The organism is Wenzhouxiangella sp. 15190 (assembly GCF_003417465.1).
Classification (GTDB): Bacteria; Pseudomonadota; Gammaproteobacteria; order Xanthomonadales; family Wenzhouxiangellaceae; genus Wenzhouxiangella.
Map to the genome: position 1 here is coordinate 1 of NZ_QVMV01000011.1, position 57,671 is coordinate 57,671.

Annotated in this window: 45 protein-coding genes (1 of these 45 running past the window's edge); 24 read left to right on the plus strand and 21 right to left on the minus strand. The window is 62.1% G+C overall.

The window, feature by feature from the left end; translation table 11 throughout:
- Nucleotides 1-231 precede the first annotated feature (231 nt).
- The 3 genes from DZK26_RS02900 (at nt 232) to DZK26_RS02910 (ending at nt 2,532) form a co-directional block, all read left to right on the plus strand.
- Entirely contained in the window at nt 232-1,707 is a 1,476-nt protein-coding gene (locus tag DZK26_RS02900; protein ID WP_181918380.1) for a tail fiber domain-containing protein, read from the plus strand.
- Complete coding sequence (locus DZK26_RS02905; RefSeq protein WP_116898170.1) at nt 1,704-2,015, plus strand: hypothetical protein; 312 nt, start codon at nt 1,704-1,706, stop codon at nt 2,013-2,015. The genes DZK26_RS02900 and DZK26_RS02905 overlap by 4 nt, the downstream gene beginning before the upstream one ends.
- A 136-nt stretch (nt 2,016-2,151) precedes the next feature.
- A complete protein-coding gene (locus DZK26_RS02910) occupies nt 2,152-2,532 on the plus strand; it encodes a hypothetical protein (protein ID WP_116898169.1) in 381 nt (126 codons plus the stop codon).
- Between the two features lie 239 nt (nt 2,533-2,771).
- Here DZK26_RS02910 and DZK26_RS02915 read toward each other — a convergent pair whose 3' ends face one another.
- The 3 genes from DZK26_RS02915 to DZK26_RS02925 all read right to left on the minus strand — a co-directional run bounded on the left by DZK26_RS02915 (nt 2,772) and on the right by DZK26_RS02925 (nt 8,637).
- Nucleotides 2,772-3,983, minus strand: coding sequence for an acyl-CoA dehydrogenase family protein (locus tag DZK26_RS02915; RefSeq protein ID WP_116898168.1), 1,212 nt, complete (start codon nt 3,981-3,983; stop codon nt 2,772-2,774).
- A gap of 140 nt (nt 3,984-4,123) precedes the next feature.
- Nucleotides 4,124-5,935 carry a translational GTPase TypA gene (gene typA / locus DZK26_RS02920; RefSeq protein ID WP_116898167.1) on the minus strand — a complete coding sequence of 604 codons (1,812 nt, stop codon included), beginning with the start codon at nt 5,933-5,935 and terminating at the stop codon, nt 4,124-4,126.
- Between the two features lie 80 nt (nt 5,936-6,015).
- A complete protein-coding gene (locus DZK26_RS02925) occupies nt 6,016-8,637 on the minus strand; it encodes a serine/threonine-protein kinase (protein WP_116898166.1) in 2,622 nt (873 codons plus the stop codon).
- Between the two features lie 104 nt (nt 8,638-8,741).
- On the opposite strand from DZK26_RS02925, the gene DZK26_RS02930 reads away from it, so the two are divergent.
- From DZK26_RS02930 to DZK26_RS02955, 6 genes are all read left to right on the plus strand, one after another.
- Nucleotides 8,742-9,296, plus strand: coding sequence for an ECF-type sigma factor (locus DZK26_RS02930; RefSeq protein WP_116898165.1), 555 nt, complete (start codon nt 8,742-8,744; stop codon nt 9,294-9,296).
- Nucleotides 9,297-9,407: 111 nt separating this feature from the next.
- Complete coding sequence (locus DZK26_RS02935) at nt 9,408-11,246, plus strand: hypothetical protein (protein ID WP_117238626.1); 1,839 nt, start codon at nt 9,408-9,410, stop codon at nt 11,244-11,246.
- Nucleotides 11,247-11,295: 49 nt separating this feature from the next.
- Nucleotides 11,296-12,579, plus strand: coding sequence for an MgtC/SapB family protein (locus DZK26_RS02940; protein ID WP_220337136.1), 1,284 nt, complete (start codon nt 11,296-11,298; stop codon nt 12,577-12,579).
- The gene (locus DZK26_RS02945; protein WP_116898163.1) at nt 12,576-13,619 is read left to right on the plus strand and encodes a succinylglutamate desuccinylase/aspartoacylase family protein; all 1,044 of its coding nucleotides are present in this window, start codon (nt 12,576-12,578) and stop codon (nt 13,617-13,619) included. Before DZK26_RS02940 ends, DZK26_RS02945 begins: the two co-directional genes overlap by 4 nt.
- A gap of 55 nt (nt 13,620-13,674) precedes the next feature.
- Entirely contained in the window at nt 13,675-15,264 is a 1,590-nt protein-coding gene (locus tag DZK26_RS02950; RefSeq protein ID WP_147316849.1) for an SBBP repeat-containing protein, read from the plus strand.
- A gap of 113 nt (nt 15,265-15,377) precedes the next feature.
- Complete coding sequence (locus DZK26_RS02955; RefSeq protein ID WP_147316850.1) at nt 15,378-15,656, plus strand: hypothetical protein; 279 nt, start codon at nt 15,378-15,380, stop codon at nt 15,654-15,656.
- A 40-nt stretch (nt 15,657-15,696) separates the two neighbouring features.
- Here the strand turns inward: DZK26_RS02955 and DZK26_RS02960 are convergent, their stop codons facing one another.
- Nucleotides 15,697-16,590 carry a hypothetical protein gene (locus tag DZK26_RS02960; protein ID WP_116898160.1) on the minus strand — a complete coding sequence of 298 codons (894 nt, stop codon included), beginning with the start codon at nt 16,588-16,590 and terminating at the stop codon, nt 15,697-15,699.
- 136 nt (nt 16,591-16,726) lie between these two features.
- Here DZK26_RS02960 and DZK26_RS02965 point away from each other — a divergent pair, with 136 nt between their 5' ends.
- Complete coding sequence (locus DZK26_RS02965; RefSeq protein ID WP_116898159.1) at nt 16,727-19,192, plus strand: tail fiber domain-containing protein; 2,466 nt, start codon at nt 16,727-16,729, stop codon at nt 19,190-19,192.
- A 17-nt stretch (nt 19,193-19,209) separates the two neighbouring features.
- On the opposite strand, the gene tesB is transcribed toward DZK26_RS02965, so the two are convergent.
- A complete protein-coding gene (gene tesB / locus DZK26_RS02970; protein ID WP_116898158.1) occupies nt 19,210-20,082 on the minus strand; it encodes an acyl-CoA thioesterase II in 873 nt (290 codons plus the stop codon).
- A gap of 7 nt (nt 20,083-20,089) precedes the next feature.
- Nucleotides 20,090-20,653, minus strand: coding sequence for a hypothetical protein (locus tag DZK26_RS02975; protein WP_116898180.1), 564 nt, complete (start codon nt 20,651-20,653; stop codon nt 20,090-20,092).
- A gap of 115 nt (nt 20,654-20,768) precedes the next feature.
- Between DZK26_RS02975 and DZK26_RS02980 the strand changes: the two genes are divergently transcribed.
- Genes DZK26_RS02980 through DZK26_RS02990 form a run of 3 tightly spaced genes read left to right on the plus strand, consistent with a single transcriptional unit; the run spans nt 20,769 to nt 24,674 of the window.
- Nucleotides 20,769-23,204 (plus strand): SUMF1/EgtB/PvdO family nonheme iron enzyme, encoded by a 2,436-nt coding sequence (locus tag DZK26_RS02980; protein ID WP_181935606.1) that lies wholly within the window; start codon nt 20,769-20,771, stop codon nt 23,202-23,204.
- A 37-nt stretch (nt 23,205-23,241) separates the two neighbouring features.
- A complete protein-coding gene (locus DZK26_RS02985; protein ID WP_116898156.1) occupies nt 23,242-24,219 on the plus strand; it encodes a malate dehydrogenase in 978 nt (325 codons plus the stop codon).
- Between the two features lie 20 nt (nt 24,220-24,239).
- Nucleotides 24,240-24,674 (plus strand): DUF4399 domain-containing protein, encoded by a 435-nt coding sequence (locus tag DZK26_RS02990; protein WP_116898155.1) that lies wholly within the window; start codon nt 24,240-24,242, stop codon nt 24,672-24,674.
- Between the two features lie 356 nt (nt 24,675-25,030).
- On the opposite strand, the gene DZK26_RS02995 is transcribed toward DZK26_RS02990, so the two are convergent.
- The 3 genes from DZK26_RS02995 to DZK26_RS03005 all read right to left on the minus strand — a co-directional run bounded on the left by DZK26_RS02995 (nt 25,031) and on the right by DZK26_RS03005 (nt 28,245).
- Nucleotides 25,031-26,401 (minus strand): class II 3-deoxy-7-phosphoheptulonate synthase, encoded by a 1,371-nt coding sequence (locus tag DZK26_RS02995; protein ID WP_116898154.1) that lies wholly within the window; start codon nt 26,399-26,401, stop codon nt 25,031-25,033.
- Entirely contained in the window at nt 26,398-26,919 is a 522-nt protein-coding gene (locus DZK26_RS03000) for a disulfide bond formation protein B (protein WP_116898153.1), read from the minus strand. The genes DZK26_RS02995 and DZK26_RS03000 overlap by 4 nt, the downstream gene beginning before the upstream one ends.
- 96 nt (nt 26,920-27,015) lie before the next feature.
- Nucleotides 27,016-28,245 carry a triacylglycerol lipase gene (locus DZK26_RS03005; protein WP_181918378.1) on the minus strand — a complete coding sequence of 410 codons (1,230 nt, stop codon included), beginning with the start codon at nt 28,243-28,245 and terminating at the stop codon, nt 27,016-27,018.
- Between the two features lie 226 nt (nt 28,246-28,471).
- Between DZK26_RS03005 and DZK26_RS14250 the strand changes: the two genes are divergently transcribed.
- The 5 genes from DZK26_RS14250 to DZK26_RS03025 all read left to right on the plus strand — a co-directional run bounded on the left by DZK26_RS14250 (nt 28,472) and on the right by DZK26_RS03025 (nt 36,062).
- Nucleotides 28,472-28,774 (plus strand): hypothetical protein, encoded by a 303-nt coding sequence (locus tag DZK26_RS14250; protein ID WP_181918377.1) that lies wholly within the window; start codon nt 28,472-28,474, stop codon nt 28,772-28,774.
- 51 nt (nt 28,775-28,825) lie between these two features.
- Entirely contained in the window at nt 28,826-30,517 is a 1,692-nt protein-coding gene (hutU, locus tag DZK26_RS03010) for a urocanate hydratase (protein WP_116898151.1), read from the plus strand.
- A gap of 85 nt (nt 30,518-30,602) precedes the next feature.
- Nucleotides 30,603-32,117: a histidine ammonia-lyase gene (hutH, locus tag DZK26_RS03015; RefSeq protein ID WP_116898150.1), complete on the plus strand. Its 1,515-nt coding sequence runs from the start codon at nt 30,603-30,605 to the stop codon at nt 32,115-32,117.
- Between the two features lie 203 nt (nt 32,118-32,320).
- Nucleotides 32,321-33,544 carry an imidazolonepropionase gene (hutI, locus tag DZK26_RS03020; RefSeq protein WP_116898149.1) on the plus strand — a complete coding sequence of 408 codons (1,224 nt, stop codon included), beginning with the start codon at nt 32,321-32,323 and terminating at the stop codon, nt 33,542-33,544.
- A gap of 82 nt (nt 33,545-33,626) precedes the next feature.
- Nucleotides 33,627-36,062 carry a bifunctional diguanylate cyclase/phosphodiesterase gene (locus tag DZK26_RS03025; protein WP_116898148.1) on the plus strand — a complete coding sequence of 812 codons (2,436 nt, stop codon included), beginning with the start codon at nt 33,627-33,629 and terminating at the stop codon, nt 36,060-36,062.
- 23 nt (nt 36,063-36,085) lie between these two features.
- Here DZK26_RS03025 and DZK26_RS03030 read toward each other — a convergent pair whose 3' ends face one another.
- Entirely contained in the window at nt 36,086-36,631 is a 546-nt protein-coding gene (locus DZK26_RS03030) for a hypothetical protein (RefSeq protein ID WP_147306652.1), read from the minus strand.
- Between the two features lie 146 nt (nt 36,632-36,777).
- On the opposite strand from DZK26_RS03030, the gene DZK26_RS03035 reads away from it, so the two are divergent.
- Nucleotides 36,778-37,365, plus strand: coding sequence for an ECF-type sigma factor (locus tag DZK26_RS03035; RefSeq protein WP_116898146.1), 588 nt, complete (start codon nt 36,778-36,780; stop codon nt 37,363-37,365).
- On the opposite strand, the gene DZK26_RS03040 is transcribed toward DZK26_RS03035, so the two are convergent.
- The 7 genes from DZK26_RS03040 to queA form a co-directional block, all read right to left on the minus strand.
- Nucleotides 37,352-39,787 (minus strand): serine/threonine-protein kinase, encoded by a 2,436-nt coding sequence (locus tag DZK26_RS03040; protein ID WP_116898145.1) that lies wholly within the window; start codon nt 39,785-39,787, stop codon nt 37,352-37,354. The genes DZK26_RS03035 and DZK26_RS03040 overlap by 14 nt on opposite strands.
- Before the next feature lie 79 nt (nt 39,788-39,866).
- Entirely contained in the window at nt 39,867-40,241 is a 375-nt protein-coding gene (locus DZK26_RS03045; RefSeq protein WP_147306651.1) for a hypothetical protein, read from the minus strand.
- A gap of 88 nt (nt 40,242-40,329) precedes the next feature.
- Nucleotides 40,330-41,301 carry a protein translocase subunit SecF gene (gene secF / locus DZK26_RS03050; RefSeq protein WP_116898143.1) on the minus strand — a complete coding sequence of 324 codons (972 nt, stop codon included), beginning with the start codon at nt 41,299-41,301 and terminating at the stop codon, nt 40,330-40,332.
- A 16-nt stretch (nt 41,302-41,317) separates the two neighbouring features.
- Nucleotides 41,318-43,177, minus strand: coding sequence for a protein translocase subunit SecD (gene secD / locus DZK26_RS03055; RefSeq protein ID WP_116898142.1), 1,860 nt, complete (start codon nt 43,175-43,177; stop codon nt 41,318-41,320).
- 54 nt (nt 43,178-43,231) lie between these two features.
- Nucleotides 43,232-43,564, minus strand: coding sequence for a preprotein translocase subunit YajC (yajC, locus tag DZK26_RS03060; RefSeq protein WP_116898141.1), 333 nt, complete (start codon nt 43,562-43,564; stop codon nt 43,232-43,234).
- A gap of 164 nt (nt 43,565-43,728) precedes the next feature.
- The gene (gene tgt, locus DZK26_RS03065; protein WP_116898140.1) at nt 43,729-44,835 is read right to left on the minus strand and encodes a tRNA guanosine(34) transglycosylase Tgt; all 1,107 of its coding nucleotides are present in this window, start codon (nt 44,833-44,835) and stop codon (nt 43,729-43,731) included.
- 38 nt (nt 44,836-44,873) lie between these two features.
- Nucleotides 44,874-45,893 (minus strand): tRNA preQ1(34) S-adenosylmethionine ribosyltransferase-isomerase QueA, encoded by a 1,020-nt coding sequence (queA, locus tag DZK26_RS03070; RefSeq protein ID WP_116898179.1) that lies wholly within the window; start codon nt 45,891-45,893, stop codon nt 44,874-44,876.
- Between the two features lie 114 nt (nt 45,894-46,007).
- On the opposite strand from queA, the gene kynU reads away from it, so the two are divergent.
- On the plus strand, nt 46,008-47,270 hold the full coding sequence (gene kynU / locus DZK26_RS03075; protein WP_116898178.1) for a kynureninase: 1,263 nt from the start codon (nt 46,008-46,010) through the stop codon (nt 47,268-47,270).
- Nucleotides 47,271-47,276: 6 nt separating this feature from the next.
- Nucleotides 47,277-47,984, plus strand: coding sequence for a TVP38/TMEM64 family protein (locus tag DZK26_RS03080; protein ID WP_116898139.1), 708 nt, complete (start codon nt 47,277-47,279; stop codon nt 47,982-47,984).
- On the opposite strand, the gene DZK26_RS03085 is transcribed toward DZK26_RS03080, so the two are convergent.
- From DZK26_RS03085 to gor, 4 genes are all read right to left on the minus strand, one after another.
- A complete protein-coding gene (locus tag DZK26_RS03085) occupies nt 47,947-49,518 on the minus strand; it encodes a hypothetical protein (RefSeq protein ID WP_147306650.1) in 1,572 nt (523 codons plus the stop codon). The genes DZK26_RS03080 and DZK26_RS03085 overlap by 38 nt on opposite strands.
- A gap of 74 nt (nt 49,519-49,592) precedes the next feature.
- Nucleotides 49,593-50,336, minus strand: a complete 744-nt coding sequence (locus DZK26_RS03090) for a glycosyltransferase family 2 protein (protein ID WP_116898137.1) — start codon at nt 50,334-50,336, stop codon at nt 49,593-49,595.
- A 72-nt stretch (nt 50,337-50,408) separates the two neighbouring features.
- A complete protein-coding gene (locus DZK26_RS03095; protein WP_116898136.1) occupies nt 50,409-54,464 on the minus strand; it encodes a S8 family serine peptidase in 4,056 nt (1,351 codons plus the stop codon).
- Nucleotides 54,465-54,494: 30 nt separating this feature from the next.
- The gene (gene gor, locus DZK26_RS03100; protein ID WP_116898135.1) at nt 54,495-55,850 is read right to left on the minus strand and encodes a glutathione-disulfide reductase; all 1,356 of its coding nucleotides are present in this window, start codon (nt 55,848-55,850) and stop codon (nt 54,495-54,497) included.
- Between the two features lie 116 nt (nt 55,851-55,966).
- On the opposite strand from gor, the gene DZK26_RS03105 reads away from it, so the two are divergent.
- The 3 genes in view from DZK26_RS03105 to ccmB are tightly spaced (at most 8 nt apart) and all read left to right on the plus strand, a layout consistent with a single transcriptional unit that may run on beyond the window.
- The gene (locus DZK26_RS03105; RefSeq protein ID WP_116898134.1) at nt 55,967-56,440 is read left to right on the plus strand and encodes a DUF3293 domain-containing protein; all 474 of its coding nucleotides are present in this window, start codon (nt 55,967-55,969) and stop codon (nt 56,438-56,440) included.
- Complete coding sequence (gene ccmA, locus DZK26_RS03110) at nt 56,440-57,045, plus strand: heme ABC exporter ATP-binding protein CcmA (protein WP_116898133.1); 606 nt, start codon at nt 56,440-56,442, stop codon at nt 57,043-57,045. Before DZK26_RS03105 ends, ccmA begins: the two co-directional genes overlap by 1 nt.
- An 8-nt stretch (nt 57,046-57,053) precedes the next feature.
- Nucleotides 57,054-57,671 carry the 5' portion of a heme exporter protein CcmB gene (ccmB, locus tag DZK26_RS03115; RefSeq protein ID WP_258918354.1) on the plus strand. Its footprint extends 39 nt past the window's final position, so 618 of the gene's 657 nt are visible here — the first part of the coding sequence; it begins with the start codon at nt 57,054-57,056; its stop codon lies beyond the right edge, outside the window.

The window sequence follows — 57,671 nt, forward strand, 5'->3', positions numbered from 1 at the left end:
GCACTGGGGTGAGGTCACCTTCACGTTCGAGAACTGCCAGGAGGCTACCGCCGAAATCTCCGGTCTCGACGGCACCCAAACCCACGACCTCGTCAGGATCAGCGAAACCGCCGGCATGGCCGACTGCGGGCTGTAATTCCGAGCACTTCCAACACGGCGGCCGGCCTTGCCAGCGCCAAAGCTGGCAACGGTCCGGCCGCCATTTTCATGCCAGCTTCAAGAGGGCTACCCATGCATACCAGGCAGCTGTGGATTGCAGCCATCATTCTTCTGTTCTTGCCGTGTCTGTCAGCGGCCGATACCACCATCACCTACCAGGGCCAACTCCAGGACCCCAACGGGCCGGTCACCGGCACCTCCGGCATGGAGTTCCGGCTGTTCGACAGCCTGGCCGACGGCGCCCAGGTGGGCAATGAGGTCGTACTGTCCGCAGTACCGGTTACCGACGGCCTGTTTCAGGCCGAGCTGGACTTCGGCGCGGTTTTTGATGGCTCAGGTTTGTTTCTCGAGGTAAGCGTAGAGGGCCAGGCGCTCAGTCCCCGCCAGGCGATTAAGTCCGCACCCATGGCCCAGTTCGCCATGACCCCGGCAGGCCCCGAGGGGCCGGCAGGTCCCGAAGGTGCCTCGCCGTTTGAGCTGGTTGGGGATGATGCCGTATATACGCAGGGTAACGTTGGCATCGGTACCGACTCACCGGGCGCGGCGCTGGATGTGGTTGGCTCGGGCGAGTTTGGTGCGGTGCTCAACCAAGCCAGTGGCAGCAACAGTTTTGTCACCGGTGGTTCAGAAACCCTTCCCAACACGGCTGATGGTACCCGCAGTTTTGTCGGCGGCGGCCGGAGAAACATCGCGAGCAGCCGCTTCAGTTTTGTCGGCGGCGGCAGCCGCAACAACGCCAGCGGTTCGTACAGTTTTGTCGGCGGAGGATTTCGCAATACCGCCAGTGGACAGAGCAGTTTTGTCGGCGGCGGCAACGACAACAACGCAAATGGCGAGGCGAGTTATGTCGCTGGCGGCAGCAATAACTCCGTTAACGGCGATTTCAACTTTGCGGCTGGCCGAAATACTGACATCACTGGCAATGGCAACTTTATTTGGTCTGATAGCCTCGATGTTACGACAACCATCTTTGGAAGCCCAATAGAATTGGACAACAGTTTTTTCGTTCGCAGCACGGGTGGTGTGGTCTTCGTAACTGCCGTTGATGAAGATATTGGCCACCCGCTTTCAGGGGCCGTCCTGGAACCTGGCGGTTCATCCTGGCAGGCCGTAAGTGACCGCAACGCAAAGATGGCGATCAAACAAGTCGATCCTGCCAAGGTGCTCGAAAGCCTGATGGAAATGCCAATTAGCGAATACAGCTACAAGAGCCAGAAGGAGAGTATTCGCCACGTAGGACCGATGGCCCAGGATTTTCACCCATTGTTCGGCTTGGGTGAGGACGAGTTGCGAGTCAGTGCCATGAACTTGTCAGGTATTGCTCTGGCCGCAATCCAGGGGCTTAACAGCAAGCTCGACAGCTTGGTGAATCACGTATTGGATTTGGAAGCAAGCAATGCCGAGCTTGCCGGGCGGTTGGCTGTGCTGGAAGACGAAAACGCCGAGCTGCGCCAACTGGCCGAGCGCAACGCGGAGTTGGCCGATCGCCTTGCCATTCTCGAAGCGCTGTTGCTCGACAATCGCCAGGTTGCGGAGCAAGCACGATGAAAGCTGCCATCTCGACAAGCCAGCTCCTGGCAGCCTTACTGCTGCTCGCCCTGACGGGCGCAGCTTCTGGCGAGACCTGCGAGGACGCCTACTGCATCGACTGGTGGAGCATCGACAGCGGCGGGGAAATGTTTTCCCAATCGGGTGACGGCCACTGGCAGCTCTCCGGCACCGTCGGGCAGTGGGACGCCACGCCGGCCCGTGAACTCTCCGGCGGCGAATGGCGCCTGACCGGCGGCCTCTGGGGGCTGACTCTTGAAGAACTGGCCGATCGCTTGTTCGACGACCGGTTCGAGCCGGCGCCATGAGCTTCCTAAGCCGCACCGAAACTATTCGAGCAATATCCGCCACTCGAAGATTGCAGCTCATCCCGACCATCTACCGCCAAACCGGGCCGGTCCAAATGCCGGAATGGCGCCATTTCCACAGACGAAGGACAATAAAATGAATATACGACAGACCATCCTCATCCTGTGCGCTGCTGTCATGCTCGCAGCCGCATCGAACACCGTAACCGCCCAGGACCCGGCTGCCCCAACCAGCCCTTACGGACAGCAGGAGGGCCCCGGGGGCGATCGACTGCAGCGTGAAAAGCAATCGTCGGCCAGCTTCGATGCCAACACGTCGATCAGGGAGTTTCCGACGGACGTCTTCTTTCCGACCGACGTATTCAACGAGCGCAGTATCCAGGGTCTCGAGCGCGCCGGGATCCGAACGGTCGGCGAGCTGGTCAAGGCCGATCCGCGCCAGGTCGGCAAGCGCCTGAAGATGGATCCGCAGGCGGTGCGGGATACACAGAAGAAAATCTACGAAAGCCTGCGCTGAGGCAAACACATCGCGAAGCTCCCCGGACTGCGGGAAGCTTCCCGGCCTTGAGGCCGGCGAGTGAGTTTGATTCGTCTTCGCCTGTCGAAGCGCAGCAGTTCTTCGCGCCGCGACTTCTCCGGGATGCCACCGCCACAGTGAACGCACACGGTTTCCGTCACAGGCATCAGCTGATGGCAGGTCGGGCATTCCAGTCGCGTTTCGAGCCGAATGGGTGGTGACAGGTGCTTCTGGAGGGCTCAGCCCTCCTTGTACTTCGACAACTCGAACCGGGCGACGAGAGCACGGTGCACTTCATCCGGCCCGTCGGCGATGCGCAGCGAACGCGCACCGGTCCAGGCGGCAGCAAGCGGGAAATCGTCGCTCAGGCCCGCGCCACCGTGAAGCTGCATGGCCATATCGATGACCTGCTGCGCCATCGACGGCACGGCCACCTTGATCTGGCTGACTTCGCTCATCGAACGCGCGATCCCCCGGTGGTCCAGGCTCCACGCGGCCTTGAGCACCAGCAGGCGGGCCTGCTCGATGGCAATCCGGGCATCGGCGATGCGCTCGGCATTGCCGCCCAGCTTGGCCAGTGGCCGGCCGAAGGCCTCACGCGACACGGCCCGCTTGCAGGCCAGTTCCAGGGCATGCTCGGAAAGCCCGATCAGGCGCATGCAGTGATGAATGCGGCCCGGCCCGAGCCGGCCCTGAGCGATCTCGAAACCCTTGCCCGGTCCGGCGATGATGGCCGACTTTGGCAGACGTACGTCGGTGAAACTGGCCTCGCCATGACCCAGCGGTGCATCATGGAATCCCATGGCATTGAGCATGCGCTCGATCTTGACCCCCGGCGTATCCAGCGGCACAAGAACCATTGAGTGGCGATAGTGACGATCGGCATCGGGATCGGTCAGTCCCATGAAAATCGCGACCCGGCAGTTGGGATGACCCAGCCCGGTCGACCACCACTTGCGCCCGTTGAGTACGACCTCGTCCCCTTCGACGACAGCCGTAGCCTCCATATTGGTGGCATCCGAGGAGGCCACATCCGGCTCGGTCATGCAGAAGGCCGAACGGATTTCGCCGGCCAGCAGCGGCTTCAACCATTCTTCCTGCTGCTCATCGGAGCCGTAGTGGTAGAGCACCTCCATGTTGCCAGTATCGGGGGCATTGCAGTTGAAGACCTCGGGCGCGATCAGCGAGCGACCCATGCGCTCGGCCAGCGGCGCGTAGTCAAGATTCGACAGGCCCTGTCCCAACTCCTCGTCGGGCAGAAACAGGTTCCATAGTTCCTGCGCGCGTGCCTTGCGCTTGAGTTCTTCGATGATCGGCAACTCCTGCCACGGATCATCCAGCCGCGCCACCTGCCGTTGCCAGTCCATTTCGACCGGCTCGACTTCCTCGCGCATGAACCGGCGCAGACGGCGGGCAATGTCCCTGCCCTTGTCGGTCGGCGTGAAATCCATCGAAATACCCCGTAGCAGCAGAACCAGCCCACAATCCTACCCGATTGCCCTTGAAAAGCGGCGTCACCGGTTCGTTATTCCGCTACGACGAACCGGCGATTCCGGCGTTCGATACGCGAGCATCGAAGTAGCTGATTCGCCTACGCCGACGCGCGCCCTGCCCGCTTGCGCTCGTGTTCCTTGAGGTGACGCTTGCGCAGGCGGATGTGTTCGGGCGTGACCTCGACGAGTTCGTCGTCGTTGATGAACTCCATCGCCTGCTCGAGCGTCATGCGCACATGTGGGGTCAGCTGCACCGCGTCGTCCTTGCCGGCGGCACGGACATTGGTCAGTTTCTTGCCCTTCATCGGATTGACGACCAGGTCGTTTTCGCGTGCATGCAGGCCGATGATCTGGCCTTCGTAGACATCTTCCCCGGGCCCGACGAACAGCTTGCCGCGATCCTGCAGGTTGAACAGCGCGAAGGCCACGGTCGTGCCCTTTTCCATACTGATCATCGTACCGTTGGCGCGCTCGGCCACGCGCTCGGTGGCCGGGCCCCAGTGGTCGAATACGCGGAAGAACAGGCCTGTGCCCGAGGTCATGGTGCGGTAGGCGCTCTGGAAGCCGATCAGACCGCGCGCCGGTGCCATGTAGTCGAGACGAACGCGACCCCGGCCGTCGGGCTGCATGTTCTCCAGTTGCCCCTTGCGCTCACCCATGGCCTGCATGACCGCGCCCTGGTAAGCCTCCTCCATGTCGAGCACGACCTGCTCCCAGGGTTCCCGGATCTCGCCGTTTTCGCCCTCGCGCTTGCGCACCCGCGGGCGCGAGACCGCCAGTTCGTAGCCTTCGCGGCGCATGGTCTCGATCAGAACGGCCAGGTGCAGTTCGCCGCGGCCGGCGACGTCGAACTGTTCGGGATCACTGGTATCGGCGACCTGGAGCGCCACGTTGTGGGTCGCTTCCTGGTGGAGACGCGCCCGCAGCTGGCGGCTGGTCAGGTACTTGCCCTCGCGACCGGCGAACGGTGAACTATTGACCTGGAAGGTCATGTGGATGGTCGGCTCGTCGACGGTCAGCGCGGGCATGGCCTCGACATTGGCCGGGTCGCAGAGCGTGTCGGAAATACTGATGTCGTCGACGCCGGAGACGGCGATGATGTCGCCGGCAGATGCTTCGTCGACCTCCTCGCGCTTGAGGCCCTTGAAACCCAGAACCTGGAGCACCCGCCCCGAACGCTTCTTGCCTTCACGGTCGATGACGGTCACTGCCTGGTTGGGGCGAACCCGGCCGCGCTTGATCCGCCCGACCCCGATCAGCCCGACATAAGACGAATACGACAGGCTCGAAATCTGCATCTGGAATGGTCCTTCCGGATCCACGGCCGGTGCCGGAACATGTTCGATCAGTGTTTCGTACAGGGGCGTGAGATCGCCCTCGGTGACGTCGGAATCCAGCGAGGCGTAACCGTTGAGCGCCGAAGCGTAGACGATCGGGAAATCGAGCTGCTCGTCGGTGGCGCCGAGCTTGTCGAACAGATCGAAGGTCTGGTTGATCACCCAGTCGGGCCGCGCGCCGGGGCGGTCGACCTTGTTGACCACCACGATCGGCCGGAATCCCATGTCGAACGCCTTCTGGGTCACGAATCGCGTCTGCGGCATCGGCCCGTCGACGGCGTCGACCAGCAACAGTACGGAATCGACCATGGACAGCACCCGCTCGACCTCACCGCCGAAGTCGGCGTGACCCGGCGTGTCGACGATGTTGATGCGCCAGCCCCGCCAGTCGATGGCGGTATTCTTCGACAGGATGGTGATACCGCGCTCACGCTCCTGGTCTTCGGAGTCCATGACACGGTCTTCGAGGCGCTCGTGGGCCGCGAACTGGCCGGACTGGCGAAGGAGCTGGTCGACCAGCGTGGTCTTGCCGTGGTCGACGTGGGCGATGATGGCGATGTTGCGCAGCTTCATTAAAAGGCCGTAGGTGTAGAAAACTTAGCCGACCATTATACCTTGAAAACGCTTGACCCCGCCTAGCGGCATCACTCCCGTCAGTTCGTCGCTGCCACTGACTCCAGGCGCGCGGCCAATTCCTGCGTGCTCAACAGATCGGGATGCTCGGCCGGCAGCACATCGGCCCGGATAGCCAGCGCCCGGCTGATTTGTCTTCGGGCATGCTCCTCCCGCTCCAGTTTAAGATTTACCTCACCCATGCGATGCAAAACGCTCGCTACCTTGGCGTGATTTTCGCCATAGATTTCGCTATAGATGTCCAGCGACTGTCGGTAATGATCGAGGGCGCTTTTATGTTGCCCAAGATCCGCGCGGATGGTGCCCAGGTTATTGAGGTTGGCTGCCACGGCGCTCGATCGCGGCCCGCGATGCGTCTCGTTGATCGCCTGGACCTGCTTTAACAGATTCTCGGCACGTTGGAGATCGCCTGCTTCCCTGGCAACGGCGGCCAGGGCCTGGAGCGCGCCGGCCACCTCGGGGTGGTCCGAACCATAGACTTCCCGCCTGATGTCCAGGCTTTCATTCCAGGCCCGTCCCGCGCCCGCGTGGTCACCCGCCTTGTACTGTGCATAGCCCAGCTCGAACCAGGCGGTGGCAACGGCCGGGTGCCGGTCGTCGTAGATCCGGCGCGTGGCCACGAGCAGCCGACTCAATATGTCGGCTGCGCCTTCATGATCGCCCAGGTGGTTCTTCACCGCGGCCAGGCGTGTGTCGGTCTTGATCGAGACCGGATGATCCGGTCCAAGCTGAGACGCGAACTGTTGGCTGGCACGCTGCAGCTGGGAGAGTGAGCGGTCGAAATCACCGATCCGATAATTGGTCATGGCCAGATCACTCAGGATATGGCTGACAGGCTGGCTTTGCTCGCCGTCCATCTCACGCCGGATGGACAGGGCCTGACGGAGTGCATTACGAGCCTCGGCGAAGTTGCCGGAGTTGCGTCGCGCATTGCCCAGCCGGTGATAGGTGTTGGCCAGCTCGTCTTCCGGAACCGGCGACTGCGCGCGAACGATGGCCAGAGCCTGCGTATGTGCCGCCACGGCCTCTTCGGGACGATCCATGTGATGCAGTGTCTGACCCAGGTTGTTATAGCCCTGGGCGACGCGCAAGTCGCGCTCGCCATGGGCCTGGTGAAGCAGTTCGACGGTCCGCTCGGCCAGATCAAGCGAACGGTCGTACTCGCCCAGTGCACGGTAAACCCGGGCCAGAACGCCGGCCATTTGCGCCTGGATGGCCGGCCGGGCATCGAGCGCGTCGAGTTCCCGCCCGCCACGCGCAAGCAATTCGCGCACGGGAAGCTCCGGCCCCGCTTCATAGACGGGGTCGGCCGACTCGAATAGTCCGACCAGAAAGTCACTGATCATCGTGGCCTTCGAGGCTTCCAGCTGCGCACGGTCGCGTTCGGCCTGGAGCCGATCGATATGCAGGACAACCGCGCTGACCGCAATGACCAGTCCCAGCGCCGAGGCCGCCAGGCCCCAGGGATGCCGTATGGCGTACTTGACCAGCCGATACCGTACCCCGTCCGGGCGCGCCTTGACCGGACGTCCTTCCAGAAAGTTATCGAGGTCGTTGCCGAAGACCCGGACGCTCGCGTAGCGGCGTTCCGGTTCCTTTCTCAGTGCCATCAGCACGATCTGGTCGAGATCACCGCGCAGCCGGCGCCTGAGCGCCTGGCGCGTACTGCCGAACTCCCGGGCCAACTGTCCCTTATCGAGCCATCGCTCGCTCGGAGCGGTCGGCTGGGCATGCGTGACCGCCTCGATCCATTCGGCCGGGGACTCGCCGGTAGTTTCGTAGGGTGATTCCGCACACAGCAATCGATACAGCACCAGCCCGAGCTGATAGACCTCGGAGCGCACGTCAATGGCCTTGCCGTTGAGCTGCTCGGGGCTGGCGTATTCGGGGGTCAGCCAGCGCCGGCTAAGTTGCGTGGCTTCCTGCACGCCCGAGGCCAGATCGGCCTGTATGCCTCCCAGCCCGAAATCGACCAGGCGCACGCGCCCGTAATCGTCGACCAGGATGTTCGCCGGTTTGATATCGCGATGCAGCACCATCTGCCCATGGGCGTAATCGAGCGCCTCGCAGACCTGCCTGATCAGCGATACGCGAGCCCGGATTCCCAGCCGGTAACGACTGCAGTAGTCGTCAATGGGCTGCCCTTCGATATGTTCCATGGCGAACCAGGGCCGCCCGTCGGCGGTCAAGCCGCCGTCGATAAGTCGGGCAATGCCCGGATGCTCGAGTCGCGAGAGGAGATCCCGTTCGCGCTCGAACCGCCCCACGGCCGCCTCGTCCGGACGGGCACCGCCCAGCACCTTGAGCGCGACAGTCTGCTCGAACCCGCCGCTGACCCGACGGGCCCGATAGACCACGCCCATGCCGCCCGAGCCGATGGCCTGCTCGATCCGGAAGGGGCCAATGACTTCTCCCGGCCCCGCCTGGCCGCTCTCGGCCAGCGCAGCGGCCAGCCGGGCGCCGAACTCCGGCTCTCCCGCCGGCGACCGCGTCAGGGCTTCCAGGGGCTGTCCGGCATGCGCGAGAAGCCGACGCGCCTGTTCGTCGGACGCTTCCTCATCCTCGTCGATACTGTCCGGCTCACCGGCCAGCTTCCGCTCGAGCCAGCGGTCCAGTTCGCGCAGCCGTTCTATTGAGGTCATTGCATTGCCGCCAATACGGCACAAATGGCTGAAAAGTCCCGTTATTGATACTATTCAATTCAAGGGAAGCCCTCAAGTTCGCTGGTTAAGGGGAACGCTGCCGCATGAGCAATACCGGTGTTATTACAACCCGCCTGGAAGAATGGAGCGAGGGCAACAAGGAGGCCCTGGATGCCTTGATGCCCCTCGTCTACGAGGACCTGCGAAGCATCGCCCGCCAGCAGCTAAGCCGCCTGCGGCCAAATCAGACCCTCAATACCACCGCCCTGGTCAACGAAAGCTACGCCAAACTGCAGGCCGGCAATTCACTCGATCTCGAGGACCGCAATCATTTCTTCGCGGTTGCCGCCTGCGCCATGCGCCAGATCATTGTCGACGAAGCTCGCAGCCTCATGGCCGACAAGCGCACTGGTATCAAGGTCGATCTCGACCAGATTCCGCAGTCGATCGAGGAGCACACGGAGCAGATTCTGTTCGTCGATCAGTTGCTGGGGCGCCTCGAACAGATCAATGCCGACTTGGTTCGCCTGATCGAATGCCGCTTCTACGCAGGCTATACCCATGAGGAAACAGCCAAAATCCTCGGCATTTCCCTGCGCACCGCACAACGCCGCTGGCAGCAGGCCAATGCCTGGCTCCACGAGCTGGCTTCCATCTAAGCCTGTCAGTTCCAAACCAGGCTGTGGCGACGCGGGTGAATTTGCATCCTGGCGGACTTTTCCGGTTGTTCTCGTAGAAGGAAGTGAACCCATCAATAGCCGGGGAGTCCGATGCGCCACCTCTTAGTACTGGTGCTGCTAGCTCTGTTCGCAGTTCATGCCGTCGCCAATTCAACCATCACATACCAGGGCCAGCTTCAGGACAACGGCCAGCCCTTCGACGGTCAGGCCGATCTGACCTTCGAGCTGTTCGACGATTTCGATCCCGATGATTCAAATGTCGGGAATTCCGTGGCGGGTCCAATTTCAGTCAACGATGTAGACATCAGCGACGGCTTGTTCCAGGTCGAACTGGATTTCGGGGCGGTCTACCAGCAGCCGGTCTGGATCGAGATCACTGTAGGCACCGACACCCTGCACCCCCGGCAACGTCTCACCTCCGCCCCGGTAGCCGTTCAAGCACTCAATGTCTCAAATACTGCCGGCGCCTGGATGCTCGGCGGCAATACCGGCACTAGTAGTGGCTTTGATTTTATTGGGACCACTGACGACGAACCCTTGCACATCCGCGTCGCTGATTCGCGAGTTCTGCGAATCGAGCCCGCAGAGTGGGAGAATGAAACCGGCCAAGTATATTTTACCCCCAATTGGATCGCAGGAAGTGTAAGGAACGAAGTAACCCTCTCCTCTGGAGCCACAATTGCCGGTGGGGGGCGGTTTGGCAGCTACAATCTAGCAAGTGGCGCAAATTTTGGAACCGTTGGTGGAGGTCAGGCAAACGCCGTCATGGACTCTCATGCAACGGTCGCGGGAGGGAATAGTAATGTCGCTGGCGGCAAAAGCAGTTCCGTGCCGGGTGGTCATGACAACTATGCCGGTGGCGACTTCAGCTTTGCAGCCGGACACCATGCCAAGATCGATGAAGCACACAACGGCACGTTTCTATGGGCCGACTCTACTGATGCGGATTTCAGCAGCACCGGGCCGGACCAGTTCCTGATCCGGGCCGGCGGCGGAGTCGGAATCGGAACCGATTCTCCCAGAAATCAACTTGATGTAGTACGCAACAAGTCCGGATCTTCGGCCAACGCCAACCACGTCATGGTGGTCGACAATACGGCAACCAGCCAGGGAAATGTGCTGGGTTTGAGAACCAATGCCACCACGCCCGGCGCCACCGAAAACTTCATAACTTTCAAGGCAGCCAGTTCCAATGTCGGCGCCATCGAGGGAGACGGCTCGGGCGGTATCACGCTGAGCAGCGGCAGCGCCGATTTCGCCGAGTATTTGCGCGTAGCCGATGGCGCTGCAGATATACAGCCTGCGGACGTAGTCGGCGTCGTCGGCGACACAGTCTCATTGCAAACCGCACAGGCTGACCGGGCCATGGTGGTCTCGACCCGCCCGATCATGACCGGCAACGACCCGGGCCTGGAAGCCGGCGACCGGGATGGTCATGTGCCGGTTGCATTCCTCGGCCAGGTTCCTGTTCGGGTTAGCGGGCCAGTCAATGCCGGTGATTACCTGGTTCCCTCGGGGCTGGACGATGGTACGGGTATCGGCATTCCGCCCGATGAACTGACTGCGAATCAGCTGCCACAGGTGGTTGGCCGGGCACTGGAAGACGCAAGAACGGAATCCCATGCGCTTGTGAAAACCCTGGTCGGCCTGCCTCAGGCTGCAATCACGGCGTCCGTGATCGAGCGGCGTGACCTTCGACTGGACCAGCTTGAATCCCGGGTAACGGAACAGGGACAACAACTCGTCCGGCTACACGAAGTCAATGCAAAGCTGCATCACGAACTGGATCGACTGGCCTCACGCAATGCCGAACTCCGGGAAACTGTCCGGTCCCTGGTCGGAACCCATGAGCAATCTCCCAAACTGAAACAACGCATCGCCAAGCTCGAGGCCATTTTGCTGGAGCAGTCCGAACTGGCCAAACACTAACTCGAAGCAGGACGGCCAGTATGGGCTTAAGCCGCGCTAAGATAGGCACATGCCTGTCGAAATGGACGACTTCATCCGCTTGGCCGTCGCCTTAGCCATTGGCCTGCTGATCGGCATCGAGCGCGGCTGGCAGCGGCGTGAAATCGAGGAAGGCCAGCGGGTTGCCGGGCTGCGCACCTACAGCCTGATCGGGCTGGTCGGTGGTGTGGTCGGCATCATGAGCCAGGACGGCGGTTACCTGCTCATCGGCCTGGTCTTCATCGGGCTTGCGATAGCCAGCGCCACCGCCTACCTGGTCACGACCCGCGCCGGGCACGATTTCGGCATCACCAGCGAAACGGCGGCGCTGGCCACCTACCTGCTGGCCGTTCTGGCCGGCGTGGGCGAGATTGGCCTGGCCTCCGCGGCGGCCATCGTCATGGCCCTGCTTCTCGGGTACAAGGAAAGCCTGCACGGCCTGCTCGACGTGCTGCGGCGGCGGGAGCTGACAGCCGGGCTGAAGCTGTTGCTCATTTCCGTCGTGTTGCTACCCATGCTCCCCAATCAGGGCTACGGCCCGTGGGACGCCCTGAACCCCTACGTCATCTGGCTGATGGTGGTGCTGATCGCCGCCATCTCGTTTTTCGGGTATATCGCAATCCGCGTATTCGGTCCAAGCCGCGGTATTGTTTTCGGCGGACTGTTCGGCGGTATGGCCTCGTCGACGGCCACGACCCTGGCCTTTTCCCGCATCGGCGCGCGCCAGCCTGTTCTGGCGCCGGTTCTGGCCGCGGGCGTGCTTCTGGCCTGCGGCTCGATGATCGGCAGGATGCTGCTGGTCGCCACATTGATCCATCCCCCGCTGTTTCAGGAACTCTGGCTGCCCGCCCTGTTGCTGCTCGGCGCCACGCTTGCACCCGTGGCGTTTTACCTGATGAGCGACCTGTCCCGGAAACCGGACGACGGTGAAGCCACCCTGATGCGCAACCCCATGGAACTGAAATCCGCCCTGCTCTTCGGCGCCCTGCTGGCCCTCATCATGCTGCTGGGTAAGGGGCTCTCCGAATGGGCCGGCGATATCGGCCTTTGGGCGCTGGCCGCCGCTTCCGGCCTGGCCGATGTGGACGCTATTACACTGTCCCTGGCGCGCATGAGCACGCAGGATCTCGGCCTGCAGGTCGCCACGGTGGGCATCGTCATCGCGGCCGCCGCCAACTCGCTGCTCAAGGGCACAATGGCATTGAGTATCGGCGGGCGGGCCCTCGGACTACGGGTGCTTTTGCCACTGACAGCCGGGTCCGTACTGGCCTTGTCCACGGTGCTTGTCGTCTATCTGACTGGAAGCCAGGCATGACCAAACGCAATCAGCCCCTCCACATCGGCGGCGTGACCATCCAGCCGGGAGAGCGGCGCAGCATCGATCTCGAAGTCGGCCGACTCTATACCCACTCGCCCACGACCATGCCCGTACAGGTCCTGTGCGGCAGCAAGGCCGGGCCGGTGCTGTTCGTCTCCGCCGCCATTCACGGCGATGAACTCAACGGCGTCGAAATCATACGGCGACTGCTCAAGGTGCCCCAACTCAAACGCCTGAGGGGTACGCTGATCGCCGTTCCGATCGTCAACCTGCACGGCTTCATCAACCTGTCGCGCTATTTTCCCGACCGGCGCGATCTCAACCGCAGCTTCCCCGGTTCGGAAAGGGGCTCGCTGGCCGGGCGGGTGGCCAACCTGTTCATGACCGAGATTGTCAGCCAGGCCACCCACGGCATCGACCTGCACACTGGCGCGATCAACCGCGGCAACCTGCCGCAAATCCGGGCCAACCTCGACGACGAAGAGGCTCTGCAGCTTGCAAAGGCATTCGGTACTCCCGTCATCCTCAACTCGGCGCTGCGCGACGGTTCGCTGCGCATGGCGGCCACCGACCACGACATCCCGATCCTGCTCTACGAAGCCGGCGAGGCGCTGCGCTTCGACGAGATCGCCATTCGCGGCGGCGTGGAAGGCATCGTCCGGGTCATGCGCCAGCTCGGCATGCTTCCCAGAACGCGAAAGAAGGCGCCGCCGGAGCCGGTGATCGCCCGCTCGAGCAGCTGGGTGCGCGCACCGCAAAGCGGCCTGTTCCGCGCCTACGTAGCCTTGGGCAACCGCGTGACTCGCAACGAGACCGTACTGGGCGTAGTCTCCGACCCCTTCGGCGAAGAGGAAATCGAGGTCCATTCGCCCTGGTCGGGCATCGTTATCGGGCGATTGAATTTGCCGCTGGTGAACGAAGGCGACGCCATCTGTCATATCGCCCGCTTCTACCGAACCGACATCGCCCACGAACGCGTCGGTGACTACACCGAAACGCTCGAAGCGGAGGATTTTCCCTACGGTGAACAGAGCTGAGCCTTCAACGGCTGGCGGTTTGCGGCCGGCTTTACGTAGAAGGGGACAGGCATTCTTGAAATTTCCGGACAATTCAGCCATGCAACAGCGCGCGACTAATCTATTTCTGGCCGCATTCACCGCCCAGATCGCAGCGGTATCCTGCGCGCTGGCCGAAGATCCAGGAACACTGTCCTGGGTCGGCCAGCTGGGCGGCAACGCCATTGACAGGGCTTACGCGATTGCAACGGACGATGCCGGCAATTCATATGTAACGGGTGGCTTCCACGGCAGCGGAGACTTCGATCCAGGCGATGGCATAACGTGGCTCACCTCGGAGGGAGTTGAAGACATTTTCATATTGAAGCTGGATACAAACGGCGAGCTGGCCTGGGGATATTCATTGGGAGGCGAATATGACGACACGGGTCGCGGTATCGGCGTCGATGGCGAAGGAAATGTTTACGTTACCGGGGAATTTCGCGGGACGGTGGATTTCGATCCCGGACCGGAAGAAGCTACATTTCAGGCAGCATCGGGGACAAGCCCTGATATTTTTGCCCTGAAATTCGATCCCGACGGCAATTTCATTTGGGCAAGGGCCATGCATGGCAGTGATGGATCGGACTTTGTCAACGACAGCAGCGTAGACAGCAATGGCAACCTGCTGACCACGGGCAAATTCAATGGCACAGTCGATTTCGACCCCGGACCCGACTCCTTTCACCTTACCTCAGGAGAAAGGGACGATATCTTCGTTCACAAACTCGATTCAGACGGAAATTTCGTCTGGGCACGCGCCATGGTCAGCGATGAATCTAACGAGGGAATCGGAATTGCCGTGGACGATGCGGGCAATGTGTACACCACAGGATCATTCAGAGGGAACCTTGATTTCGATCCAGGGAGCAACAGCCATCCGCTTACATCAGATCCCGACTCCTCAGATACCTTTGTGCAAAAGCTTGATACCAATGGCGAGTTTGTGTGGGCCGGGAAGTTTACAGGTGATGGTTTCAACAATGGAGAAGGCATTGCAGTCGACGGGACCGGCAACGTCCACGTGACCGGAAGATTTGACGATACCGTCGATTTTGATCCTGGCGATGGCACCTACCTTTTGACCTCTGGCGGCGGTGAATTCGCAGGCGAAGGCATCTTTGTGGTCAAGCTGGACACCAACGGCGATTTGCTCTGGGCACACGGCATGGGTGATATGGTCAGCCATTGGGCCCGCAACTCCTACGGCTATGCCATCGCTGTCGACGATACCGGCAACGTCTACACGACCGGCGAGTTCCAGGGGACCGTGGACTTTGATCCCGGCGGGGACACACACGAACTGACCTGGGTTTGCACCGATCAAGAGGAAGAACAATCGTGTTCCGCCGACATTTTCCTGCAAATTCTGAACATGGATGGTGAGTTCGTATGGGCCGGCGCCTTGGCGGGGCCCGACGGTGGAACCAATAGGGGCTGGGATATCGCCGTTAACGACGCGGGCAATTTCTATGTCGCGGGCGAATTTTTCGGAACCGTCGATTTTGATCCGGGGCCCGACACCGAGGAGCGCACGGCAAGCGGATTGACCCCCGACGCTTATGTCTCAAAGCATGCGTCCGTATTTCTGGAGTACGTCATTTTCGAGGATGGCTTTGAAGAATAAAGCCGCCGACTTCCCGCCACCGTCCGAACGGCGGATTTTCGGGGGTTGTGACACGAATTTAGTGAATTTATCGTAATATGGCGTGGAAACGAATTTTTTCGGGAGCCTCAATGATGAAACAGCTCGCAATGATCCTGCTTCTGACTGCCCTCGCTGCACCCGCTGCTGCGCAGGACTATGAAATCACTCGCTGGACCATTGCTTCCGGCGGCACGATGGAGAGTACCGGCGGCGACTGGGAGCTGAAGGGCACCATCGGCCAGTGGGAGGCCACCGAACCGCGCGAACTCAGCGGCGGTCAGTGGAAACTCACCGGCGGCTTCTGGGCCGATCTCCTCGAGGAACTCGGCGATATCCTGTTCCGGGACCGTTTCGAGCAGGAAGGTTCCTGACGCTTTGCGCCGGGCCACGGCGGTCGTGGCCCACCGTACGTTACCGCTCGACCGCGTACGCCGGCTCGACCGCCTCGTACTGATAGAAGCCATCGTGATCGACACGCTCGGTCAACCGGATCTCGACCCGGGCGATCTTGCCCTCCACCTCGAAATCAGCCACAAAGAGGTCTGCCGAGCCCGGCTCAAGCGCTCCGGGCAGGTTCAGCTGCCCTGAACCACCCCAATGCATGGTGCCATCGTAGTCCTCGCCCGGCTCGCCGGAATACTCGATACGAACGCCGTTTTGCCGATCATCGGCCAGCACTTCATCACCCCCGTTGACGATACAGCCGGCGACCCGGACCTCGCCGCCCGTTGCCTCGATCATCCGCAGTTTCTCGAGCGTGACCTTGCCGTCCGGAACTGCCGACGAAAGCGCAGTACAGACCTGCCGCAGATCGCTGTCAGGCAATTCCCGGATCGGATAGTCGAGTTCCAACTGATCGGAAAATGCGTGTTCGGCCAGCTCCATTCCATCGCGCAACTGCAGCGCGCGCAGCTCGATTCCGTTAATCCCCCACTCTTTCAGCCGTTCCCGATCCGGGCGAAATGCATGAGACACGAAGCCTCCCGCTTGCCCCGGCTGCAGTGATTCGAACAACAGTGCAGTGGTTCCGCCGCCGCCCCCACGCGACTGAATCTGATTGAACATCAGCCCGGCGCCGTCGAGGGCTTCGTCCCCGGTGTTGCGGATACAGCCGACCAGCCGCGCGCCTTCGAGATCGTATGGTCCCCGGTGAATGCGGATCTCCCCCAGTTCGGCTACATCGGTCTCGAGCACCGGCTCGAAGTCTTCGCACTGATCCTCTGTCGGGCCTTTTGCCAGACAGGGCAGACCCAACGAAGCCAGCAGCAGCAGGAATATTGGAAGTTTCAGGACGGCCAGATTCATTTGGTGTCTCCTTCGGTTGGAAGCAAGCCTGTGTACAACTACGAGAACCACCCGCACTCTCCGCCACGTTTACGGATTTGGCGCGTTTTCCCAGATTACTCGTATAGGGCCCCAGACACACACTCAATCCGCGACTATGCTTCGATCCACGCTCTGCGCGATTCTTCTGGGGATGAGCGCCCTGGCGCTTGCCGATACGACCATCACCTATCAGGGGCAGCTACAGAACAACGGTCAGCCCTTCGACGGCCAAGCCGATCTGACCTTCGAATTATTCGATGATTTCGATCCGAATGATCCAAATGTCGGCAATTCCGTGGCCGGTCCAATTTCAGTCAACGATGTGGATATCAGCGACGGCCTGTTCCAGGCCGACCTGGATTTCGGCGCCGTCTACGAGCAGCCAGTATGGATCGAGGTCACTGTTGGCACGGACACCCTACATCCCCGACAACGCCTAACCGCGGCACCGGTTGCGGTCCGGGCGCTTAATTTCTCAAGCCCATCCGGAGTCTGGAAACTCGGCGGCAATGAAGGAATTGATCCTGGTACAGACTATCTCGGCACATCGGACACCATAGCCCTCGAGTTGCGCGTAAATAACCAACGTGCCTTGAAAATCAACCCCATCGTGAACCTGCCAACCGGTGTAGATGCCACTGGGCCAAATCTGGTTGGTGGCTGGACCGGAAATACAATCAACAGCAGTGCTGTTGGCTCCAGCATTTTAGGCGGCGGCGCAGTGATCCAGGGAACGGATCATCCAAACATAATTTCCGCCGACGCTCACTGGAGCGTCATCAATGGTGGTATCGATAATACCGTTCACTCTACAAGATCGGCAATTGGTGGTGGACGTCTAAATACCATAACCGCCGCAAGCAGTGTAATCGGAGGAGGATTCAACAACGAAGCCAGTGGCGGTGGTTCAACGATTGCTGGCGGTTTTCTAAACATGGCTGTCGGGCCCAACGCCACAGTAGGAGGTGGAAATAACAACAGCGCCAATGGACACACATCGACGATAGCAGGTGGATTTGCCAACGAGGCAAGCGGCGAAAAGGCAACAATACCTGGTGGCGCCTTCAATCTTGCTGCTGGTAATTACAGTCTCGCCGCTGGAAACCGCGCCAAGGCAGAGCACGATGGCGCCTTTGTCTGGGCGGATTTTCAGCAGGACGATTTTACCAGCACAGCTCCGGATCAATTCTTGATCCGCGCCGGGGGCGGAGTTGGCATCAACACCAATGCACCTATGGCAAGTCTCGATATCGATGGGCTGACTAGGGTCGGCCAGTTTGCATCAGAATCCTCAGTGCCAGTATGCAAGTCTGTCGATGGAGTTCTCGCCGACTGCGACAGTTCCCTGGGAGTATGGACCGAACACTACAATGGAATCGGCTATACACTTGGGAATCTGCAAGTCGATCTACGGCGAACCACATTGGCTGGACCGGAAATAGAGATTGGCCATCCTGACAATGTCGCTGACGGAGCTGGAGCTGCGGTCCTTGCAGGTGGCGCTGAAACTTACCCCAACCTGGCCACATCGAACTACGCAACGGTCGCCGGTGGCATCAGAAACCATGCAAGCGGAAGCTTCTCCACAGTTTCCGGTGGTTTCGAAAATATCGCAAGCGGCAACAGGTCAACAATACCTGGGGGCAACGACAATGTAGCTGATGGATCTCGCAGTTTCGCTGCCGGCAATCGGGCAAAAGCCTTGCACGATGGAACGTTCGTGTGGAGCGGTGGACTGGGAGGTGACTTTGAATCGACTGCCGAGAAACAGTTTCTCATACGGGCATCAGGCGGCGTAGGTATTAATGAAAATGCTCCTGAGAGCAACCTGCACATCATGGGCTCCTCGCCCGACGTGGATGCACAGGCCCAGCTCCTGGTCGAAAGCTTCGAAACCAGCGGTGCGGAAGGTACCGGTGCGGGGATCGCCTTCCTGGGCCACGACGGTAATATCCGCCGACGCTGGGGTCGCATTCTCAATGTCAAGGAGAACGACACGGTCGGCGACACACGCGCGCGCATGAGCTTCTACGTGCGTGGGGGATCCGGCCTGCCGCAGGAGCAGATGCGCATCGAGTCTGACGGCACCACCGTCAACTCCAATGGGTCCTGGGCGACTTTCTCTGACCTCCGACTGAAGAAAGACATCGAGCCTATCGATCAACCTCTCGGTCGCCTTCTTTCACTGAAGGGCATTATGTTCGAGTACATCGAGGATACTAAAGAACCGATTCTGAAAACCGACCAGACGCGAATGGGCTTCATCGCACAGGATGTCGAAACAGTTTTTCCCGAGTGGGTTCGGGAAGGCAGTAACGGATTCAAGCAAGTAAGCCTGGTTGGGTTCGAGGCATTGACCGTTGAGTCGATTCGGGAGCTCGCCCGGCAACAGAGTGAGCTGCGCTCGGCAATTGCCGAGAGGGATGCAAGCATTGAGCGTCTTGCAGTTCGTTTGGAATCATTGGAGGCGGAAAACGAGCGCCTCCGTGCTGATCACGCCAGACGAGCCGATCTGGAGAATCGCCTCACCGACCTGGAAGCGCTGATGCTGAACGACCGATCGGTCACCGATGGTCGCTGACGATCGGGCCGAAACGCCTATTTACGCTTGGAAGGATCCCAAGGCCGGATCACGCCCTCCTGGGCGGTCGAGGCGACCAGTTCGCCTGACTGCGTAAAAAACTGCCCGCGCGTAAAGCCACGCCCGCCGTGGCTGGTCGGGCTGTCGCAGGCGTACAGCAGCCACTCGTCGACCCGGAAAGGCCGGTGGAACCACAGCGCATGGTCGATGCTGGCCATCTGCACCGGTCGGCTGCTGAAATCCAGATCGTGCGGTAGTGTGGCGGTGCCCAGCAGTTCGTAGTCCGAGACGTAGGTCAGCAAGTTGCGGTGCAGTTCCGGATCGTCCGGCAGCGCATCCCAGGCGCGCATCCAGACATGCTTGCGCGGCGGCCGCGGCTGCGGGTCCATGAATTTGGGCGGCTCGACCGGGCGGAACTCAAGCGGTGGGCGGTGTGCGAGCAGGCGGCGCATCTTCTCGGGCACCTTGTCGATAATCGAGTCGTGAATATCGATGCTCTTTGACAGGCCTTTCGGGCCGGGCACCTCGGGCATCTCGACCTGGTGATCGAAGCCCTCCTCGTCGGCGTGGAACGAGGCCGCCAGATTGAGAATCGGCCGTCCGTGCTGAACCGCCACGACGCGGCGATTGGAATAGCTGCCGCCGTCACGCGAGCGCTCGACCTGGTAGACGACCGGCTGATTGAAATCTCCCGGACGCAGGAAATAGGCGTGCAGCGAATGCGGGCTACGCCCCTCGACGGTACAGTGCGCCGCCGACAGCGCCTGGCCCAGAATTTGCCCGCCGAAAACCTGTGGCGCACCGATGTCGCGGCTTTCACCACGAAACAGGTTGTCTTCCAGCCGCTCGAGGTCGAGCAGGCCGATGACTTCCGAAAGCGCTTCGTTCATGGGCGTTTCAGTCCTCCCAGCCCCAGGGCGCCGGCGGCGGCTCGACCGGCTCGCTCAGATCGAAATCGATCTGGAACACGCGGGGCGTGCCCAGGCGCCAGAGGCCATAGGTAAAGGTCTCGCCGGGATGAACGCGCATCACCCAGACGTTGGAGAAAGCCGCCTCGATGGTCTGGCGCGTTTCCTCGTCGGCCGGAAAGTACTGCTCGGTGGCGCGGCCGGCATTAGTCGCGCTGCCCCCGTACATCGTCACTTCGTCTTCCGAGCCGTCCTCGTGCCGGTGGTCGTGCTTGAGTTCGATGCGGTCGTCCTTGCGGGTCAACACCCAGGTGCGCGAGCGATCCTCGCCGACCATGAAGGGAATGCGAATCACCTCATCGCTGCATTCACGGACGTGCATGACCAGGCGCTTTCCCACAAAGCCGTCCTCGCCCTCGGGCGATTCGACCAGCCGGCCTTCGAATGCCTGTCCGCACAGATCCTCGAGGCTCGACCAGTATTCATCGACAGGACCGGCCTGGACGAGAAGTGGCAAGAGCACTCCGGTGGCGATCAGAAAGCGTTTCTGCATGATGGTTTCCATTGGGCGTGAACAAAACGCACTATAGCGAATGCCGGGCGTCGATGCGCGGCGCCACGTACAACTCACTTGCCCCGCGCTTAACAGTTCGCTATATATGGCGATCATGCGTTATCGCTTTGGCAGCTTCACCCTAGATTCCCTGACCGGGACCGTGGTCGGTCCGGACGGACCGGTGACGCTGCGTCGACAAACCTTCCGCCTGCTCGAAGTACTGCTCGAGCACGCACCCGAACTGCTCGACCGCGACACCCTGCTCGACGAGGCCTGGGGCCGCACGGCGCTTTCGCCCAACGTACTCCCGCAGGCCGTCAGTGAATTGCGCCAGGCGCTGGGCGACAGCGCCAGGGAGCCGCGCTTTATCGAAACCCTGCACCGGCGCGGCTATCGCATCATCTGCCCGGTCGAGCAAATCGACGACAAGCTACGGCAGAAGTCGGCATCGGCCGAAGATTCCCAGGCGCATGCGACACCGTCCAAAACTCAGGCCAGCCACCGAACCCGGCCCGCCCGATCAACCGTCATCGCACTGGGCCTCGCAGTGGTAGCGCTAGTCGGGCTGTCGAGCCTGTGGTGGCACCAGGCCTCGCAACGCAATTGGCTGCACGGCACCCTGATTCCGGAAATCCGTGAATTGCTCGAAACAGACCTGGCGGCGGCCTGGGTGCTGGCCCGGGATGCCCGCGCCCGTGTCCCGAACGACATCCAGCTCGAGCAGCTCTGGCGCGATATCAGCCTGCCGGTATCGCTGACCAGCGTGCCCGAAGGCGCGACCGTCAGCGTGCGCGGCTACCGGGCATCCGACAGTGACTGGATCGAACTCGGCACGACGCCGCTCGAGGACGTCCACCTGCCACTGGCCCAAATGCGTTATCGCGTCAGTCTTCCAGGGTATCGGGCCATCGAGATCGCACCCAGCGTCCTTCCCGTCGCCGAACCGTTCTACCTGCACCCGGACGACGAAGTACCCCAGGACATGGTGCACGTGCCAGCCGGGCCGCTGGCCTACCGGGACCAACGCGTGGCGTTGCCGGCATTCTGGATCGACCGGCACGAAGTCAGCAATCGCGCCTACCGCGAGTTCGTCGAGGCCGGCGGCTACCGGGATCAGGCCCTTTGGACCGAGCTGTTGGAATCCGGCGGAGACGAGTCGCCTTTCGAACAGCTGGTTGCGGATTTCGTCGACACCACCGGCGTACCGGGACCGGCCACCTGGGCGATGGGCACCTGGCCGGACGGCAAGGCCGATCACCCGGTCGAGGGCGTGAGCTGGTTCGAGGCCATGGCCTACGCCCGCTGGGCCGGCAAGCAGTTGCCGACGGTGCTCCACTGGCGGCGCGCCGCCGGGCTCGGAACCGCCCAGGTCTCCAACTTCTCCGACATCCTGCTCTCGAGCAATTTCAATGGCCGGGGCACCGTGGCCATTGGCGCGCTGGACGGACTCGGACCCTACGGTACGCTCGACATGGCGGGTAACGTGGCCGAATGGTGTCTGAACCCGGCGGAATCGCTGCGCCACCTCGCGGGCGGGTCGTGGATGGAGCAGGGCTACCGCTTTCGCGATCCCGAGGCCCGTGACCCCTACGACCGCGGCCCAGGTACCGGATTGCGACTGATGCGCCAGGACGATCCGCTCGATGCAACACTGGCGGCTGATGTCGATGCCGGCAGCTTTACCGTGCCCGAGCCGGTCGACGACGACACCTTCGCCATCTATGCCCGGCAGTTCGACTACGATCCACTGCCGCTCGAAGCGCGGGTCGAATCCGGCGACAGCGCCCACTCCGACTGGTACCGCGAGCGCGTGAGCTTCACCACGGCCTACCCGGGAGAACGCATCACCGCATGGGTCTTCCTGCCCAGAAACGCTCCTCCGCCCTACCCGACCATTGTGCATTTCCCCGGCGGGGATGCATTGATGCTCGATTCCAGCGAGAAGGCGGGACTGCACCACGTCGAGCCGTTCCTGCGCTCGGGCCACGCCGTCGTCTATCCGGTCTACAAAGGCACTTTCGAACGCGCCGGCGATCCGCCGTCCGGCCCCAATACCTGGCGCATGCTGCTGGTCGACCAGGTGCGAGACCTGCGGCGAACCGTCGACTACATAGAAACCCGCGACGATCTCGACTCCGAACGGCTGGCCCTGCATGCCGTCAGCTACGGTGGCTACCGTGCACCCTACGCGCTGGCCGTGGATCGGCGCTTCCGTACCGCCATACTGGTTTCAGCAGGCGTCATTCCGGTCGACAACGTACCGCCGGAAGTCCAGCTGCAGGACTACCTGCCGCGAGTGGACGTTTCCGTACTGCTGATCAACGGCGTCAACGATTTCAATTTCCCTCACGAAACCTCACAGAAGCCGTTCTTCGAACTGCTCGGTACGACACCGGAGAACAAACGCCATGTCGTACTCGACTGGGGCCATCTGCCGCCACACTACACCGAAGTCATCCGTGCCTACATGGACTGGACCGGTCACTGGCTCGCGCCGGAGACGGACTCCACTTACCGGCTAGCAACAGACGGCGTTGCGTTAGAATAAACACCGTCCCCGAATCACAGATTTTCAGGAGCGCTCCATGAACGAACCCATTCGCGTCGCGATCACCGGCGCCGCCGGCCAGATCGGCTATCAACTCTGTTTCCGCATCGCCGCTGGCGACATGCTCGGCCCCAACCAGCCCGTCATTCTCCAGCTGATCGAGATTCCGCCGGCCCTCGACGCGCTCAAGGGTGTGGCCATGGAACTCGAGGACGCCGCCCTGCCCCTGCTGCACGGCATCGTCACCACGACCGAGCTCGACGAGGGATTCAAGGACACCGACATCGCCCTGCTGGTGGGCGCCAAACCGCGCGGACAAGGTATGGAGCGGGCCGACCTCCTGTCGGAGAACGGCAAGATCTTCGGGCCGCAGGGCAAGAGTCTCAATGCCGTGGCCAGCCGTGACGTCAAGGTCCTGGTCGTCGGCAATCCGGCCAATACCAATGCCCTTATTGCGCAGGCCAACGCCCCGGACCTGCCGCCGGAAAATTTCACCGCCATGACGCGCCTCGACCACAATCGGGCCCTGGCGCAGCTCGCCGGCAAGACCGGCGTGCATCACACCCGCATCAAGCAGATGACGATCTGGGGCAATCACTCCGCGACCCAGTATCCCGACCTGCACCACGTCAACGTCGACGGCAAGACGGCCACCGATCTCGTGGACCGGGACTGGTACGAAAACGATTTCATTCCCACGGTGCAACAGCGTGGTGCGGCGATCATCAAGGCCCGCGGCGCTTCCAGCGCGGCATCAGCGGCCTCGAGCGCCATCGACCACATCCGCGACTGGGTACGGGGCACGGACGGCGACGACTGGGTCTCGATGGCCGTTCCCGCCGACGGCAGTTACGGCATCGAGCCGGGCGTGATCTTTTCTTTTCCCTGCACGTGCGAGGATGGTCAATGGAAGATCGTCCAGCGCCTGGACATCAACCAGTTTTCGCAGGCGCGCCTCGACGCGACCGACAAGGAACTCCGCGAAGAACGCCAGGCTGTGGAATCGCTGCTCTGAACCCAACCGAGGAGGTTGCCATGAACGCACTCAAGCTTCTGACCCTGCCCTTCCTGCTCCTGCCCCTGCTGGCAACTGCACAGGGGCTCGAGCGCACCAGCGCCCCGGAAGAAGCGGCGGTCTATTTCATCACACCGGACGACGGAGAAACCGTGAGCAGTCCGGTCACGGTCCGATTCGGGCTGGACGGCATGGGCGTGGCACCGGCCGGCATCGACCAGGACAAGACGGGACACCATCACCTGTTGATCGATGTCGACGAGTCGAACATGCCGGCCATGGACAGGCCGCTACCGACCACCGATCACGTCGTTCACTTCGGCGGCGGCCAGACCGAGGTCAGCATCGATCTCGAGCCCGGCGAACACACGCTGCAGTTGCTGCTAGGCGACCACCGCCACGTGCCGCACGATCCGGCCGTCAAGTCGGAGAAGATCACCATCACCGTCGAGTGACAAGAAACCATCCCATGAAAAAAGAAAAGCCCGGCGATTGCCGGGCTTTTTGTTTTCTGTTAAATAACCGTTGCTGTTCTACCAAGGAGCCTCTGAGAGCGTAGCGAGCGGGCGTCTGACGGTGGCCGCCGGAACGCAGGAACCGCAGCGCAGGCGGAATATCCGGTGCGCTTTGCGCATAGCGCAAGTAGCGCCGGATTGGAGCCGTTGCGCGTGTATGTGCGAATACATGAGGATTCCGAGTACGCGCTTTACGGCACTCCACCTGGGCTTCATTCCTGCGGAAAGCCGCCAAGGTTCCGTGCCTGCGCCGCCGGACGCCGTCAGACGCACGCGCAGTAGCTCTCAGAGGCTCCTCAGGCGAGGCTTCGGTGCTTGCCGACAATCCGCATCGACAGCTCCAGCGCCTGCTCGTAGTTGAGCCTCGGATCGACGGTGGTCTTGTAGGCGCGCGACAGATCATGCTCGGCCAGATCACGCGCACCGCCGATGCATTCGGTCACGTTCTCGCCGGTCAATTCCAGATGCACACCGCCGAGTCTTGAACCACAGGCGGCGTGGATGTCGAAGCTCTGCTCCACTTCGGACACGATGTTGGCGAAACGCCGGGTCTTGTATCCGTTTTCGGTTTTCTCGGTATTGCCGTGCATCGGATCGCAGATCCACAGGACGGGCGAGCCGGTCGTGCGGACGGCCTCGATCAGTGGCGGCAACTTGTCGGCCACCTGGTCGGCTCCCATGCGGTGAATCAGCACCAGGCGACCGGGCTCGTCGTCCGGATTGAGCGTCTGAATCAGGCGCTTGAGCCAGCTGGCCGACATGCCCGGGCCGACCTTGATGCCCATGGGATTGCGTACACCGCGGAACATCTCCACGTGCGCGCCTTCGAGATCAGCCGTGCGCATACCGATCCACGGAAAGTGGGTCGACAGGTTGAACCAGCCCCACTGGCGTGGAACTTGGCGTGTCAAAGCCTGCTCGTAATGCAGGTGCAACGCCTCGTGGGAGGTAAAGAAGTCCACTCGCCGGAGACTGCCCGGCTGCTGGCCAGTGATGGTTTCCATGAAACGCACGGAATGACCAATGCTGTCGGCAATCCGCTCGAACTCCGCCGCCAGCGGTGAATGCTCGAGCCAACCCAGGTTCCAGTACTCCGGATGATGCAGGTCGGCGAAGCCACCGTCGACCAGCGCCCGAACGAAATTCATCGTTATCGCCGAACTGGCGTGCCCGCGAAGCATGCGCTCGGGATCGGGCGTGCGTGCGGCTTCGGTAAACTCGGGTGCATTGACCAGGTCGCCGCGGTAGCTCGGCAGGGTCACGCCATCGCGCGTCTCGTTGTCGGCCGAACGCGGTTTGGCGTACTGGCCGGCAAACCGACCGATACGCACCACCGGCTTTTCCATGCCGTGCAGCAGTACCAGCGACATCTGCAACAGCACCTTGAGCCGGTTGGCGATAATCGTCGGCTCGCAGTCGTCGAACAATTCGGCACAGTCGCCGCCCTGCAGAACGAAACGCTTGCCTGCCTGGGCCTCGGCAATCTGCTCCTTGAGCGAAAGGATTTCCCAGGATGTCACCAGCGGCGGCATGGCGGCCAAGCGGCTCAACGCATGCCGGAACGCGATTTCGTCCGGATAGCTCGCCTGCTGGCCGGCTTCGTGCTGCTGCCATGAATCCGGGCGCCAGCCCTTGGCGGGCGTGATTGTCCTGAACTGTTCGCTCATTGCTCCTGTGTCCTCGAACCGGGCTTGTTCGCCAGCAGTGCCCACAGAGTGAACACTGCGAGTCCAACATACCAGATCAGGGTCCACATGGGCATCGACAGGCCCAGAAATTGCCAGGCGACCTCGGCACACTCACCTGCCCCGGTGAACGCCTCACGCAGAATTTCCATGAGCGGGAAGTCGTATTCGAGCATGAAATACATGCCCGGGCCGCAGTCGGGCACCTGGTCAGCAGGCAGGTTCTGCAGCCAGATGTGCCGGGCGGCCGTGGTAATGCCCCAGGCAGCTCCGGCAAGAATCGGGACGCCGTAGACCCATCGCCCCCAGGCCGTCGGCCCGTGGATGGCACCGAGCAGCGCAAACCCGCCCATGATCATGAAACCCAGCCGTTGCAGGATGCACAACGGACAGGGTTCAAGCTCGAGCACGAACTGCGCGTAATAGGCGAAGGCCAGCAGGACAGCGCAGACCGCGAAGACCAGTACAAATGGGGTTCGTCCCCGGATCAGATTTTTCATGGGATCAATTGTAGTCAATCAGGGATAGAGGCGTCGATCAACCGACACCTGTACCCCGAAACGGTTCAGCACCAGTTCGAAAACCGCGCTGGCCGTTCACTCGGATTGCAGGAGCAGCGATTTCACGCGCGCCTGCGCGGATTCGTCCGAGATAATCTCGACATGCCCGGCGTCCACCCCGAACACCGAAGTGGCCTGCCTCTGGACCTGCGACGGCAACATGCTCGCAAGCGCTGCTACGTCGTCGCCCGAGGATCCGGCCAGCCAGCCCGACTGACGAAAACTGAACAGCAGGTGGTGTGGCGGCAGGTCTTCGAGCGTCTCGTCGTGCCCGAACAGTCCGTTCAGGAACTCACTGCCCGTCGCCATGTCACGCCACACCGGCACGACGACCGGCGAGTGATCGACGCCCTGGCGCGCCGAGGGGTAGCCCGACCAGGGTGTGGAAAGGCTCACGAACGAAGCGATCTGCGCACCCGTGCCCTGCCTGGAACGCTCCAGTAGCCAGGCACGCGCAACCAGACCGCCCATGCTGTGCGCGACCACGTGATAGCGGTCGATATCACGCCGATGCTCCAACTCGCGCATGACCCGGTCGAGATGCCAGGCGATCTGTCCGATTCGCAGACCGGAGGCGTAGTAGAAGTACATGGGCTGGAACTGCTCGCCGTCGAGGTGCTGGATGAGCGGCTCGAGCACTCTGGGTGACCCGTTGATGCCATGGATGAACAACACCGGCGTGCGCTCAGGATCGAGCGGTTCGCGCAGGTAGACGCCCACATGGCCCTGGCGAATGAAATCCAGAGGGCGCCACAAACTGTCGCGCGCACGCTCCAGATCAAAACGCGAATCGCTGAGCGGAACCACGTCACCAAAGGCCGTCAGCTGCCCCAGGCTGGCGGCGGACTCCATTGCGCCGGCAACCAGGTTGCGACCTTCCTGAATGAAAAACGTGCGGCCTCCCTCCAGGCGGTCATCAGATTTCAGGCTGATCGGATTCTCCCGCAGCCGGTCGCCGGCGCCGCAGGCAAACGTGCCTTCACTGTCGGCGCGACTGGCCGGCTCATCGTCGTCAAGTTCCAGGTCGCCGTCGGTGTCTTCGAATGCCAGCAGCCGATACTGCCCGGGTGCGACGGCAAAACTGAACCCGCCCGCCGGGTCAGGCAAAGTGAAGTCGACCGGCTTGGGGGGCACTTCGCTTTCCGCGTCCCCCATGGCCAGGACGACCACCACGGCCTGGCCGCCACCCTCGCCTTGCTGCACCCGTCCTTCGATGACGCACGCCCGATCCATCATGCGCACTTGTTCGTTCAAGTCCCTCAGCATGCATCCACTCGAGAGCAGAACACCGAGACAAGCCATTGCCGCGACGCACCGACCGCGCCATGGCCCCCGCATCATTGAGAATATTCCCCTGTTCAAGATTGCTCTCCCCCGGCTTGTCGTGGGATTTGCGCGGCCGGCCACGCTTGCCGCGAGCCGATCAAAGTAGTATACAGGCGACATATCGGGTTGAGATGGCGCCCGAAGTTCACCCTCGGAGATGACCCCCATGCTGCGATCGCCCACCCAAAGATCCCGCAGCATTACCGAATTGATTCGCGACAATCCCTTTCTGTGCGTGGCCTTTCTTTCGGGGCTTTCGCTGGCCGCCCTGGAAGCCGATGTCGGCTCGCAAGGCATGTTCGAATGGCTGTGGCAGGTTCTCGGCATTGGTTTCAAACTGACCGCCGATTGGCCACAGAAACTCATGCCCGGAATGACCGGATGGCTCAGCATTGCCATGAATATCGTCCTTGGCCTGATTCCCTACCTTCTCGCCGATATCGTCTGGCGCCACCTGCGTAACCGCTGAAAGCCTGGGTGATTGCTATACTGCACCCATCCCCAGACATACAGTGAAACGATGACCCACAAGGATCCGTCGCCTCCGGTCGTGCGCGCCCCGCACGGCCCATCCATCAGTTGCCGTGGCTGGCACCAGGAAGCCGCCATGCGCATGCTCATGAACAATCTCGACCCGGCTGTCGCCGAGCACCCGGACAAGTTGATCGTCTACGGCGGCACGGGCCGGGCGGCACGCAACTGGGACTGCTACCACGCCATCGTCGCCACCCTGAAGCGACTCAAGGACGATGAAACGCTGCTGGTGCAGTCCGGCAAGCCGGTCGGGGTGATCCGCACCCACGACCAGGCGCCCAGGGTGCTGATCGCCAATTCCAACCTGGTCGGACGCTGGGCCAACTGGGACGTGTTTCGCGACCTGGAAGACCGCGGCCTGACCATGTACGGCCAGATGACGGCCGGCTCCTGGATCTACATCGGTTCCCAGGGCATCGTCCAGGGCACCTACGAGACTTTCGCCGAACTGGCCCGCCAGCACTTCAGCGGATCGATGAAGGACAAGCTGACGGTCACCGCCGGCCTCGGTGGCATGGGTGGCGCCCAGCCCCTCGCGGTAACCATGAACGAGGGTCACTGCATTGCCGTGGAAGTCGACGAGACGCGCATCGACCGGCGCGTGGAAACCGGCTACTGCGATCGAAAAGCGACCAGTCTGGATGAGACCCTGAAGATCATCGAACAAGCCAAGGATCCCGTTTCGGTCGGCCTGCTGGGCAACATCGCCGAAGTGCTGCCCGAAATGCTCAAGCGCGGCATCATTCCCGATGCACTCACCGATCAGACCTCGGCCCACGACCTCAGGCACGGCTACATTCCGACCGGACTATCCCTGGACGAAGCCGAAACCATGCGGGAGACCGACCCCAAAAGCTACGACGAGCGAGTACTGGACTCGATGGAAATCCACGTCGAGACCATGCTTAAGATGCAGGATCGTGGCGCGGTCACTTTCGATTACGGCAACAACCTGCGAGGCCAGGTGGCCGATCTGCGCGGCATGAGCAACGCCTTCGACTTTCCCGGTTTCGTACCGGCCTTTATCCGGCCGCTGTTCTGCCGCGGTGCAGGCCCTTTCCGCTGGGCCGCCCTGTCGGGCAATCCGGCCGATATCGCCGCGACCGACGAAGCGCTCCTCGAGTTGTTCCCGGAGAAGGCGCATCTCAGGCGCTGGATCGAGAAGGCACAGGAGAAAATCCAGTTCCAGGGACTACCGGCGCGCATCTGTTGGCTGGAATACGGCGAGCGCGCCGAGGCCGGCGAGAAGTTCAACTGGCTGGTCGAGAAGGGCAAGGTCGATGCACCCATCGTCATTGGCCGCGACCATCTCGACTGCGGCTCGGTGGCCTCGCCCAACCGCGAGACCGAAGCGATGAAGGACGGCTCGGACGCCATCGCCGACTGGCCCATCCTCAACGCCCTGGCGAATACGGCCTGTGGCGCTTCATGGGTATCCTTCCACCACGGCGGCGGGGTCGGTATCGGTTATTCGCTGCACGCCGGCATGGTGTCACTGGCCGACGGCACCCGGTCAGGCTACGAACGTCTCCAGCGCGTACTCACCGCCGACCCCGGACTGGGCGTCATGCGCCACGCCGACGCCGGCTATGAGGAAGCAGTCGAGACCGCGCGCGAGCGCGGAGTCGATATCCCGATGCTGGATGAAACCACCGAAGACACTGAAAACACGGAATAATGATTTATTTTATCGATTCATTCATTTTTTCGGTGTATTCGGTGCATTCGGTGGTTCCCAAAGAAATACGAGGAAGGAACTGACTATGCCCGACGCGAGTGCGACAGTCACGATCGCTTCTCTCTACCATGACCTGAACCGGCGACTGGATGCCTTGCGCTCCGACGACGGTGCCGTGCAACGCTCGCGCCAGTTGGTCGAGCGCGCACTCGAAGGCGACGAGGCCATTTACGGCGTCAACACCGGCTTCGGCGCCCTGGCAAGCAAGCGTATCGATGACGATCAACTCGGGAAGCTGCAACGCAATCTGCTGCTGTCGCACGCCTGCGGCACGGGTGAGCCGGTGCCGATCGAGATCACCCGGCTGATGATGCAGCTCAAGATACACGCGCTAGGTCTTGGTAATTCAGGTATTTCCCTGCCGATCTTCAGGCAGCTTCTCAAGTTCTGCAAACTCGACATCCTGCCCTGGATCCCCAGCCGCGGCAGTGTGGGCGCATCGGGTGACCTGGCGCCGCTGGCGCACATGAGCCTGCCGCTGATCGGTCTCGGACAGTGCTGGAACCAGGAATGCTCGGGTCCGGAACCCGCGCGCAAGACGCTTGCGCGCCACGGTATCGAACCGGTCGAACCCGCGGCCAAGGACGGCATCGGCCTGATCAACGGCACGCAGCTGATGTCGGCCTATGGAGCATTCATTCTCAATCGCGCCGTTCACCTGATGACAGCTGCCGACGTGTTGGGCACGATGAGCCTGGAGGCGCTTCAGGGTTCCGCACGTCCTTTCGACGAACGCGTGCACCATATTCGCCCGCACCCGGGCCAGATCTCGGTTGCCGCCAACGTTCGGCGTTTGCTGGCCGACTCCGAAATTCTCGAATCGCACCGCCACTGCGGCAAGGTGCAGGACCCCTACTGCCTGCGATGCATTCCCCAGGTTCACGGCGCCAGCCGGGACGCGCTCGGCCATGCCATCGAAGTGGTCGAGCGCGAGATCAACTCGGTTACCGACAACCCGCTGGTGTTCGAGGATGGAGACATCATCTCCGCCGGCAATTTCCACGGCCAGCCGCTGGCGCTTTCGCTCGACTACGCTGCCATGGCCCTGTCCGAGCTGGCCAGCATCTCCGAGCGGCGCACCTATCTCCTCCTCGAAGGCCATGACGGCTTGCCCAAGCTGCTGATGAGCGACACCGGAATCAATTCGGGCTTCATGATCCCCCAGTACACCGCCGCCGCCCTTGTCAGCGAAAACAAGGTGCTCTGCCACCCGGCCAGCGTCGACTCGATCCCGACCAGCCTCGGGCAGGAAGACCACGTCTCGATGGGTTCGATCAGCGCGCTCAAGCTACTCAGCGTGCTGCACAACGTCGAACGCGTCATGGCCGTGGAAATGCTCACCGCCGCCCAGGCGCTGGACTTCCGCAGGCCACTCAAACCGGGCCGCGGCGTCCTGGCAGCGCACGAATTCGTTCGTGAGCACGTCAACCATGCCGAAGAAGACTACGAAGTCGGCGCCGACATCGACACCTGCACCCGCCTGCTGCGCTCAGGCGACCTGGTGGGCTCCGTGCAGGCAGAAATTTCGGGGCTTCGATGACTTCAGCTTTTTAATTGTCCACAGATGAACACAGATAAACACAGATGGAAAAGAACACCAATACCCTTCAATGAGTGTGTGGATGCAGCCGACACCGGCGTTGCTACTACACCTGCCTCAAAAAGTAATATTTACTGTTCTTTATGATTTTCTTGTTTTTTAATCTGTGTTCATCTGTGTTCATCTGTGGACAATAGGTTTTTATGAAGTTATTGCGCAACATATCTACCCTGTACCGGGTCCCGGCCGACGGCGCACACGACGACGTTGATGCCGTTGTCGATGCCGCGGTGGCATGGGACGGCGACACGATTCGCTACGCCGGGCCGGCCGACGAGTTGCCGTCGGAGTTCGCCCAGGCCGAGTCTTTCGACGCCGGCGGACGCTGCGTCGTGCCCGGGCTGATCGACTGTCACACGCATCTGTGCTTTGGCGGCTGGCGCGGTGACGAATTCGCCGCGCGGCTCGAGGGTGCCAGCTACCAGGATATCCAGGCCGCCGGCGGCGGGATCAACGCGACCGTGGGCGCGACACGCGAGACCGATATCGATTCGCTCCGCTCGAAGGCGGCCGAGGCACTCGCCGACATGGCCGGACTGGGCGTCACCACAGTGGAAGCAAAATCAGGCTACGGGCTGGATCGCGACAACGAGTTAAAGCAGCTGGAAGTCTATCGGCACCTCCAGACAGAGCAACCACTCGAGCTCGTGCCGACCTTCCTGGGAGCGCATCTCGTGCCCGTGGAATTCCGGGATCGACGAGCCGACTATGTCGAGCTGCTCTGCGAGGAAATGATTCCGGAAGTCGCCGAACGCGAATTGGCCCGCTTCTGCGATGTATTCATCGAAGACAATGCCTTCACGCTGCGCGAAGGCCGCCGCATACTCGAAACGGCCAAGGCACATGGGCTCGGGCTCAAGATCCACGCCGACCAACTCTCTTGCGGCGGCGGTGCGGGACTGGCGGCCGAACTCGGCGCCGTCTCCGCCGAGCATCTCGAGTACGCCTCGGACGAGGACATTCACGCCATGGCCGAGGCCGGCACGGTGGCTGTCAGCCTGCCGATCGCGTCGCTCTACTTGCGAGAGCCCTTCCTGCCGGCGCGCAAATGGATCGACGCCGGGGCCAGGGTGGCGGTTGCCACCGACTTCAATCCCGGCTCGGCGCCAAGCTACCACCTGCACCTCGCCATGACCCTGGCCGCGGTCCACCAGCGCATGAGTCCCGCGGAAGTCCTTCGCGGCGTCACGACGAATGCCGCCCGCGCCATCGGCCTGGAAGCGTCACACGGCAGCCTTGAACCCGGCTACCGGGCCGACCTGGCCATTATCGATGCACCCGACATCAATCACTGGCTCTATCACTTTCGTCCCAACGCCTGCCGGGCAACCCTCAAGGCGGGTCGCTGGCTGCCCCACCCGCCTTGAGGTACCCTGACAGCGAGTTAGAAAATGCACCTTCCACGATCCCGCGAAGCGACACCGAACCCGTCCAGGGGATAATCAGAGATTGAGCAAAAGGACGCAAGAAGTCACTTCCGCCGGTTCCGGAACCCAGGGCTGGGTCAGCCATCTTCGGCGTCGTTTCATCATACTGTCGGCCACATTTTCCGCCGCACTTGTACTACTGGTTATTCTCGGCATCGTCGCTTTCCAGGGACTTTCGGGTGCCCGGGCCTTCGTGAATGGTGAAAGCCAGTGGACCAAGGCACAAAAGCAGGCCGTCATCGCACTGTTCGACTATGCCACCACCGGCAACGATGAACACTACGAGGCGTTTGAAAATGCCCTGACTGTCAATGAGGGTGCCCGCCGGGCAAGGCTGACCCTGTCCAGCGAGGATCCCGACTATGCCGTGGCCCGACAGGGCTTGCTCGACGGGCGCAATCATCCCGAAGACATCGATCTGATGATGCGGCTGTTCGTGCTCGGTCGTTCCTTGCGGCCTTTCCAGCAAGCGGTCGAGGCATGGACCCGAGGCGATGAGCTGATTGCACAGCTCCGATCAGAAGCGGTGACCCTGCGTGAGTTGGTACACGAAAATGGTGCGGCGACTCCACCCGTATTCGAACAGCTGGAATCCATCCGCAGGCTCGATCACCAATTGACCCGGCAAGAAAGCGAGTTTTCGAACGCCATGGGAAGGGTCAGTCACTTCATGACGCGGTGGTTCACCATCGCCATCGCGTCAACCGCACTCCTTTTGGTAGCGGGCGGATTCTTCCTCGCCTGGCGCCTGATCCAGATCAGTGAACGCAGAGAGGCCGCGCTGAAGGAAAGCGAACAACGTTACCGGGCCCTGGTCGATCAGCCGGAAGTGGGCATGTGGCAGATCGATCCGGAGGGTCATATCCTCTACTTCAACCCCGCCATGCGCTCACTTCTCGCAATCGACGATACCGAACGAATCGAAGGGCAGACGATCGAGGAATTCATTTCTCCACGCCATCGAGAGAAAGTCAAGAACAACAGACAGGCCCGCGTTCAGGGACATAACGCTGCCATGGAAGTTGAACTCCAGCCCCGTATTGGTTCTCCCCGCATCGCCCTTGTCCACGGTGCACCCATCCGGATCGGTGAAAACGTGGTCGGCCATGTCGGAACCTGTGTCGACATCACATCTCGAAAGCGGGCTGAAAGCGAACTGCGCTTTCAAGTTCTGCACGATCCGTTGACCGGACTCCCCAATCGCCGGCTATTCCTCGATCGCCTCGAAATGGCGCTCAAGCGTGGCCGCCGTAGCGGTACTTCCGTCGCCATTCTTTTCATCGATCTCGATCGTTTCAAGGTCATCAACGACGGCCTCGGCCATGCTGCCGGGGACTCTCTTCTCAGGCAGGCCGCAGATCGCCTGAAGGGGGTCATTCGCGATAGGGACTCGATCGCGCGCTTCGGAGGAGACGAGTTCGGACTCATCCTCGAACCCGTCGAATCGGAAGAAGCGGCAACGATGCCGGCGCAGAGGATTGCACGAGAGTTTGACCGGGAGTTCAGTGTCGATGATGTCACGACCCGCGTCGGCGTGAGCATAGGTATCGCGGTATCAGGAGATAGCACCGAGGCTCCGGCGGAATTGTTGAGACAGGCCGACATCGCCATGTATCTCGCTAAACGCAAGGACGGTGCTCACATCCATGTCTACGACCCGAATCAGGACTCCTTTCAGCAAGAGCACCTTAGATTCGAGAACGACCTGTGGCGGGCAGCCGAACGCGGTGAGTTGCGGCTTTTCTATCAACCGATTATCGACCTCGAAAGTCGGCGAATCGAAACGCTCGAAGCACTCGTCAGGTGGTCGCATCCCACGAAGGGACTACTGTCGCCTGATCAGTTCATCAGCCTGGCCGAGGATACGGGTGCAATTACACGTATCGGCGCATGGGTATTCCAACGCGCGAGTAGCGATTTTTCACACATGCAGAAGACGCTCGGGGCGCGTTGTCCCACGGCCATTGCCGTCAACCTGTCAGATGCCGAGTTCCGCTTTGGCGACCCCGTTTCCTATATCCAGGAAGCCAGTACCCGGGCTGGCGTCGATCCTGAGAACCTCCAGATCGAAGTCACCGAGAGCATGCTGACCCGGCAACCCGAAGCGCTTCACCGGATCAACTCGCTCGGCTACGGCATTGCCATCGATGATTTCGGAACGGGGTACGCGTCCCTGGACCGGCTTCGCCAGGTACCCTTCAATACAATCAAGATCGACCGATCGTTCATCGCCGGTTTTCAGCATTCCAGGGTCGACCGCAGCATCATCGAGGCGGTCATGCATGTAGGCCAAAGGCTCCGCGTGCAAATCGTGGCTGAAGGTATCGAGAGCGAAAAAGAGGCCCACGCTCTTCTACAGATGGGATGCCAGCATGGACAGGGCTACCTGTTCGCCCGCCCGGGAACCCTCAATGAAATAATGGCTCTGATCGAGGCTGAAACGCCGCCTTCTCACTGACTCATTGCTCAACGCCGTGGTGACTATATCACCAGACTGAATTGCCCGATAACCGGATCGACATCGAACTGATCCCGGAACAGCGGCACTTCACCGCGGATGGACAAGTTGAGGGGGATAGTCAATACAGGCTCATCGCTTCGACTCGAAGGGTCGATCAGCACGAGACTTCCCGTAAATGCATCGCCTTCCTTGGCGCTTGCGGGAGCGAGAAAGCCCACCTTCAGCCGAGTGGCCCCATCCGGACCTTCTTCGACGGCAAGGCTCGCCCAGCTCCCGGTGTCTTTGAGCTGCGGCTGTAAGGTGCGGCCATCCCGGCCGCCGGAAATCAGACTGAGGCCGCGGCGTGCGCCGACGGGCAATGCAATGTCGATCCGGGCAATACCGTGCTTTTGGCAGACAATTTCCAGGGTACCCGGCAACCGCGCTGTTTCCGGGGATTCGAGCGCACGAACCGCGTCCCCAGACGCCATTTCAGACCCGCCATCCGCCTCGAGCACACAGGAATCAGCGCCGACTGCCGACAAGGGCAGCAGAGCCAGCCCTGTGAGCAAGTTCATCAGTTTCAACCGGGCCTTCATGCGATCACTAGTCCCCACCACGCGTGATTAACGTCATCCGCATTGTAGAGCAAGCGGGCCCCGGAAATGAAATCGGCATTTCCGGCGGAATGGGTTAGCATTTGAGCATCGATATCCCAGGCAAAAGGACGGGGATGAATCAGCCGAGCAAACAGGCCGCAGAGCTCGAAGCACTGATCAGGCGCTCTACCGAGCGCGGCGAAGCCTCGCTGGCCAGCATTCTCCCGCTGGTCTACGACGAATTGCGTGCGCTCGCCGCCCGCCAACTCGCGCGGCAGCGGCCCGACCATACCCTGCAACCCACCGCGCTGATCAACGAGGCCTATCTGCGTCTGGCTGGCCAGGACTACGAAAGCTGGAAGGACCGGCGGGAATTCGTAATGGTGGCCGCAACGGTCATGCGTCGCGTACTGGTCGATTATGCGCGCCGGCGGCACGCTGACAAGCGCCCGCAGGAGAAACAGCGCGTCGATATCGACGAGTCCGCACCCGGTCAGTCCTTCGGTCTCGAACTGGTTGCCATCGACGAAGTTCTCGAGCAACTGGCAGAAATCGATGAACGCCAGGCGCAGATCGTGGAATTGCGCTATTTCGCGGGCTTGAGCATGGAAGAAACCGCAGAAACGATGGAGCTTTCGCGCTCCACCGTGGCCAGGGAATGGCGCATGGCCCGGGCCTGGCTCAGGCGGCGCCTGTCGGAGCACGAACTCAATTCCGACTGAACTCCCGCTCAAGCTCGGCCAGCTTGGCGGTGATTCTCTCGCGCAGGTTTGCCCACTGCTCTCCAGAACCCGGCTTCAGCGAGTCCAGTGCCCGCCCATAGGTTTCTGCGGCCTTGGAATGCTTCCCCTGCATGACCTGTGCGCCACCCAACACCTCCAGCGCCGATGCGAGATAAAGGGTTTCGACACCCCCGAACAGTTCCTGGCGCCGCTCCAGGCCAGGCAGGATGTCACGTACCAGTCGCTCGGCCTCGGCGGCCTCACCGTCACGCAGGTGGAGTGCTGCCAGATTCGTGATCGACAGCCGGTAGAGGTAGTGATCCCGCCCCACGGATGCCTCGATCATGCCGGCCGCACGCTCGAACGCCGCAATGCTTTCCTGGTTTCGGCCCAGTCTCGACAAGGCAACACCGAGATTGCCGACAGTATTGGCCATGCGCTGGCTCGGCCCGACAAGACGCTCGTGATCGGACAGCAGTGACTCGAACATCGTCACCGCCTGCTGCGGATCGCTGAGCATCAGTGCCGTGGCATGTACATAACGTCCGCGCAGGCGGCGTGGATCACCCTCGTCATAGACGGTTTCAGCCAGCTGCCGGGCTTTCACCGCGTCCGCCAGGGCTGCTTCCTCCTGGCCGGCAGCCACACGCGCCCCCACCAGGGCGGATCGCGCCTCGAACAGCAATTCGGAACTCGCCGAGGCGTCATCCAGTTCGTCGATGATGGCCTCGAGATCAGCAATGACGGCCTGCGGTGCCTCAGCCAGCACATTGACCTGGTTGCGAAGTCGACGAATCCGCACATGGATCAGCTCCCGGGTATCCTGCAGTTCCTGCGACTGCTCCAGCAGCGCAATCGCCTGCTCATCCGCATCAATGGCCTCAATCGCCCGACCCGCGGAATCGTAGGCTGCACCCAGCTCGGACTGGAGCATGGCCCTTTCATCGGGCTGTAATTTTCCCTGGCGCATCTCCTGTGCCTTTTGCAGCAATGGCACAGCCTGTTCACCGAGTCCGAGCGCGTTGTAGGCCTCTCCAAGCGCCCTGTACATCTGGCCCAGGGCATCCGGATTGCCTCGTTCGGTCTCTGCCAGCTGTTGCCGGCCCCGGTCCAGAATCTCGCGAACGGTCACGTCGTTCCCCCGACTGGGCAGCGAGTCGGCACCTGCAAGAAGTTCGGACACGAATTCGGTGACCGCCTCGGCCCGGTCACGTTCCCAGGCCACTCGGTCAAGCTGTCTTTCCCGATCAACGAGAAAGGCCGCGAGCGCTGCTACGGCCACCAGGCCAAGCGCGAGCGTCAATCGATGTCGCCGCATAAAGCGGCCGCTGCGATACAGCACACCGCCCCCGTACGCCCGAACAGGGCGATACGTCCTGAACCGCTGCAGGTCGTCGGCCAACGAGCGAACCGAATCATAGCGTTTCCGCTCTTCGACATGCATGGCCCGGTCGATTACGCTGGCAAGATCCCGCGGCAGGGGCGTCCCATCACGAGCCCGGGGCTCGGAATAGCGACCCCGAAGAACACGCTCGCGCAACGTTGCCGGGTCGTGGGTTCCTTCAAAAGGCGATTTGCCACCCAGAAGTTCGTAGAGCAGGACGCCCAGTGAATAAACATCGGTAGCCACACTCAGGCCGGCACCCTGGACCTGTTCAGGACTGGCGTACGCCAAGGTCAGCGCCCCGGCACCCTCACCGGCCTCACTATCTGAATCGAGCAGGCGCGCAACACCGAAATCGAGCAACTTCGGCTCGCCAGAGGGAGTAACCAGGATATTGGCCGGCTTGAGGTCGCGATGAATGACCATATGGCGGTGTGCATAGTCGACGGCCTGGCATACCTTGATGAACATTGCCAGGATCTCGGCCCGCGATCGACCGCTCGCCGCCCACTGGTCGATTGGCACGCCCTCGACGAATTCCGTGGCAAGAAAGGGCCTGCCATCGGCCGTCAATCCGCCGTCGATCAACCGTGCAATGCAGGGGTGATCGAGCGCGGAGAGGATGCCGCGCTCGATCGAGAATCGTCGTGACAGCACTTCGTTGTCCGACTCGTGCAGGTGCAGCAACTTGAAGGCGACCGGCTGTCGCAGGTTGCCATCGACGCGCTCGGCTAAATAGACGATACCCATGCCGCCCTGGCCGAGACGCTTGATCAGTCGATAGTTCCTGGGAAGCGGGACCTCCAGGGAAACGTCCTGCAGGGCACCGCGGGCCGCGGCCTGGAAACGTTCCGGCACTTCGTCGTCGGCATCATCTTCAGCGGCCTCGATCAGCCACTCCACTTCCCGCTCGAGGGCTTCGTCCGACGCGCAACGCGATTCGATTATCGCCCGCCGTCGTGCCGGCTCGTACTCGAGTGCTTCCAGGGCGATTGCCTTGGCTTCGCGGTAGCGTTGCCTGGCCGAGTCGTCACTCATCAAGACTGCGCCAACGGTGCGGGTAGGCACCTCAGATTACGCCATAACAGCCTTGCAATGCCAGCAACGCCCGGGGTGATCAGTTAGTGGTTTCCGAGGGGCGCAGAATCGAGGCCCGTGCCGTGAGGTGAACCAGGCTGTTCTCTCGCGTTGCCTCATCGACACCGGACTCGACCAGCGTCATGGTGCCGGTCCGACCTTCGCGCACACCCAACAAGGAATCCGTCAGCAGCTCCCATTCACCTTCACGCCGTTCCTGGACAGCCAGGTTCAGCCAGATGGAGCCGACCGGGGCCCCTTCGGAGGCAATCGGTGGGTCGACCAGGAGTTCGATCTTCCACCCGCTCTCTCCCGTGGCGTCGCTCACCTCGACCGTCGCCGGTTCTCCCGGCTCGACCACCAGCATGGGGGTGCCGCGCTGCTCGCCCTCGATCCACAATTCCATCTCGACCATATATCGATCCGGCTTCGCGGCAGCCGATGTGCTGACGGCCGCGAGTACCGAAAGCAAGCACACCACGATAGCGTTTGCGGCCCGCATCTCAGGCTTCCCGATTACGGAAGCGCTCGGGCAGGATCTCCTGGTCGGGCTGGTCCGCACCTTCCTTCTGCACCGGCATCAGGTCCATCTTGGACACGCCCAGCTTGACCGCCAGGCTGCCGGCCACGTAGACCGAAGAGTAGGTGCCCACGATCACGCCCACGATGAGCGTGAAGGCGAAGGCGTGAATGATCTCGCCGCCGAAGTAGAACAGGGCCGCGAGCACCAGCAGCGTCGTCAGCGAGGTCATCAGCGTCCGGCCCAGCATCTGGTTGATCGAGAGGTTGGTCAACTCGGCCGGCGTTCCCTTGCGGCGCGTCTGGAAATTCTCACGCAGGCGATCGTAGACCACGATCGTGTCGTTGAGCGAATAGCCGATCACGGCCAGGATCGCCGCTACCACGGTCAAATCGAAGCTGACCTTGAACATCGACAGCACGCCGACGACCAGCAACACATCGTGAATCAGCGCGCCGACCGCACCGACGGCGAAGCGCCACTGGAAACGGAAGGAAATGTAGATCATCACGCCGATCAGCACGTAGAGCAGCGCCAGCCCGCCCTGCTCGGCCAGCTCCTGGCCGACCTGCGGGCCGACGAACTCGACCCGACGCATTTCGATGTCGGGTGTCTGTTCCGACACCGCCTCGAGTACCCGGGTACTGATATCGGCACTCGACTCGCCGTCGTCGGCGACCGGAATGCGAATGACGATATCGCTGGCCGTACCGAAAGTCTGAACGACGAACTCCTCGAAACCCTCTTGCTCCAGGGTCTGCCGGACCTCGTTCATTTCCGGTGCCGCGGGATAATGCAGCTCGATCAACGTGCCGCCGGTGAAGTCGAGGCCGAAATTCAAACCGCGGGTCGACAACGAGACGATCCCCGCGATCAGCACCAGCGCCGAAATGACCAGCGCAACCTTGCTGAAGCGCAGGAAATTGATCTTGGTGTCGCTCTTGATGATATCCATGACGATTCAGGGCTCCTCAGATGGCCAGTGACTTGACGCGCTTGCGGCCGCCGTACATGAGACTGACGACACCGCGCGTGCCGAGAATGGCCGTGAACATGGACGTGACGATGCCCAGGCTGAGCGTCACGGCAAAGCCCTTGATCGGCCCGGTGCCGAACATGAACAGCACGATCGCCGCGATCAGCGTGGTGACGTTGGCGTCGGCAATGGTCGAGAAGGCTTTCTCATAGCCGGACCGGATAGAGGCCTGCGGCGTATTGCCATTGCGCAGCTCTTCTCGTATTCGCTCGAAAATCAGCACGTTGGCGTCAACCGCCATGCCGACGGTAAGCACGATCCCGGCGATCCCCGGCAGGGTCAGCGTGGCGCCGAGCATCGACAGCAACGAGACGATCAACACCAGGTTGGCCGTCAGGGCCAGGTTGGCGATCAGGCCGAAAACCCTGTAGTAGACGGCCATGACGATGAGCACCAGCACAAAGCCGATGATGACCGACTGGACGCCCTGGTTGATGTTGTCCTGGCCGAGACTCGGGCCCACGGTTCGCTCTTCGATGATCTGCATGGGTGCGGCCAGGGCACCGGCACGAAGCAGCATCGCAAGCTGGGCCGCCTCGGTCGCCGACCCCAGGCCGGTGGTCTGGAAGCGCTTGCCCAGGGGCTCGCGCGTGACCGCGGCGGAAATCACTTCCTCGACCCGCCGGGTGGTGTGGACTTCCTCGCCGTCTTCCATCCGCGTTTCCGGCCGGTACTCGATGAAGACCACGGCCATGCGCCTGCCGACGTTCTCACTGGTGTGATCGAGCATGCGGCGGGCACCGTCGCCGTCGAGCGTGACCACGACGTTGGGCTGGCCCGACTGCTGGTCGAAACCGGCGGCGGCGCCGATCAGGTTCTCGCCCGAGGCGATGACCTCGCGCGAGAGCAGGATCGGCTCGCCATTGCGATGCTCGTAGAGCTTCGAGCCCGGCGGCACCCGTCCGGTGCGCTCGGCCTCGTAGGGGTCGTTCTCCTCGTCGACGGCCCGGTATTCGATCGTGGCCGTCGCGCCCAGCACGCGCTTCGCCTGGGCGGTATCCTGCACACCCGGCAGCTGCACCACGATGCGGTTGGCGCCTTGCTGCTGGATAACCGGTTCGGCCACGCCCAGCTCGTTGACGCGGTTGCGCAGCGTGGTCATGTTCTGTTCCAGCGCGCTCTGCTGGATTTCCTGCAGGAATTCTTCCGTGATCGTGCCGCGCAGGTTGTAAGTCCGTTCGGAATCGACCGACTCCAGGGCCAGGCCTTCGAGCTCGCGCTCGAGAATCTCGCGCGCCTCGCTGCGATGTTCCTCAGTACGCAGTTCGGCGACCACGCGCTCGCCGGAGGCGCGAACCGAGCGGTAACGAATACCGGCATCACGCAGCAGGCCACGAATGGATTCGACATAGCTGTTCAGCCGCTGCGTTTTGGCGGCGTCCATGTCGACCTGCATCAGGAAGTGCACGCCCCCCTGGAGGTCGAGGCCCAGCACCATCGGCTCGGCTCCCAGCGCCGACAGCCAGGACGGCGTCGCGGGCGCCAGGTTGAGCGCCACCACGTAGTCGTCACCGAATGAATCCCGCAGCGCATCGGCCGCGCGCAACTGGCGATCCGTATCGTCGAAGCGAACCAGTACTCGCTGCGACGAAAAATCGACGGGGCCGTGCTCGACCCCGGCCGACTCGAGTGACCGTTCGACCTGTCCGACGATTTCCTGCTGCAGATCGAACCCGCGCGAAGACGAGACTTGAACGGCGGGATCGTCGCCAAAGATGTTGGGCAGGGCGTAGACAAAGCCCAGGCCGAGCACAATGATCAGCAGGGCATACTTCCAGGGTGGGAATCGATTCATGAGTTGGTCAGTCGTTGATTCTGGTTTTTGCTGCGGACGAACGCGACAAGGGGATCATTCGGATGAGTCGGTTGTTCCCTTCGGCACGACCTGGGCGACGGAATGCTTCTGCAGCTTGATCACGACACCGTCGGCCACTTCCATGGAAACGAAACTATCGCCCACTTCGGTGATCTTTCCCAGCATGCCGCCGGCGGTGACCACCTCGTCACCCACCGACAGGCCGGCGACAAGCTCGCGGTGCTGCTTGTTGCGCTTCATCTGCGGACGAATCAGCAGGAACCAGAAAATGACGACGATCAGGATCAGTGGCAGCAGGCTGCCGAGCATCGAGGGCGCCTGTCCCGCGGCATCCTGCGCCATGGCGCTCGAGATCAGAAAATCCATAGATTATTCCTTCGGTCTGTTGGCGTCTGAGCTTATCTGGGGTCCGTTGACCACGGATACAAACGCGCAATTATTGCACAGGAAGGCCGATGCGGCCACAGCATCTGGCCATGAAACACTTGTTTATCATTCGGGGGCGGCGTTTCGTGCCCGTTTGGGCGGGGTCAGGAATATTCCCCGGACCAGCCCGCTTCGAGCTCGGTGGCCAGCTCGTCGAAACGCCCCGCCTCGATCGCCTCGCGCATGCGCCGCATCAGCGACTGGTAGTAGTACAGGTTGTGGATCGTCGCCAGTCGGTGGCCGAGAATTTCGTTGCACTTGTTGAGATGCTTGAGGTAGGCCCGCGAAAATCGGCTGCAGGTATAGCAGTCGCAGTCGGGATCGACCGGCCCGGTGTCGCGCGCGTGCCGCGCATTGCGGATCTTGATCACCCCCCGGCTGGTAAACAGGTGGCCGTTGCGGGCGTTTCGCGTCGGCATCACGCAGTCGAACATGTCGATGCCGCGTGCGACCGCCGCGACCAGATCCTGCGGGCGCCCGACGCCCATGAGATAGCGGGGGACGTCCCGGGGCAGCAGCGGACAGGTCGTCGAAAGGATCGACTCGCGTTCGCCTTCCGACTCGCCGACACTCAGGCCGCCGATGGCATAGCCGTCGAACCCGATCTCCCGCAGCCCCTCGACCGAACGGCGGCGCAGATCCGGGTACATGCCCCCCTGGACGATACCGAACAGGGCCGCCGGGTTATCGGCGTGCGCCTGTTTCGAGCGCTCGGCCCAGCGCAGGGAACGCTCCATGGAATCACGGGCCTGTTGTTCGGTGGCCGGGTACGGGGTGCACTCGTCGAAGATCATCACGATGTCAGAACCCAGGGCGCGCTGGACAGTCATCGATTCCTCGGGTCCCAGAAAGACCTTCGAGCCGTCCACCGGCGAGGCGAACGTCACCCCTTTTTCATCCATCTTGCGCAGTTCGGCCAGGCTGAATACCTGGAAGCCGCCGGAGTCGGTCAGAATCGGCCCGTCCCAGCCCATGAAATCGTGCAGGTCGCCGTGGGCGGCGATCACATCGGTGCCGGGACGCAGCATCAGGTGGAAGGTGTTGCCCAGAATGATTTCCGCGCCGATCCCGCGCAGTTCCTCGGGCGTCATCGCCTTGACCGTCCCGTAGGTCCCCACGGGCATGAAGGCCGGCGTCTCCACCGTCCCCCGCTCGAACGTCAACCGTCCCCGCCGCGCCTCGCCATCGGCTCCCAAAAGCTCAAACCGCATCGTTAGTCACTTCACACTTAACACTTCACACTTCACACTCACCCAATGAACATCGCATCGCCGTAACTGAAGAAACGATATTCCTGCTCGACGGCATGGCGGTAAGCCGCCAGTACGTTTTCGCGTCCGGCGAACGCGCTCACCAGCATCAACAACGTTGACCCCGGCAGGTGAAAGTTGGTAATCATCGCATCGACTACCCGGAATTCGTAGCCGGGATAGATGAACAGTCTGCTGTCACCGGCAAAGGGCGCCAGCTCGCCTTCGGCCGCCGCCGTCTCCAGGGCACGCACGGCCGTGGTGCCGACCGCCACCACCCGCCCCCCGCGTGATCGCGCTGCCTGTACGGCCGCCACCAGCTCGGGTGAAACCGAAAGCCATTCGGCATGCATGCGATGTTCGGTCACCTCGTCCACGCGCACCGGCTGGAAGGTGCCGGCACCGACGTGCAGCGTACACTCCGCTCGTGCCACGCCCATGTCATCCAGGCGCTCGAAGATCCTTTCGTCGAAGTGCAGTCCCGCCGTGGGTGCGGCCACCGCACCGGGTACGCGGGCATAAACCGTCTGGTAGCGCTCGGCGTCCATCGCTTCGTCAGGGCGCTCGATGTAGGGCGGAAGCGGCATGTGGCCGGCCGCTTCGAGCAGGGCCGACCAGCCGGGTCCGTCAACGATCCCCAGACGCCAGAAGGACTCCTCGCGCCCCAGCACCTCCAGCTCGGCTTCGCCGTCGACGAACAATCGAGTTCCGAACGACACCTTGCGGTTGGCACGAAGCTGGACCACCGCCTCACGATCGTCCACCACGCGCTCGACCATGATCTCGACCCGACCACCGCTTTCCTTGCGCGCCCATAACCGGGCCGGAATCACGCGCGTGTTGTTGAACACCAGCAGGTCCCCGGGCGCGAGCAGCCCGGGCAGATCGGCGAACTGCCGATCATGCCGGCGACCGCTCTCGCGCTCGAGATGCAGAAGCCGACTGGCCGAACGCTCCGGCAAGGGGTATTGCGCGATCAGCTGCTCCGGCAGATCGAATTGAAAGTCGGAAACCTTCATGGGGGTGTCCATCGAACCGAGCGCCATTGTAGCGGCACCGCCCCGTCGACTCGCATCTTTAAGAACGCGGTGAATCCGGATATCCTGCCTTTTCCTAGAATGGTTGCCCGCAAGATGACCGATACCCGGCCCGTAAGCGCCTTCACGCCAGGCCAGTTCCGCGACCGTTTCCGGATTCCCGACGGCGGCAGTGGCGAGCCGGGTATCTACCTGTGCGGCAACTCCCTGGGCGCGCAACCGAAAGCCGCGGCCGATGCCGTCGACAGCGAACTCGAGCGCTGGGCGAGGCTGGGTGTCGCCGGCCACTTCGACGGCCCGACGGCCTGGACGGAATATCACGAACTTCTGACCACGCCACTGGCAGGCCTGTGTGGGGCGCGCGATATCGAAGTGGTCGCGACCGGCACCCTGACCGCGAATCTGCACCAGATGCTGATCAGCTTCTACCGGCCGCGGGGCAAGCGCCGGCGCATCCTGATGGAGAAAGGCAGCTTCCCCTCCGACCGCTATGCGGTCGCCTCGCAGGTCCACCTGCATGGCCTGGACCCGGAACACGATGTGGTGGAACTGGCCCCGCGACGCGACGGCCTGTTGCACGAGGAGGATGTCGAGGACTATCTCGAGCGCTACGGCGAGCAGGTCGCCCTGGTGCTCTGGCCGGGCGTACAGTACGCCACCGGCCAGGTCTTCGACACCGCAAGAATCTGCCGGGCCGCGCAAAAGGCCGGTTCGGCCGTCGGCCTCGACCTGGCCCACGCCGTGGGCAACGTGCCGCTGAACCTGCACGAGGACGGCCCCGATTTCGCCGTGTGGTGCAGCTACAAGTACCTCAATGCCGGCCCGGGCGCCATCGCGGGCTTGTTCGTGCACGAACGGCACGCCCACTTCGACGGCCCCCGCCTGGCCGGCTGGTGGGGCCAGGACGTACACACGCGCTTCCAGATGCGGCCGCGGTTCCGCCCCGAGGCGGGCGCGGCCGGCTGGCAGCTCTCCACCCTGCCGATCCTCGCCACGGCGCCTTTGCTCGCATCGCTGCAGTTGTTCGAGGAAGCCGGCGGCATCGAAACGCTCCGCCACGCCTCTCTGGAACTCACCGGCTACCTGGCGCACCTCCTCCAGCAGGAACTGGAGGACGAGATCGATATCGTCACGCCATTGGAACCGCACCGACGCGGCTGTCAGCTGTCGCTGCGCCTGCATGCCGGCGAGGCCGCCGGCCGCCGACTTTTTGAACGCCTCGAAGCCCACGGTGTCACATGCGACTGGCGCGCACCGGACATCATCCGGGCCGCCCCCGCACCGCTTTACAACAACCGCGAAGACGTGGAACGCTTCGTCGAACTGACCGGCAAACTGCTTGCCGCCGACACACGCTGATCGATCATGCAGCATAAACCGATCACCCTGGCCTTGGTCGCACTGGCGATTTCGATCGTGCTTGCTTTCGCGGTGGCATTGACCGACGTGGGCCAGGAACAGGTGTTGCGCTTGCTCGGACAGCTGGAGGGCGTCGTCACCACGCATTTCTGGCCGGGCGTGGTCGTCTACATCCTGGCATTCGCAGTGCTGATCACGATTACATTACCGTTGGCGACGGCGTTCACGATTACCGGCGGTTTCCTGTTCGGTGCCTGGGTCGGCTCCGCGGCTGCACTCGCCGGCATGACGCTGGGCGCGATACTTACTTTCACCCTGATGCGTTTACTGGGCGTGCGTGAGGACAGCGCCTTCCTGCGCAAGGGGCGAACCCGAACCGCGCTCGAAATCATGGATCGCAACGCTGTCTTTTACGTCACGCTGCTGCGGATCGTGCCTGTCGCCCCCTGCTTTGCCGTCAACGCCGGGGCGGCCATCACCCGCATCGATTTCGTCCGCTTCGTGGTTGCCTCGCTGGTCGGCCTCACGCCCTCGGCCATCGTCTACGCGGGGGTCGGCTCGGGCCTGGATACCCTGCTCGAAGCCCAGGAAGTGATGTCGCCGACCATTCTGCTCAAACCCCAGATCGGTCTGCCCATGCTGGGCGTGGTCGTATTGGTCTCCATCTCCTGGCTGTTCAGGAACCGCCTGCCCGGCCTGACGCCGGAAGCCTGAAAACGACGAAGTCCTCGCTCTCGTGCCAGGGTGCGCCCGTGTGCGCCTCGAACGCCTCGATGCAGGGCTGGAGGTCGGGAAGCGGACGCCGCTCATGCTCGAACGGGTTGCTGAGTGGAAAGACCACGAATCGATTGATTTCATCTTCAGCCTGCAGCACGTCGCTCAGGAAGACGAAACGACCAAGCTCGATATCAAGCTCGCTTTCCGGCCGCAGCTCACCCCAGGTCCAGTCGGTACAAAGACCGCTGATCATGCCGATCTGAATTGGAAGCTGGTGGGACCGCTGGTACTGGGAAATCGGCGTGAAGTGCGTTTCGAAATGCCAGGCCGCCTCGATCAGCCGCCATTGCCCGGGCTCGTTGGCTATCTTGTTGTAGAAGTCCGGGATCTCCAGGGGCGACATGATGGAATGGAAGATGCTGCGCTCGAAGTTGTAGTCGATCTGGTATCTCACCGAGTTGGTGAACTGATTGACACCGCTGTAGGTCGCCGGCAGCGGGCCGGCAAGATACAGCCCTGCCACCACGGCAGCGCAAGCCGGGAACATCCAGACACGGCGGCAACGCAATCGATCGATACAAAGCGCGACGATCCGGACCAGCCCGATCGCCAGCAGGCCCAGAACCAGCGGCATGGAGATCACGGTGTAGCGCACCAGCACCAGGGCATTGCGAACCCATTCCGGCCCCAGAAGCTGGATGATTACCCCCGAAACCAGGGTCAGTACCAGCCAGAAGCACAGGAAACTTCGATCCCGCAGCCACAGGATGCGCGCCCCGACGGCTACCGGCACGGCCAACACTGCGGCCAGCCAGGGACTGCCGATACCGAGCACCATCTCCCAGGTTCGCATCAGCGTCTGCAGTTCGATCGAGTGCTTCCCGGCCTTGACCGCAATCGACGCTGTGTCCGCCAACAACGGCGGCAGGATCAGGGCGCTGCAGGCGGCCGTCGTCAGTCCGCCCAGCGCCATCACGGACCAGAACGGGCGTGACTCACCGGCCCGATACCAGCGATGAATGCCGGCAATGGCGAACCAGGTCAGCGCCGTTCCCGTGTACAGGGTCGTCAGCGGATGAAGCCAGGCAGCGGTGACGGCGCAGAGGAAGAAACCGATGGCCCGCCCGCGGCCGCCATGCCGCCACCACTGCCACAACAGAATCATCGCTGCAAACCCGAGCAACACCACGAGTGCATACGGGCGCACGAAGCGCGAGAAATGAATCAACAGGGGTGATACCGCGATGAGCGCGGCAAGACTCAGTCTCTCGGCTGATTGCAACCACGGCCTGAGCAAGGTGGGCACAATCACGATCGCGGCCAATCCAAAAACCATGGGCAGAAGGCGCATCTGCCATTCGTAAAGCCCGATGGAATCGGCCAAGCCCCGGAACAGCAGGGTCAGCGGAATCGTGTAGTCTGCATGGCCAAAAGACAGAAAGATCTCGGCATAGCCTGCCTGCATGAGGCGATGCAGTGCATGCCACTCGTCATCGAGCAGAATCTGGATGTCAATCTGCCAAAAGCGCAACCAGGCGCCTGCCGCCACAACAGCCACCCAGACAAAAAGCGCGAGCGGACGCCCTGGCTGGATCGATCCGGCCGTCACGAGTCGAAAAAGCGGGAACGAATCAGGCCAGTACGACCCATCAGGTGCTGCAGGGAAACCCCGATAACGCCAAGCCCGTAAGTCACCGAGCGGCGAAAGTTGATCGAAGAAGCATCACCGAAATAGTGAGTCGGACAAGTGACTTCGCCGATCCGGAAGCCCCGGGCCAGGACCTGCGCCAGAACCTGGTTGTCGAATACGAAGTCGTCGGAGTTGGCTTCCAGGTCGAGTTCCGCAAGGAGCTTACCGGAGAACGCCCGATAGCCGGTGTGATACTCGGACAGCTTGGCGCCAGTGCAGAGGTTCTGGAAAGCCGTCAGCAGGCGATTGGCGACGTACTTGTACACCGGCATGCCACCGCTGATGGCACCACCACCGAGAATCCGCGACCCGAGCACCACGGGAAAGAGCCCGCTGGCAATCAGCTCCGCCATGGCCGGAATCAGGCGCGGATTGTACTGGTAGTCCGGGTGCAGCATGATCACGATGTCAGCGTCCAGATCCATCGCGGTGCGATAACAGGTCTTCTGGTTGCCGCCGTAGCCGCGATTCTCGTCGTGACTTATGACGTGATCGATCCCCAGCCTGCGCGCCAGATCAGCAGTGTCGTCCTGACTGGCATCGTCGACCAGGACGATGGCGTCGACCACATCGCGCGGCACTTCCGCCAGCGTCTGTTCGAGCGTTCTGGCGGCATTGTAGGCGGGCATGACCACCACGACCTTGTGATCCCGGATCATCTGGACCCTCTTGCCGGTTCAGATATCAAACCGAATGACGGCAACCGCCGGCCAGGACGGTTGCCGCTGCCCTTACTGGCATGCCTGCCGGACCGAAAGCTTCTCGATCTCGACCTCGGTCGAGTAGGCCTGGTTCAAGGGTGGACCCGACTCGAACTCGACGATCTCGGTCGCGCTTTCCTCGTCTTCGAAAATGCGCGTGTACGTGCCGACCTGCTCGATTGTCACCGGTCCTTCAGTACAGTTGGGGCAGAATCCGCGCAATTCGAGGAGATCCAGTTCTTCCGCCAGCGGTCCATCCCCGGACCGGGCGTTGCTGATTACCCAGCGACCGACGCCGAGATCATCGAAGTAGTAACGCACCTGCGCCTGGAAGGAATCATTGACGATGACCGTCGTGCCGCCCTGAGCCTGGCCGGGTGCGAACCAGTGGCCGGTATAGCTGACGGGCTCGCCACCGACGGTCGGACAGGTGGTCGCGCTGTCCGGCCCCAGTCGCTCGGAACCGTGGGCACCATTGAGCCGCCAGGAGACGATCATGTCCTCCTCGCCCAGGGACGTGATACCCAGGCGGCCGACCGTGTCAATGTTATTGCGCACACCGATGCTGGTCGTCCGCAGCAGATCCGCCCACCAGGTCGAACGACTCTCGTCGATGGAGCCGACGGCATTGTAGAAAACGGGCACACCGTCCGCGTCGTAGCTGTACCAGACCACCAGACCGGCCGCGCCGGCGTTCCATTCAAAACCCTGGTTGATCACCCGATCGCGTGGGCTGTAGAGACCGAAGCGAGACAATGCAGCCTCGTCGCTTTCGACGATCGATACCGATACGTCGACACGTCGCTCCTGGGTGCTGGTGTTGTCGAGCACGATGTAGTAGCGGCCGGCCGGTAATGTACTGCCGATGCCCGCTGAGTAATCCAGGCTGAAACCGTCGCCGGAACCACTGCCGGAAACCAGCGAACCAATGACCGGTGCCGGCGGCGTATCCGGTGCGAACCCAGCAATATCGGCATGGTCGAGGCGGTAAAGCGCCCCGTCAACTCCGGTCTGGCCCTGCACATCGATCTCCAGGCCGTTTGCCGACGGCGGAACGTCGATGAACAGCAGGTCATGGGCCATGTTGCCCGGTATGACCACCGAGCGCGTCTCGCCGTCGAACAGGGCCGTCGACTGCGGCGTATTGCTCCCCGTTCGGCTAACAAACACCGGCACGGCATCGATATCCGCCAGTAAATCCGGCGTGCTGGCAAAGCCGACGACGCCGATCCGGCGCTCGTCTCGAAGCATTGCCGGCTGATCCCAATACAGGTCGATGTTCAGAGGTCCACCGTCGTGCCTGCCCGGCCCGGAGGCAACGAAACTGGGATCATCAGTGGCATCGAGCACCGCCAGATCCAGCTCCACGGAGTCTTCCATGCCTGAAGCCGACGCCTCCCAGTTCTGCACCAGCACCCACCACTGCCCCGCTTGCGGCATCTTGATCAGGCAGTCTTCGAGTTCATTCGGGCTGGTCGACCTGCACTCTTCCTCCGACTCCTCGGCCACACCATTGCCGTTTTCGTCGAAACCCACGAACAGATCGATATCTGCCGCAGACGAACTGATGACTTCCGCAAACAGCACCAGGCTGTTTTCACTGGTATCGAGCAGGAATGTCTTGCGTCCGTCCGTGCCGGAGTACGGATCACTGGACGTTGTATCCTGCACCAGAGCGAACGATTCACGCGTCGGCTTGACCAGGGGGCTGGTCCGGAAGACCGCCTCGGGCAGCTCCGATTCGGCTGGCATCGCGATGCTGGTCCGGCCGCGATTCGCAGTCACTTCGAGATCCGTGCTTCGCGTACTCGCGACCAGCAATCTCTGCGTCGAGTGATCGCCCGCGGGACGCAACACGACAGTGCTTTCGGGGGTGGCGCCGAGCGGCATCCGGCCACTGTTTACCGTAATGGTCAGCGTCTGGCTCTGACCTTCATTCAGTTCGAAGCTTTCGGGCTCGACCTCGACATCCAGTTCGCCTTCCACACTGACGGTCCAACTGTCGTTACCCAGTGCCCTGACCGTGCGCGTGAACTGGCACTCCTGCGCACAGTCCTCGGAGTAAACACCGGCCAGGTTGAGTTGGCCGGGATCGCCACCGTTTGCGGGATTGGCATCCTCAAACTCCGCTGTGCTGATCGGTAGGTATAAACCGGCTTCGGCGGCCAGGTCGACGCGGATGCGGCCATTGCCACGGTCCAGAGCGGTCGTTGGACCCTCGTTAAAGGTCATACCTTCCACTTCGGCGGTCGTCTCCAGAACCGACTGCAGAATATCGGGCGTCCAGTCCGGATTGAGCGACTTGAGCAGGGCGGCCGCGCCGGCCACGTGCGGGCTGGCCATGGACGTGCCGCTGAGGAAGGCGAGCGAATCTTCGTCCGGCACGAACCCGCCCAGGATGAACTGCCCCGGCGCACTGACGTTGGGCTTGAGCACATTGGGGGATTCCCGGACCGGCCCGCGGGAACTGAACGTGGACACAATATCCTCGAGCTCATCATCGGTCACGGCCGCCCGTTCCGAGAACATCGTGGCCGATGGCATCGAAGCACTGTTCCTGATCGAATCAAGCGCTGCCTCACCCCGTGCTCGCGTCATCATCGCGGCGGGAATGGTCGTCTCCTCGAGTCCACCCATGACGATGGCCGGACCGGCGACGTTGTTGAACACCAGCACGGCGGCCGCGCCCGCGTCGGTGGCATTCTCGACCTTGGCCTCGAAGGTGCAATCCCCACGCTGAATAAATGCAATGGCGTCATCGAGCGAATTGTCCGGATAGGGCTCGCAACCGAACAGGTCTGAGCCCAGCTCATCAGCCACGATCACCGGGCCTGAAACGTCCTCTTCAATCTCCGGGCCGGTGCCCGGTTCGACGAGAATATCGCTGATCCCGGCCACGCGTGCCCGATTGCCTACACGACGGCGATGCGTATTGCTGGCCACAGCCATGACCCAGGGCGCGTTCGCGGGCGATGAGATGGTGCCCCGCCCCGGCCCGGAGTTGCCCGCCGAAGTGACGAAAAGGATGCCCGCCGAGCGAACATTAAGGAAGGCCTGAAGGTGCTGCCAGGGATTCTCCTCATCGCCTCCGGCGGAATAGTTGACGACATCGACACCGTCCTCAATCACCTGGTCCAACGCCTCGGATACGGCGCTACCGACACATTTTCCATCCAGCTCATCATCATCCGGATGCTCCAGGAAGCAAACCTTGTAGGAAATGATATTGGCGTTGGGCGCCACGCCCGAAGTGTTGAATGAGTGGTTGGGCACACTCTGCAGCGAAAAGCGCCACCGGTTACCGGCCGCGATGGAGGCCACGTGGGTGCCATGGCCCTCGCCTTCGGGGTCGCGGCCGTTGGTTCCTTCATCGGCGAAATTGTAGACACCGATCAGTTTATCGTTGCAGGGCACGCTCGCGTTGGAGCATTCCCCGAATTGCCGGCCTTTCGGATTGGTGAACTCGTAGCCGTTGGTATGGGCCGTATCATCGGAAAAGTATAGATGCTCCCAATTAATGCCGCTATCGAGCACACCGACGACCACTTCCTCGCCGCGCGACATTCCGGCATCTGTGATTCCGTTCCAAAGCGCCGGGGCACCGATCAGGCCGGGCCCTTCGTCCAGCAACATCGGATAGGCCACGTCCGGCCGCACCGACTTTACACCCGAAAGCTTTTCCAGTTGTCGCGCTTCGTCGGCGCTCATCTCGGCCGCGAAACCGTTCCGGATGTGGCGGAAAACCGCTTTCGGACGCAATTCGCGCCCGAGCCTTTCTCCCGCACGCGTCATCACCGCCTGTCGTTTCGCATCCAGATGCTGGACATACTCCTGTACCTCGGGAGACTCGACATCGAGCTTGCGCGCTCCAGTGACCGAAGGTGCCGTCGCAGCGAGGCCCTTGGCGGACTTGCCGTCGGCCGACTGCAACTGCATGGCTTGCGAACCCGTGAATTCAAGCGTTGGTGGGGAATCCAGTTCAACGATCCATTGATTGGGGATCCGGAAGGAGTCCTTGGCTGCAGACGCCGTCATGGCGAGGGCAAGCAGACAAGCCGCCAGCAGGTATCGAAGAGCTACTCTCATTTTCAATTCGCCTCTATCTCAGTCATCACGTCAGTCAACGACCCGCTGCCGGAGCGTGACGAGCTCTTCGGCACTGGTCGGATGAATGCCGACGGTGCGGTCGAAGTCAGCCTTGGTGAGGCCCGCGCGAACCGCCACGGCAAACCCCTGGACGATTTCCGGCGCATCCGGGCCGACCATGTGGCAACCCAGCACCCGATCACTGACGGCATCGACCACCAGCTTCATAACGCCCTTTTCCTTTCGACCGCTCAGAGTATATTTCATCGGCGTAAAAGACGACCGATAGATGTGAACGTCGTCAAAGCGCTCTCTCGCCTCGGATTCGGTCAGCCCCACCGTGCCCACCGGCGGCTGGCTGAATACCGCCGCCGGCACATTGGAATGCTCGACGGGACGGTCCATGCCGCCAAATTGTGTATCGGCAAAGGCATGCCCTTCCATCAGGGCCACGGGCGTGAGATTGAGGCGATCGGTCACGTCGCCCACGGCGAAGACGTTGTCGACACTCGTGCGGTTGTACTCGTCGACCTCGATGCGATTTTCCGCACCGGTGCGCACACCCGCGTCTTCCAGGCCAAGGTCCCAGGTATAGGGCGAGCGCCCTGTGGCGAACATCACACAGTCGAAGGTCGCAACACGATCATCCGAAAATGTCACCGCGATGCCGTCGCCACTTCGCTCCAGACGCGCCGGAGCACAATGATACTGGATATCGATGCCGCGCCCGCGCATGCCCGACTCGACCGTCTTGCGAACGTCGTCGTCGAACCCCCTCAGAATCAGATCGCGCCGGTACGCCAGCGTGACCTCGCTGCCCATGCCGTTGAAGATGCCAGCGAACTCCGCCGCGATATAACCGGCCCCGGCGACCAGAATGCGCTTCGGCAGGGATTCGAGATGGAAGGCTTCGTCGGAGGTAATGCCGAGCTCGGCTCCGGGAATATCCGGCACCCAGGGCCGGCCGCCGGTGGCGATCAGGATCTTGTCAGCCGTCACACGCTGCCCGCCGACGTCCACGGTGTGCCGATCGAGCAGACGACCACGCTTCTCGAAGAGGTCGACCCCGGCGTTGTCCAGCAGCATGTGATAGACACCGTTGAGTCGATCGATTTCACGATCCTTGGCGGCAATCAGGTCCGGCCAGGAAAAGGACGACTCACCCACATCCCAGCCGTAACCGGCCGCATCGGCAAAATGCTCGGAAAACTGCGAGGCAAAGACCAGCAGTTTCTTGGGCACGCAGCCCCGGATCACGCAGGTGCCGCCGACACGCGACTCCTCGCAGATACCCACACAGGCACCGTGGCCGGCGGCAATGCGCGATGCACGAACGCCGCCGGAACCGGCACCGATCACGAACAGGTCATAATCAAAGCTGGGCATTTCTCATCCAGTAGCGAATTCAATCCAGTGTGTTTGACTCAAGTCATGTCGCGCTTGTAGCACGCTGTAAAATACTACGTCACCAACCCTTACAACCGGTCAATTTCTTCCAGCCGATGCATACCGACACTGCCGAACAAACGCCCGAGAGGCTTCTGCAGGCCTTCCTGGCCACCGACTACGAGGCTCGAATTGACGGCCGTCAGTACATGCTTCATCCCGGTCGGTTACACAAGAGCCTGGATGCTGCACTGGCGGGTCGTCCCTGGGCTGTCGTCACAGCTTTCAATCCCCGGGCGCGCCTGGTCGACGAATCGGCAAACCGTAAACGCCACCAAGACCTGCTCGATACGGTCGCTGCGCGCGGCTGGGAAGTGCATCCGGCGGTCAACCGCGATCCCTGCGGCACCTGGCCAGACGAAAAAGCATTGCTGATCGTCGACGCCGACCTGCCCGAACTGGACGGCCTGGCCGAGCGGTTCGAGCAAGCCGCCATCGTCACCGGCCGAACCGGCGAGCCCGCCGTGCTTCGCCTCTACGGCAGTCAATGGCCGCAAACCCTGCCCGATTGGGCCCGGCGGGTCAACTGATGCGTACCCTGCTGGAGACACGCCAGGCAACCTTTTCACGTGCCGGCGAACCCGTATTCGAGCCGGTGGATCTTTCACTCGCCGGGGGGCAGGCCCTGGTCGTGCGCGGCACCAACGGCTCGGGCAAGACCACCCTGTTGCGGCTGCTCGCCGGCATTCTGCGTGCCAGTGCCGGCACCGTCGAGCGCCATGCTCCGGTTGCCTTCCTGGGTCATCTGGCCGCGGTCAAGGGTGACCTGAGCTGCCGCGAAAATCTGGATTTTCGCCGCCGCTTCCACGCTACGGCCAGCGGCTTGAGCAACAGCCGCGCCCTGGCTCGAGTCGGCCTGGCCGGCCTGGGGCTGAGACCGGCACGCGCGCTCTCGGCCGGCCAGAAGCGCCGCCTGGGACTGGCCTGCCTTCTGGTCGCGCCGGCCGCAATCTGGCTGCTCGACGAACCCTACGCCAGCCTCGACGACGACGGCTGCGCCCTGGTCGACGCCCTGCTGATCGAACAGCTCGGACGCGACGGTTCGGTCGTTCTCTCGACCCACCAGCGCCAGCCCGAGCTCAAGGCCGCGCCGAATACCCTGCTCGTCCGGCACCACGTACAGGGGGCGGGATGATTGCCCAGATGAGCGCCCTGCTCAAACGCGACCTGCGCCTGGCACTGCGTCATGGCGGCGAATCGCTCATGCCGCTGATCTTCTTGTTCGCGGTCATCATTCTCGTGCCGCTGGGCGTCGGCCCCGGCCCCAACCTGCTTGCAAGCATCGCACCCGGCATGGTCTGGGTCGCCGCCTTGCTCGCCAGCCTGCTCGCCCTGGAACAACTCTTCCGGCCCGACCTCGAGGACGGCACGCTGGAGCAGTGGTGGGTCGGAGCGACCTCGCCCATGGCGCTGGTCGTCACGCGTCTTTTCAGCCACTGGCTGATCACCGGCGTACCGGTGATCGTCTTCGCGCCGCTGGCCGCCGAAATGCTCTACCTTCCGGACCGGGCACTCGGAACGCTGATGCTCACCCTGCTCATCGGCACCCCCATTCTCAGCCTGGTCGGCGGCCTGGCCAGCGCCCTGACCCTGGGAACGAACCGAGGCAGCGTGCTGTTGTCCATTCTGGTGTTCCCGATGGTGGTCCCGGTACTGATATTCTCGACAGGCGGGATCACCGCGGCCGCGGAGGGTTTCTCGGCGCGAGCACACCTGGGTCTGCTTGCGGCACTATTGATCCTGGCCGTCACGCTGGTTCCG

What these genes read in the sequence shown, in the direction of transcription:
- DZK26_RS02930 (WP_116898165.1), top strand. Translation starts at nt 8,742, where the DNA reads ATGAGCAATACCGGTGTTATTACAACCCGCCTGGAAGAATGGAGCGAG.
- ccmA (WP_116898133.1), top strand. Translation starts at nt 56,440, where the DNA reads ATGCGTACCCTGCTGGAGACACGCCAGGCAACCTTTTCACGTGCCGGC.
- DZK26_RS03095 (WP_116898136.1), bottom strand. Translation starts at nt 54,464, where the DNA reads ATGAGAGTAGCTCTTCGATACCTGCTGGCGGCTTGTCTGCTTGCCCTC.
- DZK26_RS02910 (WP_116898169.1), top strand. Translation starts at nt 2,152, where the DNA reads ATGAATATACGACAGACCATCCTCATCCTGTGCGCTGCTGTCATGCTC.
- hutI (WP_116898149.1), top strand. Translation starts at nt 32,321, where the DNA reads ATGAAGTTATTGCGCAACATATCTACCCTGTACCGGGTCCCGGCCGAC.
- DZK26_RS02965 (WP_116898159.1), top strand. Translation starts at nt 16,727, where the DNA reads ATGCTTCGATCCACGCTCTGCGCGATTCTTCTGGGGATGAGCGCCCTG.
- DZK26_RS03040 (WP_116898145.1), bottom strand. Translation starts at nt 39,787, where the DNA reads ATGAGTGACGACTCGGCCAGGCAACGCTACCGCGAAGCCAAGGCAATC.
- DZK26_RS03005 (WP_181918378.1), bottom strand. Translation starts at nt 28,245, where the DNA reads ATGCTGAGGGACTTGAACGAACAAGTGCGCATGATGGATCGGGCGTGC.
- DZK26_RS02995 (WP_116898154.1), bottom strand. Translation starts at nt 26,401, where the DNA reads ATGAGCGAACAGTTCAGGACAATCACGCCCGCCAAGGGCTGGCGCCCG.
- hutU (WP_116898151.1), top strand. Translation starts at nt 28,826, where the DNA reads ATGACCCACAAGGATCCGTCGCCTCCGGTCGTGCGCGCCCCGCACGGC.
- DZK26_RS02945 (WP_116898163.1), top strand. Translation starts at nt 12,576, where the DNA reads ATGACCAAACGCAATCAGCCCCTCCACATCGGCGGCGTGACCATCCAG.
- tesB (WP_116898158.1), bottom strand. Translation starts at nt 20,082, where the DNA reads ATGAACGAAGCGCTTTCGGAAGTCATCGGCCTGCTCGACCTCGAGCGG.
- queA (WP_116898179.1), bottom strand. Translation starts at nt 45,893, where the DNA reads ATGAAGGTTTCCGACTTTCAATTCGATCTGCCGGAGCAGCTGATCGCG.
- DZK26_RS03000 (WP_116898153.1), bottom strand. Translation starts at nt 26,919, where the DNA reads ATGAAAAATCTGATCCGGGGACGAACCCCATTTGTACTGGTCTTCGCG.
- DZK26_RS03105 (WP_116898134.1), top strand. Translation starts at nt 55,967, where the DNA reads ATGCATACCGACACTGCCGAACAAACGCCCGAGAGGCTTCTGCAGGCC.
- DZK26_RS03090 (WP_116898137.1), bottom strand. Translation starts at nt 50,336, where the DNA reads ATGATCCGGGATCACAAGGTCGTGGTGGTCATGCCCGCCTACAATGCC.
- tgt (WP_116898140.1), bottom strand. Translation starts at nt 44,835, where the DNA reads ATGCGGTTTGAGCTTTTGGGAGCCGATGGCGAGGCGCGGCGGGGACGG.
- DZK26_RS14250 (WP_181918377.1), top strand. Translation starts at nt 28,472, where the DNA reads ATGCTGCGATCGCCCACCCAAAGATCCCGCAGCATTACCGAATTGATT.
- DZK26_RS03080 (WP_116898139.1), top strand. Translation starts at nt 47,277, where the DNA reads ATGCAGCATAAACCGATCACCCTGGCCTTGGTCGCACTGGCGATTTCG.
- typA (WP_116898167.1), bottom strand. Translation starts at nt 5,935, where the DNA reads ATGAAGCTGCGCAACATCGCCATCATCGCCCACGTCGACCACGGCAAG.
- DZK26_RS02925 (WP_116898166.1), bottom strand. Translation starts at nt 8,637, where the DNA reads ATGACCTCAATAGAACGGCTGCGCGAACTGGACCGCTGGCTCGAGCGG.
- DZK26_RS03045 (WP_147306651.1), bottom strand. Translation starts at nt 40,241, where the DNA reads ATGGTCGAGATGGAATTGTGGATCGAGGGCGAGCAGCGCGGCACCCCC.
- DZK26_RS03035 (WP_116898146.1), top strand. Translation starts at nt 36,778, where the DNA reads ATGAATCAGCCGAGCAAACAGGCCGCAGAGCTCGAAGCACTGATCAGG.
- DZK26_RS02905 (WP_116898170.1), top strand. Translation starts at nt 1,704, where the DNA reads ATGAAAGCTGCCATCTCGACAAGCCAGCTCCTGGCAGCCTTACTGCTG.
- gor (WP_116898135.1), bottom strand. Translation starts at nt 55,850, where the DNA reads ATGCCCAGCTTTGATTATGACCTGTTCGTGATCGGTGCCGGTTCCGGC.
- DZK26_RS02935 (WP_117238626.1), top strand. Translation starts at nt 9,408, where the DNA reads ATGCGCCACCTCTTAGTACTGGTGCTGCTAGCTCTGTTCGCAGTTCAT.
- DZK26_RS02960 (WP_116898160.1), bottom strand. Translation starts at nt 16,590, where the DNA reads ATGAATCTGGCCGTCCTGAAACTTCCAATATTCCTGCTGCTGCTGGCT.
- DZK26_RS02990 (WP_116898155.1), top strand. Translation starts at nt 24,240, where the DNA reads ATGAACGCACTCAAGCTTCTGACCCTGCCCTTCCTGCTCCTGCCCCTG.
- hutH (WP_116898150.1), top strand. Translation starts at nt 30,603, where the DNA reads ATGCCCGACGCGAGTGCGACAGTCACGATCGCTTCTCTCTACCATGAC.
- yajC (WP_116898141.1), bottom strand. Translation starts at nt 43,564, where the DNA reads ATGGATTTTCTGATCTCGAGCGCCATGGCGCAGGATGCCGCGGGACAG.
- secF (WP_116898143.1), bottom strand. Translation starts at nt 41,301, where the DNA reads ATGGATATCATCAAGAGCGACACCAAGATCAATTTCCTGCGCTTCAGC.
- DZK26_RS02985 (WP_116898156.1), top strand. Translation starts at nt 23,242, where the DNA reads ATGAACGAACCCATTCGCGTCGCGATCACCGGCGCCGCCGGCCAGATC.
- secD (WP_116898142.1), bottom strand. Translation starts at nt 43,177, where the DNA reads ATGAATCGATTCCCACCCTGGAAGTATGCCCTGCTGATCATTGTGCTC.
- kynU (WP_116898178.1), top strand. Translation starts at nt 46,008, where the DNA reads ATGACCGATACCCGGCCCGTAAGCGCCTTCACGCCAGGCCAGTTCCGC.
- DZK26_RS02980 (WP_181935606.1), top strand. Translation starts at nt 20,769, where the DNA reads ATGCGTTATCGCTTTGGCAGCTTCACCCTAGATTCCCTGACCGGGACC.
- DZK26_RS02975 (WP_116898180.1), bottom strand. Translation starts at nt 20,653, where the DNA reads ATGCAGAAACGCTTTCTGATCGCCACCGGAGTGCTCTTGCCACTTCTC.
- DZK26_RS02915 (WP_116898168.1), bottom strand. Translation starts at nt 3,983, where the DNA reads ATGGATTTCACGCCGACCGACAAGGGCAGGGACATTGCCCGCCGTCTG.
- DZK26_RS02955 (WP_147316850.1), top strand. Translation starts at nt 15,378, where the DNA reads ATGAAACAGCTCGCAATGATCCTGCTTCTGACTGCCCTCGCTGCACCC.
- DZK26_RS02900 (WP_181918380.1), top strand. Translation starts at nt 232, where the DNA reads ATGCATACCAGGCAGCTGTGGATTGCAGCCATCATTCTTCTGTTCTTG.
- DZK26_RS02940 (WP_220337136.1), top strand. Translation starts at nt 11,296, where the DNA reads ATGCCTGTCGAAATGGACGACTTCATCCGCTTGGCCGTCGCCTTAGCC.